The sequence below is a fragment of the Micromonospora sp. WMMD730 genome, assembly GCF_049178955.1.
Classification (GTDB): domain Bacteria; phylum Actinomycetota; class Actinomycetes; order Mycobacteriales; family Micromonosporaceae; genus Micromonospora; species Micromonospora wenchangensis.
The window spans coordinates 3,660,998-3,717,487 of the sequence record NZ_JBMHML010000002.1; the positions used below are offsets into that span (position 1 = coordinate 3,660,998).

Annotated in this window: 52 protein-coding genes (1 of these 52 running past the window's edge); 22 read left to right on the forward strand and 30 right to left on the reverse strand. The window is 74.0% G+C overall.

Features of this window, described 5'->3' with window-relative positions; translation table 11 throughout:
• Positions 1 to 842: the 5' portion of a hypothetical protein gene (locus tag ACN265_RS16100; RefSeq protein ID WP_420116261.1), read on the reverse strand. The gene continues 88 nt to the left of window position 1, outside the view; only the first 842 of its 930 coding nucleotides appear in the window; its start codon is at positions 840 to 842; the stop codon falls past the left edge of the window.
• A 366-nt stretch (positions 843 to 1,208) separates the two neighbouring features.
• Between ACN265_RS16100 and ACN265_RS16105 the strand changes: the two genes are divergently transcribed.
• Positions 1,209 to 2,843, forward strand: coding sequence for a cellulose-binding domain-containing protein (locus ACN265_RS16105; protein ID WP_421408414.1), 1,635 nt, complete (start codon positions 1,209 to 1,211; stop codon positions 2,841 to 2,843).
• A 331-nt stretch (positions 2,844 to 3,174) separates the two neighbouring features.
• Here the strand turns inward: ACN265_RS16105 and treZ are convergent, their stop codons facing one another.
• The 3 genes from treZ to glgX are packed head-to-tail and all read right to left on the reverse strand — an operon-like array spanning position 3,175 to position 9,369.
• Positions 3,175 to 4,908, reverse strand: coding sequence for a malto-oligosyltrehalose trehalohydrolase (gene treZ / locus ACN265_RS16110; RefSeq protein ID WP_421408415.1), 1,734 nt, complete (start codon positions 4,906 to 4,908; stop codon positions 3,175 to 3,177).
• Positions 4,905 to 7,247: a malto-oligosyltrehalose synthase gene (gene treY / locus ACN265_RS16115; RefSeq protein ID WP_421408416.1), complete on the reverse strand. Its 2,343-nt coding sequence runs from the start codon at positions 7,245 to 7,247 to the stop codon at positions 4,905 to 4,907. The genes treZ and treY overlap by 4 nt, the downstream gene beginning before the upstream one ends.
• Position 7,248: 1 nt before the next feature.
• A complete protein-coding gene (gene glgX / locus ACN265_RS16120) occupies positions 7,249 to 9,369 on the reverse strand; it encodes a glycogen debranching protein GlgX (RefSeq protein ID WP_421408417.1) in 2,121 nt (706 codons plus the stop codon).
• Positions 9,370 to 9,693: 324 nt separating this feature from the next.
• On the opposite strand from glgX, the gene ACN265_RS16125 reads away from it, so the two are divergent.
• Positions 9,694 to 11,100 (forward strand): glycosyltransferase family 4 protein, encoded by a 1,407-nt coding sequence (locus ACN265_RS16125; protein WP_204924560.1) that lies wholly within the window; start codon positions 9,694 to 9,696, stop codon positions 11,098 to 11,100.
• A gap of 68 nt (positions 11,101 to 11,168) precedes the next feature.
• Here ACN265_RS16125 and ACN265_RS16130 read toward each other — a convergent pair whose 3' ends face one another.
• From ACN265_RS16130 to ACN265_RS16145, 4 genes are all read right to left on the reverse strand, one after another.
• The gene (locus tag ACN265_RS16130; protein ID WP_204924561.1) at positions 11,169 to 12,452 is read right to left on the reverse strand and encodes a citrate synthase; all 1,284 of its coding nucleotides are present in this window, start codon (positions 12,450 to 12,452) and stop codon (positions 11,169 to 11,171) included.
• 215 nt (positions 12,453 to 12,667) lie between these two features.
• Entirely contained in the window at positions 12,668 to 14,731 is a 2,064-nt protein-coding gene (locus ACN265_RS16135) for a sulfatase-like hydrolase/transferase (protein WP_421408418.1), read from the reverse strand.
• Entirely contained in the window at positions 14,724 to 16,142 is a 1,419-nt protein-coding gene (locus ACN265_RS16140) for a class I SAM-dependent methyltransferase (protein ID WP_421408419.1), read from the reverse strand. Before ACN265_RS16140 ends, ACN265_RS16135 begins: the two co-directional genes overlap by 8 nt.
• A 14-nt stretch (positions 16,143 to 16,156) precedes the next feature.
• On the reverse strand, positions 16,157 to 16,450 hold the full coding sequence (locus ACN265_RS16145) for a hypothetical protein (RefSeq protein ID WP_421411737.1): 294 nt from the start codon (positions 16,448 to 16,450) through the stop codon (positions 16,157 to 16,159).
• 190 nt (positions 16,451 to 16,640) lie between these two features.
• Between ACN265_RS16145 and ACN265_RS16150 the strand changes: the two genes are divergently transcribed.
• Positions 16,641 to 17,081: a VOC family protein gene (locus tag ACN265_RS16150; RefSeq protein WP_421408420.1), complete on the forward strand. Its 441-nt coding sequence runs from the start codon at positions 16,641 to 16,643 to the stop codon at positions 17,079 to 17,081.
• 680 nt (positions 17,082 to 17,761) lie between these two features.
• Here ACN265_RS16150 and ACN265_RS16155 read toward each other — a convergent pair.
• Positions 17,762 to 18,451, reverse strand: a complete 690-nt coding sequence (locus ACN265_RS16155; protein ID WP_421408421.1) for a helix-turn-helix domain-containing protein — start codon at positions 18,449 to 18,451, stop codon at positions 17,762 to 17,764.
• 231 nt (positions 18,452 to 18,682) lie between these two features.
• Between ACN265_RS16155 and ACN265_RS16160 the strand changes: the two genes are divergently transcribed.
• From ACN265_RS16160 to ACN265_RS16205, 10 genes are read left to right on the forward strand one after another with little or no spacing between them, the layout of a single operon-like run.
• On the forward strand, positions 18,683 to 19,660 hold the full coding sequence (locus tag ACN265_RS16160; RefSeq protein WP_357926871.1) for an asparaginase: 978 nt from the start codon (positions 18,683 to 18,685) through the stop codon (positions 19,658 to 19,660).
• Positions 19,657 to 20,688 carry a quinone oxidoreductase family protein gene (locus ACN265_RS16165; RefSeq protein WP_421408422.1) on the forward strand — a complete coding sequence of 344 codons (1,032 nt, stop codon included), beginning with the start codon at positions 19,657 to 19,659 and terminating at the stop codon, positions 20,686 to 20,688. Before ACN265_RS16160 ends, ACN265_RS16165 begins: the two co-directional genes overlap by 4 nt.
• Complete coding sequence (locus ACN265_RS16170) at positions 20,685 to 22,121, forward strand: MmgE/PrpD family protein (RefSeq protein ID WP_421408423.1); 1,437 nt, start codon at positions 20,685 to 20,687, stop codon at positions 22,119 to 22,121. Before ACN265_RS16165 ends, ACN265_RS16170 begins: the two co-directional genes overlap by 4 nt.
• On the forward strand, positions 22,115 to 23,053 hold the full coding sequence (locus ACN265_RS16175) for a polysaccharide deacetylase family protein (RefSeq protein WP_204924569.1): 939 nt from the start codon (positions 22,115 to 22,117) through the stop codon (positions 23,051 to 23,053). The genes ACN265_RS16170 and ACN265_RS16175 overlap by 7 nt, the downstream gene beginning before the upstream one ends.
• A gap of 2 nt (positions 23,054 to 23,055) precedes the next feature.
• Positions 23,056 to 23,847 carry an ABC transporter ATP-binding protein gene (locus ACN265_RS16180; RefSeq protein WP_357926883.1) on the forward strand — a complete coding sequence of 264 codons (792 nt, stop codon included), beginning with the start codon at positions 23,056 to 23,058 and terminating at the stop codon, positions 23,845 to 23,847.
• The gene (locus ACN265_RS16185) at positions 23,844 to 24,704 is read left to right on the forward strand and encodes an ABC transporter permease (protein WP_204924571.1); all 861 of its coding nucleotides are present in this window, start codon (positions 23,844 to 23,846) and stop codon (positions 24,702 to 24,704) included. The genes ACN265_RS16180 and ACN265_RS16185 overlap by 4 nt, the downstream gene beginning before the upstream one ends.
• Positions 24,701 to 25,780, forward strand: a complete 1,080-nt coding sequence (locus ACN265_RS16190; protein WP_421408424.1) for an ABC transporter substrate-binding protein — start codon at positions 24,701 to 24,703, stop codon at positions 25,778 to 25,780. The genes ACN265_RS16185 and ACN265_RS16190 overlap by 4 nt, the downstream gene beginning before the upstream one ends.
• Positions 25,780 to 26,562 carry an HpcH/HpaI aldolase family protein gene (locus ACN265_RS16195; RefSeq protein WP_363654411.1) on the forward strand — a complete coding sequence of 261 codons (783 nt, stop codon included), beginning with the start codon at positions 25,780 to 25,782 and terminating at the stop codon, positions 26,560 to 26,562. The genes ACN265_RS16190 and ACN265_RS16195 overlap by 1 nt, the downstream gene beginning before the upstream one ends.
• Positions 26,559 to 27,221 carry an SDR family NAD(P)-dependent oxidoreductase gene (locus ACN265_RS16200; protein WP_421408425.1) on the forward strand — a complete coding sequence of 221 codons (663 nt, stop codon included), beginning with the start codon at positions 26,559 to 26,561 and terminating at the stop codon, positions 27,219 to 27,221. The genes ACN265_RS16195 and ACN265_RS16200 overlap by 4 nt, the downstream gene beginning before the upstream one ends.
• A gap of 39 nt (positions 27,222 to 27,260) precedes the next feature.
• A complete protein-coding gene (locus tag ACN265_RS16205; protein WP_420119040.1) occupies positions 27,261 to 28,364 on the forward strand; it encodes a LacI family DNA-binding transcriptional regulator in 1,104 nt (367 codons plus the stop codon).
• A 134-nt stretch (positions 28,365 to 28,498) separates the two neighbouring features.
• Here ACN265_RS16205 and ACN265_RS16210 read toward each other — a convergent pair whose 3' ends face one another.
• The 5 genes from ACN265_RS16210 to ACN265_RS16230 all read right to left on the reverse strand — a co-directional run bounded on the left by ACN265_RS16210 (position 28,499) and on the right by ACN265_RS16230 (position 34,909).
• Complete coding sequence (locus ACN265_RS16210; protein WP_421408426.1) at positions 28,499 to 29,725, reverse strand: glycosyltransferase; 1,227 nt, start codon at positions 29,723 to 29,725, stop codon at positions 28,499 to 28,501.
• Positions 29,722 to 32,145 (reverse strand): glycosyltransferase family 39 protein, encoded by a 2,424-nt coding sequence (locus ACN265_RS16215; RefSeq protein WP_421408427.1) that lies wholly within the window; start codon positions 32,143 to 32,145, stop codon positions 29,722 to 29,724. Before ACN265_RS16215 ends, ACN265_RS16210 begins: the two co-directional genes overlap by 4 nt.
• 44 nt (positions 32,146 to 32,189) lie before the next feature.
• Positions 32,190 to 33,722, reverse strand: coding sequence for a HAMP domain-containing sensor histidine kinase (locus ACN265_RS16220; RefSeq protein ID WP_420119037.1), 1,533 nt, complete (start codon positions 33,720 to 33,722; stop codon positions 32,190 to 32,192).
• Between the two features lie 52 nt (positions 33,723 to 33,774).
• Positions 33,775 to 34,521, reverse strand: a complete 747-nt coding sequence (locus ACN265_RS16225) for a response regulator transcription factor (RefSeq protein WP_204924579.1) — start codon at positions 34,519 to 34,521, stop codon at positions 33,775 to 33,777.
• A 154-nt stretch (positions 34,522 to 34,675) separates the two neighbouring features.
• A complete protein-coding gene (locus ACN265_RS16230; RefSeq protein ID WP_204924580.1) occupies positions 34,676 to 34,909 on the reverse strand; it encodes a hypothetical protein in 234 nt (77 codons plus the stop codon).
• A gap of 213 nt (positions 34,910 to 35,122) precedes the next feature.
• Here ACN265_RS16230 and ACN265_RS16235 point away from each other — a divergent pair, with 213 nt between their 5' ends.
• The 3 genes from ACN265_RS16235 (at position 35,123) to ACN265_RS16245 (ending at position 37,678) form a co-directional block, all read left to right on the forward strand.
• Positions 35,123 to 36,073, forward strand: a complete 951-nt coding sequence (locus ACN265_RS16235; RefSeq protein ID WP_204924581.1) for a serine/threonine-protein kinase — start codon at positions 35,123 to 35,125, stop codon at positions 36,071 to 36,073.
• A gap of 79 nt (positions 36,074 to 36,152) precedes the next feature.
• On the forward strand, positions 36,153 to 36,578 hold the full coding sequence (locus ACN265_RS16240) for an OsmC family protein (RefSeq protein WP_204924582.1): 426 nt from the start codon (positions 36,153 to 36,155) through the stop codon (positions 36,576 to 36,578).
• Between the two features lie 269 nt (positions 36,579 to 36,847).
• Positions 36,848 to 37,678, forward strand: coding sequence for a hypothetical protein (locus tag ACN265_RS16245; RefSeq protein ID WP_421408428.1), 831 nt, complete (start codon positions 36,848 to 36,850; stop codon positions 37,676 to 37,678).
• Positions 37,679 to 37,743: 65 nt separating this feature from the next.
• On the opposite strand, the gene ACN265_RS16250 is transcribed toward ACN265_RS16245, so the two are convergent.
• The 5 genes from ACN265_RS16250 to ACN265_RS16270 form a co-directional block, all read right to left on the reverse strand.
• A complete protein-coding gene (locus ACN265_RS16250; protein WP_421408429.1) occupies positions 37,744 to 38,253 on the reverse strand; it encodes an ATPase in 510 nt (169 codons plus the stop codon).
• Between the two features lie 169 nt (positions 38,254 to 38,422).
• The gene (locus tag ACN265_RS16255; protein WP_402898027.1) at positions 38,423 to 38,869 is read right to left on the reverse strand and encodes a response regulator; all 447 of its coding nucleotides are present in this window, start codon (positions 38,867 to 38,869) and stop codon (positions 38,423 to 38,425) included.
• A gap of 128 nt (positions 38,870 to 38,997) precedes the next feature.
• On the reverse strand, positions 38,998 to 39,345 hold the full coding sequence (locus ACN265_RS16260) for an STAS domain-containing protein (protein ID WP_204924661.1): 348 nt from the start codon (positions 39,343 to 39,345) through the stop codon (positions 38,998 to 39,000).
• Between the two features lie 85 nt (positions 39,346 to 39,430).
• Positions 39,431 to 40,477, reverse strand: coding sequence for a cobalamin B12-binding domain-containing protein (locus ACN265_RS16265; protein ID WP_357926908.1), 1,047 nt, complete (start codon positions 40,475 to 40,477; stop codon positions 39,431 to 39,433).
• Positions 40,474 to 42,261: a SpoIIE family protein phosphatase gene (locus tag ACN265_RS16270; protein ID WP_420115477.1), complete on the reverse strand. Its 1,788-nt coding sequence runs from the start codon at positions 42,259 to 42,261 to the stop codon at positions 40,474 to 40,476. Before ACN265_RS16270 ends, ACN265_RS16265 begins: the two co-directional genes overlap by 4 nt.
• Positions 42,262 to 42,512: 251 nt before the next feature.
• Here ACN265_RS16270 and ACN265_RS16275 point away from each other — a divergent pair, with 251 nt between their 5' ends.
• Both ACN265_RS16275 and ACN265_RS16280 read left to right on the forward strand, forming a co-directional pair.
• Positions 42,513 to 42,860, forward strand: coding sequence for an STAS domain-containing protein (locus ACN265_RS16275; RefSeq protein WP_421411509.1), 348 nt, complete (start codon positions 42,513 to 42,515; stop codon positions 42,858 to 42,860).
• A 78-nt stretch (positions 42,861 to 42,938) separates the two neighbouring features.
• On the forward strand, positions 42,939 to 43,295 hold the full coding sequence (locus tag ACN265_RS16280; protein ID WP_420115476.1) for an STAS domain-containing protein: 357 nt from the start codon (positions 42,939 to 42,941) through the stop codon (positions 43,293 to 43,295).
• Positions 43,296 to 43,373: 78 nt separating this feature from the next.
• Here the strand turns inward: ACN265_RS16280 and ACN265_RS16285 are convergent, their stop codons facing one another.
• A complete protein-coding gene (locus tag ACN265_RS16285) occupies positions 43,374 to 43,709 on the reverse strand; it encodes a hypothetical protein (RefSeq protein ID WP_421408430.1) in 336 nt (111 codons plus the stop codon).
• Positions 43,710 to 43,873: 164 nt separating this feature from the next.
• Positions 43,874 to 45,175 (reverse strand): NAD(P)/FAD-dependent oxidoreductase, encoded by a 1,302-nt coding sequence (locus ACN265_RS16290; protein WP_420118863.1) that lies wholly within the window; start codon positions 45,173 to 45,175, stop codon positions 43,874 to 43,876.
• A gap of 207 nt (positions 45,176 to 45,382) precedes the next feature.
• Between ACN265_RS16290 and ACN265_RS16295 the strand changes: the two genes are divergently transcribed.
• On the forward strand, positions 45,383 to 46,468 hold the full coding sequence (locus ACN265_RS16295) for a hypothetical protein (RefSeq protein WP_357926921.1): 1,086 nt from the start codon (positions 45,383 to 45,385) through the stop codon (positions 46,466 to 46,468).
• A 203-nt stretch (positions 46,469 to 46,671) separates the two neighbouring features.
• Positions 46,672 to 47,703: a LacI family DNA-binding transcriptional regulator gene (locus tag ACN265_RS16300; protein WP_421408431.1), complete on the forward strand. Its 1,032-nt coding sequence runs from the start codon at positions 46,672 to 46,674 to the stop codon at positions 47,701 to 47,703.
• On the opposite strand, the gene ACN265_RS16305 is transcribed toward ACN265_RS16300, so the two are convergent.
• From ACN265_RS16305 to ACN265_RS16325, 5 genes are all read right to left on the reverse strand, one after another.
• The gene (locus tag ACN265_RS16305; RefSeq protein ID WP_421408432.1) at positions 47,704 to 47,994 is read right to left on the reverse strand and encodes a DUF6510 family protein; all 291 of its coding nucleotides are present in this window, start codon (positions 47,992 to 47,994) and stop codon (positions 47,704 to 47,706) included.
• 16 nt (positions 47,995 to 48,010) lie between these two features.
• Complete coding sequence (locus ACN265_RS16310; protein ID WP_421408433.1) at positions 48,011 to 48,766, reverse strand: ferredoxin reductase; 756 nt, start codon at positions 48,764 to 48,766, stop codon at positions 48,011 to 48,013.
• Between the two features lies 1 nt (position 48,767).
• Complete coding sequence (locus ACN265_RS16315) at positions 48,768 to 49,367, reverse strand: sulfite oxidase-like oxidoreductase (protein WP_204924593.1); 600 nt, start codon at positions 49,365 to 49,367, stop codon at positions 48,768 to 48,770.
• A 102-nt stretch (positions 49,368 to 49,469) separates the two neighbouring features.
• Entirely contained in the window at positions 49,470 to 50,489 is a 1,020-nt protein-coding gene (locus ACN265_RS16320; protein ID WP_204924594.1) for a TerC/Alx family metal homeostasis membrane protein, read from the reverse strand.
• A gap of 252 nt (positions 50,490 to 50,741) precedes the next feature.
• Positions 50,742 to 51,155 carry a DUF2267 domain-containing protein gene (locus ACN265_RS16325; protein WP_204924595.1) on the reverse strand — a complete coding sequence of 138 codons (414 nt, stop codon included), beginning with the start codon at positions 51,153 to 51,155 and terminating at the stop codon, positions 50,742 to 50,744.
• Positions 51,156 to 51,314: 159 nt separating this feature from the next.
• Between ACN265_RS16325 and ACN265_RS16330 the strand changes: the two genes are divergently transcribed.
• A complete protein-coding gene (locus tag ACN265_RS16330) occupies positions 51,315 to 51,587 on the forward strand; it encodes a DUF2795 domain-containing protein (protein ID WP_204924596.1) in 273 nt (90 codons plus the stop codon).
• A 185-nt stretch (positions 51,588 to 51,772) separates the two neighbouring features.
• Here the strand turns inward: ACN265_RS16330 and ACN265_RS16335 are convergent, their stop codons facing one another.
• From ACN265_RS16335 to ACN265_RS16345, 3 genes are all read right to left on the reverse strand, one after another.
• A complete protein-coding gene (locus ACN265_RS16335) occupies positions 51,773 to 52,744 on the reverse strand; it encodes a pirin family protein (protein ID WP_421408434.1) in 972 nt (323 codons plus the stop codon).
• Between the two features lie 49 nt (positions 52,745 to 52,793).
• Positions 52,794 to 53,708 (reverse strand): hypothetical protein, encoded by a 915-nt coding sequence (locus ACN265_RS16340; protein ID WP_421408435.1) that lies wholly within the window; start codon positions 53,706 to 53,708, stop codon positions 52,794 to 52,796.
• A gap of 100 nt (positions 53,709 to 53,808) precedes the next feature.
• Positions 53,809 to 54,615: a DedA family protein gene (locus tag ACN265_RS16345; protein ID WP_421408436.1), complete on the reverse strand. Its 807-nt coding sequence runs from the start codon at positions 54,613 to 54,615 to the stop codon at positions 53,809 to 53,811.
• Positions 54,616 to 54,685: 70 nt separating this feature from the next.
• Between ACN265_RS16345 and ACN265_RS16350 the strand changes: the two genes are divergently transcribed.
• Entirely contained in the window at positions 54,686 to 55,504 is an 819-nt protein-coding gene (locus tag ACN265_RS16350) for an MOSC domain-containing protein (RefSeq protein WP_421408437.1), read from the forward strand.
• A gap of 43 nt (positions 55,505 to 55,547) precedes the next feature.
• On the opposite strand, the gene ACN265_RS16355 is transcribed toward ACN265_RS16350, so the two are convergent.
• A complete protein-coding gene (locus ACN265_RS16355; protein WP_421408438.1) occupies positions 55,548 to 56,402 on the reverse strand; it encodes an SAM-dependent methyltransferase in 855 nt (284 codons plus the stop codon).
• Between the last annotated feature and the right edge of the window lie 88 nt (positions 56,403 to 56,490).

Genomic DNA, 56,490 nt, shown 5'->3' on the forward strand with positions numbered 1-56,490 from the left:
GCGGCCAGCGTGGTCAGGTCCGGTCGCAGCAGCGGCTGCCCGCGCAGCGCCTGCCAGGTCAACAGCAGCGTGAGTACGCCGTACCCGGTGCCCGCGACGGCCAGCAGCCGGACCCGGTCCCGCTCGTCGAGCCAGCCGCCCAGGTAGCGGCGCAGCAGGAAGGCCAGGATCGGCAGCGCCTGCAGGGCGTGCAGCCCGACGAAGTGCCCGATCCGCAGGTCGCCCCCGGTGGTGCTCCAGCCGAGGATCGGCAGCCCCGGCCCGCCGTCGGGCACCCCGACGCTGTGCGCCCCGCTGATCCCGGCGTCGGCCGGTGCCTGGCCGGGCTGGGTCATCGGCACCGCCACCAGCATGCCCAACGCGGACACGCCGAGCCCGAATCCCATCGCCCACCGGGTGGCCCGGTCCCCGGCCCGCCGTACCAGCAGGGTGACGGCGACGACGACGTGCGCGACGAACAGCACCATGACGGCCGCGCCCATCACCTGCCAGAGCGCGGCGTTGAACGGGCTGGTCTCGTTGTAGTGGCTGGTCGTGCCGCGCAGCACCTGTCCGACGATCACCACCATCTCGATCAGGGCGGTGGCCACCACCACGCCGGCCGCCCACTCCGCGACCCGGCTGCGGCGGGGCAGCTGGGCCAGCATCCAGGCGAGGGTGGCCGCGTAGAGCACGAACGACACCGAGAACTTGAACGGCTTGAGCCAGATCGGCGCGCCGGTGAGCACCCGTGGATCGGCGAGCATGCCGACGGCGGTGACCACGGCGAGCACCGCCATCGCGGCGGTGAGCAGAACCAGGGGGCGGTGCCGTCGGGCCGCCCGGGACATCACGTCAGTCATGCCTGTAGACGTTCGTCGGCCGGCGGCCCGACCGCGTCCGACCGGGAGCCCCGGTCGCGGCCTCCGGTCGGAGGCCGCCTCCTCCCCAGGGTGGAGGCGGACCGCCGCCCGATTGACGGCATCGAGAACGGTCAGTACCGTGGCAAAGAAAGCGCTTACCTGCTCGTACTGACTGGTCAGCGTGTCGGGAACGGCCCCGGTCGTCCCGCCGGCAACACCTCGCGCCCGACGATCCGGGCTGATCCGGCGCGAGCGATCCCTCCCGTGACGGGCCTGTAGGGCGGGCCCGCCCGCCCCGCCCCCGCCGGGCACCGGTGTCGCCGATCCTGCGCGCGGGCTCCCTCACCACATCCACAGGAGAGAACCATGATCCTTCGCCAGCGCCGTACGGCGTGGTGGATCTCCGCGGTCGCCGCGACGGCGCTCACCACCGCCGGCGCGGTGGTCACCGCGAACGCGGCCCAGGCCGCCGCCGGCTGCCGGGTCGACTACACGGTGGCCAGCCAGTGGTCCGGCGGCTTCACCGCGAGCGTCACCCTCACCAACCTCGGTGACCCGATCAGCTCCTGGGCGGCCACCTGGTCGTTCACCGCCGGGCAGCGCGTCGACCAGGGCTGGAACGCCTCGTTCAGCCAGAGCGGCAGCACCGTCAGCGCGGCGAACGCCGACTACAACGGCGCCGTCGGCACCAACGGCACGGTCACGTTCGGCTTCAACGGCACCTGGACCGGCAGCAACCCGACCCCGACGGGTTTCGCGGTCAACGGGGTGGCCTGCGGCGGCACCACCCCTACCACCGCGCCCCCGACGACGACGCCACCCACCACGCCGCCCCCGACCACCGCACCCCCGACCACCCCGCCGCCCACCACGCCCCCGCCGACCACCCCGCCACCCACGACCCCGCCGCCGAGCGGCAGCACCCTGTACGTGGCGACCAACGGCAGCGCCGGCGCGGCCGGCACCCAGGCGAACCCGACCACCCTCGCCGCCGCCATCACCCGCATCCCCGCCGGCGGGACGATCTACGTGCGGGCCGGGACCTACCAGCTCGCGCAGACCGTCACCATCGAGCCGGGCAACAACGGCACCGCCAGCGCCCGCAAGAAGCTGTTCGCCTACCCGGGCGAGAGGCCGGTGCTGAACTTCTCGGCGATGAGCGAGGACCCGGCCAACCGGGGGCTGGCGCTGAACGGGTCGTACTGGCACGTCCAGGGCCTGATCGTGGAGCGGGCCGGCGACAACGGGATCTTCGTCGGCGGCAGCAACAACATCATCGAGCGGACGGTGACCCGGTTCAACCGGGACAGCGGCCTCCAGCTCTCCCGGATCGCCTCCAGCACCCCCCGCGACCAGTGGCCGTCGAACAACCTGGTGCTCAGCGCCGAGTCGCACGACAACGCCGACTCCGACGGTGAGGACGCCGACGGCTTCGCCGCGAAACTCACCGTCGGCACCGGCAACATCTTCCGGTACGCGGTGTCCCACAACAACATCGACGACGGCTGGGACCTCTACACCAAGACCGACACCGGCCCGATCGGCCCGGTGACCATCGAGGACTCCCTGGCCTACAACAACGGGACGCTCAGCAACGGCACCCAGAACGGCAACGGCGACCGCAACGGCTACAAGCTCGGCGGCGAGGACATCGGGGTCAACCACATCGTCCGGCGCAACATCGCCTTCCGCAACGGCAAGCACGGCTTCACCTACAACCGCAACCTCGGCTCGATGACCGTCTCGAACAACCTCGGCATCGACAACACCGAGCGCAACTTCTCGTTCGACGGCGGCAGCTCGGTGTTCCGGAACAACACCTCGTGCCGCAGCGGCAGCGGGTCGAACGACAAGATCGTCGGCAACAGCGACAGCTCCAACCAGTTCTGGACCGGCAGCAACGGCTCGCGCTGCGCGTCGTACACCGGGGCCATCGGGTGGTCCTTCGCCTCCGACGGGCGGCTCGTGGTGACCCTCGGCGGCCGGCAGGTCACCCTGTAACCGCCGGTTCCCGCAGGGTGGCCCGGCCGGTCCGGCCGGCCGGGCCACCCCCGCGGGCAGCCCTTGAGGTCGGGCCCGGCGAGGGCGTGTGCACGCTCGGGCTTATGACACACAGGCATAAATATGACGGACAGGCATACCTCTACCGCCTGCATCACGGTCCGCCGCGCCCGCGACCCGGCGTGACGACCCGTCGCGGGACAGGCACCGTCGCGATCCCGACGCCGCCGCATCGGGCCACTGCAGGGGCCGGCCCGGGCACCGGACACCGGTACCAGGCCGAACACCGCGCGCGCCCGACCCAGGGCCGGGCCGCGAAGCGCCGCCGTGGTCAGAGTGCCACGATCGCCGCCGTCTCCGCCGGCAACTCCACCCGGTCGCGCATCACGGTGACGCCCTCCCCGGTGGTGAGCAGCACCCGACGGGCCACCCCGGGCAGGGTGACCCGCTGCGGCCGGCCGGCGAGGTTCGCCACCACCAGGCACCCGCCCCGGCGTACCACCAGGAACTGGTCGCCGTGGCGTACCTCCATCCGGTGCAGGCGGGGGTCGGACAGGTCGGCCCGGCTCTTGCGCAGCGCGATCAGCCGCCGGTAGAACTCGTACATCTCGCGGTGTTCGGGTTTGTCCAGCTCGGCCCAGTCGAGCCGGGAGCGTAGGAAGGTCTGCGGGTCCTGCGGGTCGGGCACCTCGCCGGGCGGCCAGCCGTGCGCGGCGAACTCCCGCCGCCGGCCGGTGGCCACCGCCGCCGCCAGCTCCGGCTCCGGGTGACTGGTGAAGAACTGCCACGGGGTGCTGGCCGCCCACTCCTCTCCCATGAACAGCATCGGGGTGAACGGCGCGGTCAGCAGCAGCATCGCCCCGACCCGCAGCAGCGCGGGCGACAACCCGGCGGAGATCCGGTCGCCGGTGGCGCGGTTGCCGACCTGGTCGTGGTTCTGCAGGTACGCCACGAACCGGTGCCCGGGGACGGTGTGCCGGTCCACCGGGCGGCCGTGGGTGCGGTTACGGAAGCTGGACCAGGTGCCGGCGTGGAAGAACGCCCCGGTCAGCACGTCGGTCAGGCACTCCAGCGAGCCGAAGTCGCCGTAGTAGCCCTGCCGTTCCCCGGTGAGCAGGGTGTGCAGGGCGTGGTGGGCGTCGTCGTTCCACTGCGCGTGCAGGCCGTAACCGCCGGCCTCCCGGGCGGTGATCAGCCGGGGGTCGTTGAGGTCGGACTCGGCGATCAGCGACAGCGGCCGGCCCAGGTGGGTGGCGAGCGACTCCACCTCGACCGCCACCTGTTCCAGCACGTGGGTGGCCCGGGAGTCGGGCATCGCGTGCACGGCGTCGAGCCGCAGGCCGTCGACGTGGTAGTCGCGCAGCCACATCAGCACCGAGTCGATGATGTAGCGACGTACCCCGTCGGAGTGCGGGCCGTCCAGGTTGACCGTGCGACCCCACGGGTTGCTCTGCTCGCTCAGATAGGGCGCGAAGCTCGGCGCGTAGGCCCCGGAGGGCCCGAAATGGTTGTAGACGACGTCGAGGATCACCCCCAGCCCTTTGGCGTGGGCGGCGTCCACCAGCCGTTTCAGCCCGTCCGGCCCGCCGTAGGGTTCGTGCGGGGCGAACCAGCAGACCCCGTCGTAGCCCCAGTTGTGCTCGCCGTTGAACGCGTTGACCGGGAGCAGCTCGATCAGGTCGACGCCGAGGTCGACCAGGTGGTCGAGGCGGTCGATCGCCGCGTCGAAGGTGCCCTCCGGGGTGAACGTGCCGACGTGCAGCTCGTAGAGGATGCTGCCGGGCAGCTGCCGGCCCGTCCAGCCCTGGTCGGTCCAGGCGAAGGCGGCGTGGTCGTAGCGCCGGCTCGGCCCGTGCACCCCGGCGGGCTGCCACGCCGAGCGCGGGTCGGGCAGCGGGGTGTCCTCGTCGTCGAGCAGGAACGCGTAGTCGGTGCCGGGGCCGGCGTCGGGCACCTCGACCCGCCACCAGCCGTCCGGCCCGGTCCGCATGTCGTGGTCGGCGACGCCGGGCAGGCGCAGCCGGAGCCGGGCGACGTCGGGCGCCCAGACGGTGAACTCGGTCATGCGGCAGCCTCCACGGGGTCGGTGGGAGCCAGCAGGGCGGTGGGCGCGAGCAGAGCCACCGGATAGGTGTTCAGCAGATCATGAAGGAGCAGCTCAGACCCACTGTAGACCTGTCCGGTGAACACGTCGGTAACACTGTTGCCGGGCATCGACAGGTGGGTGTCGCGCCAGCCGCCGTCGCGGGCCAGCCCCACCGGCAGCCGGGTGGCCACCGCGATCACACCACCCCGGTCGAAGGCGACCACGTGCGCGGCGGCGGGCCCGTGCGCGGCCACCGGCCGGTAGCCGGCGAACAGCTCCGGGTGGTCGCGGCGCAGCCGCAGCGTGCGGGAGACCACCAGCAGCTTGGCCGCGCCGTCGGCGGCCACCGCCGGCTGCCAGCCGGCGTCGAGCCGGGCCAGCAGCTCCCGGCGTACGGCGAAGTCGACCGGGCGGCGGTTGTCCGGGTCGACCAGCGAGTTCTCCCACAGTTCGGTGCCCTGGTAGGTGTCGGGCACCCCGGGCATGGCGAGCTGCACCAGCTTCTGCCCGAGCGCGTTGGACCAGCCCGCGGGGGTGATCCGATCGGCGAACCCGGTGATCTCGGCGTGCAGTTGCGGGTCGTCGTACATCCGGTCGACCAGGGCGTGCAGGTCGCGTTCGAAGGTCGGGTCGGGGTCGGCCCAGCTCGTCGCGACCGAGGCCTCCCGGGCCGCCTTCTCCACGTACGCGTGCAGCCGCTCCCGGTCGATCGGCCAGGCGCCGACGGCGGTCTGCCACACCAGGTGGGCGAAGGCCGGGTCGGACAGCGGCGCACGGGCCGTCCAGTCGCCGACCTGCTCCGCCCACCGGGCCGGCAGCTCGGCGAGCACGGCGAGCCGGGCCCGGACGTCCTCACCGCGCTTGGTGTCGTGGGTCGACAGCGTGGTCATGCCGGCCGGCCAACGGACCTGCCGGGCGGCGGCGAACCGGTGGAACTCCGCCGGCGGCACCCCGAAGTGGGCGGGTGAGCCGCCGACCTCGTTCAGCGCGACGAACCGGCTCCACCGGTAGTAGGCGGTGTCCTCCACCCCCTTGGCCATCACCGCGCCGGTGAGCTGCGGGAACCGGGCGGCCAGCTCGTGTTCGGGACGCCGCAGCAGCGCGGTCACCGCGTCGAGGGTGGCGGTGAGGTCGGGCCGACGGCGGCCCGCCTCGGCGCGGGCGGCGGCCAGGTGCCGGGCCCCGTGCGGCGGGTAACCCCGGTAGACCGGGAAGCAGGCGGCCAGCTCCGCCAGGGCCGCCCGGGTGGCGTCCCGGTCGAGTCCGGGGGCGAGGGCGGCGAGCCGGCCCAGCTCGGCGGCGAGCAGCCGGGTGGCGGCCGCCAGCTTGGTGGCATGGGTGAGGTCCTGCCACGAGGTGTGCCGGCCGGTGAGCCGGGCGTCGAGGGCGGTGAAGTCGCCCTCGGCGCGCCCGTCGACGAACAGCCCGCAGACCGCGGCCAGGGCGTCGTAGCCGGTGGTGCCGTCGACCGGCCAGTCCGGCAGCTCCTCGCCGTACTCCAGGATCTTCTCCACCACCAGCCAGGCATCCGGGGCGGCGGCGCGCAACCGGGCCAGGTAGCCGGCCGGGTCGCGCAGGCCGTCGGGGTGGTCGACCCGGATGCCGTCGACCTCACCGGCGGCCACCCAGCGCAGCACCTCGGCGTGGGTGGCGTCGAAGACCGCCGGGTCCTCCACCCGCAGCCCGGCCAGGTCGGACACGGCGAAGAACCGGCGGTACGTCAGCTCGGTGTCGCCGCGCCGCCAGGAGACCAGCTCGTAGTGCTGCCGGTCGTGCACCTCGCGAGGGCTGCCGTCGGCGGTGCCGTCGGCGACCGGGAACCGGTGCTCGTGGTAGCGCAGCTCCCCGTCGACCAGCTTGAGGTCGTCGACGGCGTCGGGGCTGTCGGCGAGCACCGGCAGCAGCAGCCGGCCCCGCTCCCAGTCGATGTCGAACCAGTCGGCGTACGCCGACGCCCGGCCCCGACGCAGCACGTCCCACCAGGCCGGGTTCGCCGCCGGTTGGGCGACCCCGGCGTGGTTGGGCACGATGTCGACGACCAGGCCCAGCCCGGCCGCCCGCAACGCCCGGACCAGCCGCTGCCGGCCGGCCTCCCCGCCCAGTTCCGGGTTGGCCGCGCGGTGGTCGACCACGTCGTAGCCGTGCGCGGAGCCGGGGGCGGCGGTGAGCAGCGGCGCGGTGTAGAGGTGGGTGACGCCCAGGTCGGCGAGCCAGTCGGCCAGCCCGGCGGTGGTGTCGAGGTCGAACCCGGGTCGGACCTGGACGCGGTAGGTCGACCCGATCGTCGCCGTCGAGTCGGGTCGGGGCTGTGCGGGCATGTCAGACCGTCCTCTCCAGGACCACCAGGGAGCGGTCCGGCACGCAGACCGCGCCGCCCGCCTCGACCACCGTCGGCTTCTCCGGTTGCGGTTCCGCGGTGCTGATCACCAGCTCCCAACGTTGGCCGAACTCCTCGCCGGGCAGGGTGAAGTCCAGCGGCGCGTCGTGGGCGTTGAAGCAGAGCAGGAACGAGGAGTCGCGGTGCCGCTGACCGTACTGGCCGCGTTCGGGGATGCCGTCGCCGTTGACGAACAGGGCCACCGAGCGGCCGAAGTCGTTGCCCCAGTCCTCGCCGGTCATCTCCCGGCCGTCGGGGGTGTACCAGGCCAGGTCCGGCAGCCCCGCCTCGGCGGTGCGGCCGGCCACCGGCAGGCCGGTGAAGAACCGGCGGCGGCGGAACACCTGGTGCCGGTTGCGGAAGTCGGTGAGCCGCCGGACGAAGTCGAGCAGCTCGTCGTCGGCGTGCTCCCAGTCCACCCAGGCCAGCTCGCTGTCCTGGCAGTAGGCGTTGTTGTTGCCGCGTTGGGTGCGGCCCAGCTCGTCGCCGTGGCCGAGCATCGGCACGCCCTGGGAGAGCATCAGGGTGGCCAGGAAGTTGCGTCGTTGCCGGGCCCGCAGCGCGGTGACGCCGGGGGCGTCGGTCTCCCCCTCGACGCCGCAGTTCCACGACCGGTTGTGGCCCTCGCCGTCGCGGTTCTCCTCCCCGTTGGCCTCGTTGTGCTTGTCGTTGTACGCGACCAGGTCGTTGAGGGTGAACCCGTCGTGGCAGGTGACGAAGTTGATGCTGTGGAAGGGGCGGCGGCCGTCGTCCTGGTAGAGGTCGGCCGAGCCGGAGATGCGGGAGGCGAACTCGGCCAGGGTCGCCGGCTCGCCGCGCCAGAAGTCCCGCACCGTGTCGCGGTACTTGCCGTTCCACTCCGTCCACAGGGGCGGGAAGTTGCCGACCTGGTAGCCGCCGGGGCCGACGTCCCACGGCTCGGCGATCAGCTTGACCTGGCTGACCACCGGGTCCTGCTGCACCACCTCGAAGAAGGTGGACAGCCGGTCGACCTCGTAGAACTCGCGGGCCAGGGTGGCGGCGAGGTCGAACCGGAAGCCGTCGACGTGCATCTCGGTCACCCAGTAGCGCAGCGAATCCATGATCAGCTGAAGCGAGTGCGGGCTGCGCACGTTGAGGCTGTTGCCGGTGCCGGTGTAGTCGACGAAGTAGCGCCTGTCCTCTTCGGACAGCCGGTAGTAGCTGGGCGCGTCGACGCCCTTGAAGCTCAGCGTCGGGCCCAGGTGGTTGCCCTCGGCGGTGTGGTTGTAGACCACGTCGAGGATGACCTCGATCCCGGCGGCGTGCAGCGCCTTGACCATGCCCCGGAACTCCTGCACCTGCTGGCCCAGGCGACCCAGCGCCGAGTAGCCGTGGTGCGGGGCGAAGAAACCGATGCTGTTGTAACCCCAGTAGTTGCGCAGGCCCAGGTCGGCCAGCCGGTGGTCGTGCACGAACTCGTGCACCGGCATCAGCTCGATCGCGGTCACCCCGAGCTGCCGGAAGTAGTCGATCATCACCGGGGAGGCGATCGCCGCGTAGGTGCCGCGCAGCTCCTCCGGGATGCCGGGGTGGCGCATGGTCAGCCCGCGCACGTGCGCCTCGTAGATCACCGAGTGGTGGTACGGGGTGCGCGGCGGCCGGTCGTTGCCCCAGTCGAAGTACGGGTTCACCACCACCGACTTGGGCATGAACGGGGCCGAGTCGGTCTGCGACATCCGGTCCGGGTCGCCGCCCAGCTCGTAGTCGTAGACCGCCGGGTTCCAGCTGACCTCCCCGTCGACCGCCTTGGCGTACGGGTCGAGCAACAGCTTGTGCGGGTTGCAGCGCAGACCCTCGGCCGGGTTCCACGGCCCGTGCACCCGGAAGCCGTAGCGCTGACCGGGCTCGACGCCGGGGATGTAGGCGTGCCAGACGTAGGCGTCGACCTCGCGCAGCTCCACCCGCCGCTCGGTGCCGATGTCCCACTCGTCGAAGAGGCACAACTCGATCTTCTCGGCGACCTCCGAGAAGATCGCGAAGTTGGTGCCCATCCCGTCATAGGTGGCGCCCAGGGGGTAACGCTCACCCGGCCAGACCTGCATGTCGCTCCTTAGGCCCATGATCATGAGCACACCGGCCGGGTCGGGAGACCGCCGGTGCGCACGCCGCTAATGCCCCGCGGCCGGTCCGGCCAACCCACCCGTTCGGACGACGTCCGACATCCGCCCGTCCGAGGGGTCACGCACCGTCGGGTGTCGTCCGTCACGATAGGCTCTTTCGAGATGCGCCGGGCCGCCCGATGCCCTTTGCTAGACGCGACGCGCCCACGCGGGCACGTCACCACTCGGCCCTCGGCCACCCCACCACCGCCCCCTCCCGCCGTCACCGCTGCCGGCGTGATCGCGTGCGCATGGACGGAGATTGATGTGACCACCCTGCGGGTCAGCGACCAGCTCGCGACCGCTGTGGACCGGACCTGCCGGCCCACCCCCACCTTCCGGCCCACGGTCCCCCAGCAGGGCGGCGGCTCCGGCGTGCCCCCGCGCACCCGGCGCATCCTGATGCTGTCCTGGGAGTATCCGCCGGTGCTGGTGGGCGGGCTCGGCCGGCACGTGCACGCCCTGTCGGTGGCGCTGGCCGCCGCCGGGCACGAGGTCACCGTGGTCACCCGGCACACCGACGGCGCACCGCTGGAGGAGTACGCCGACGGCGTGCGGATCGTCCGGGCGGCCGAGGACCCGGTGACCTTCCCGCTGGCCACCGACTCGCTGCTGGCCTGGACGATGGCGTTCAACCACACCCTGACCCGGGCCGCCCTGCGGGCCACCGAGTCCGGCGCGTACGACGTGATCCACGCCCACGACTGGCTCGTCGCGCACACCGCCATGACGCTGCGCGCCCACCTGGACGTGCCGCTGGTCAGCACCATCCACGCCACCGAGGCCGGCCGGCACCAGGGCTGGCTGCCGGGCGAGATGAACCGCACCATCCACGGGGTGGAGCAGTGGCTGGCCGCCGAGTCCGGCCGGGTGATCGTCTGCTCCGGGTACATGCGCGACGAGGTCAACGCGCTGTTCGACGTGCCGATCGGCCGGGTCGACGTGGTGCCCAACGGGGTCGAGCCGCACCGGTGGAAGGTACCGGCCTCGGCGGTTACCTCGGCCCGCGCCCGGTTCGCCGGGGACGGCCCGCTGGTCACCTTCGCCGGCCGGCTGGTCTACGAGAAGGGCGTCCAGCACCTGCTCGCCGGCCTGCCCCGGCTGCGCGAGCGGCACCCCGGCCTGCGCGCCGTGATCGTCGGCGACGGGCCGTACAAAGCCCAACTGGAGGCCGAGGTGCACCGGCTCGGGCTGGGCGACACGGTCGCCATGCCCGGCTTCCTCGGCGGCACCGACCTGCCGGCCGTGATGGCCGCCTCGGACTGCTTCGCGGTGCCCAGCATCTACGAGCCGTTCGGGATGGTCGCCCTGGAGGGGGCGGCGGCCGGCGCGCCGCTCGCGGTCGCCGAGACCGGCGGGCTGGCCGAGATCGTCGAGCCGGGGGTGACCGGGGTGACCTTCGCCCCGGAGGACCCGGCCGACCTCACCGAGGCCGTGCACGCGGTGCTGTCCGACCGGGAGCGTGCCCGGGTGCTCGCCCGTCGGGCCCGCGCCATGGTCCACGAGCAGTACGGCTGGTCGGCGATCGCCGCGCGCACCGCGACGGCGTACGCCACGGCGATCGCCGGGGACGCCGCGTTCACCGCGCAGCGCGCCGAGCAGCGGATGGCGACCGGCCGGGTCACCGCCCCGATCCCGGCGGGCAACCTGCTCGTCGCCGCCGGCCTGCGCTGACCGGCCCGGCGCGACACGCGAAGGCCGCCGACCCCCAGCGGGGTCGGCGGCCTTCGTCGTGACCGGGGTCAGCGCTGCGCGATCGCGGTGAACTCCCGCTCGGGCGCACCGGTGTAGATCTGCCGGGGGCGGCCGATCTTCGTCTCCGGGTCGCTGATCATCTCGCGCCACTGGGCGATCCAGCCGGGCAGCCGGCCGAGCGCGAACAGCACCGTGAACATCTTCGTGGGGAAGCCCATGGCCTTGTAGATCAGGCCGGTGTAGAAGTCCACGTTCGGGTAGAGCCGGCGGGACACGAAGAAGTCGTCGGCGAGCGCGATCTCCTCCAGCTGCATGGCCAGGTCCAGCAGCGGGTCCGGCTTGGCCATCCGGTTGAGCACGTCCTGGGCGGCCTTCTTGACGATGGCGGCCCGCGGGTCGTAGTTCTTGTAGACCCGGTGGCCGAAGCCCATCAGCTTCACGCCGTCCTGCTTGTCCTTGACCTTGCGGACGAAGGACGCGACGTCGCCGCCGTCGGCGTCGATCTTCTCCAGCATCTCCAGCACGGCCTGGTTCGCCCCGCCGTGCAGCGGGCCGAACAGGGCGTTCACCCCGGCCGAGACCGAGGCGAAGAGGTTGGCGTTGCTGGATCCGACCAGCCGGACGGTGGAGGTCGAGCAGTTCTGCTCGTGGTCGGCGTGCAGGACGAACAGCATGTCCAGCACCCGGGCCACCACCGGGTCGACCTCGTACGGCTCGGCGGGCACGCCGAAGGTCATCCGCAGGAAGTTGTCCACGTAGCCCAGCGAGTTGTCCGGGTACAGCAGCGGCTGACCGATGGACTTCTTGTAGGCGTACGAGGCGATGGTGGGGACCTTCGCCATCAGCCGGACCGTCGACATCTCCACGTGCTCGGAGTCGAACGGGTCCAGGCTGTCCTGGTAGAAGGTGGAGATGGCGCTGACCGCCGAGGACAGCACGGCCATCGGGTGGGCGTCCCGGGGGAAGCCGTCGAAGAACCGGCGCATCTCCTCGTGCAGCAGGGAGTGCCGCCGGATCCGCTCGCTGAACTCGCCCAGCTGCTGCTGGGTCGGCAGCTCACCGTAGATGAGCAGATACGAGACCTCCAGGAAGGAGGACTTCTCGGCCAGCTGGTCGATCGGGTAACCGCGGTACCTCAGGATGCCCGCGTCACCGTCGATGTAGGTGATCGCGGAAGAGCAGGAGGCGGTGTTCACGAAACCGGGGTCGTATGTTGTCATTCCGGTTTCCTTGAGCAACTTGCTGACCCCGATGCCCGCAGGGCCCTCGACCGCGCCCTGCACCGGCATCGAAAGCTGCCCACCGGGGTGGTCGAGCTTGACTTCCGTCATGTGGTTCCTCGCTTCGCCGGCGAATCTTCGTTGAATTGCCTTCGCTTTTACCGTAATCGCGGTCGCGGGGATACCGCCCGCCGTGGTTCTGCGGTGAGGTATGCGTCACCCGTTTCCCGGCCCGGCGGCGCGGAAACCCGTGCCGGCGCGGGCGGGTCACCCGCGACCGGACGCCGGGAACGGCGTGGCAGAAAGCGGCGAAGTGCGACGAAAGCTCAGGAAAGGGTCAAGCGGCGCAGCGTGTCGCCGGGACCCACCCGGTAGATGTCCAACCGGTTCGCGCCGGCCCGGAACAGATGGTCGTCGGAAAGGAACGCGGCGAACCGGCGACCCCCCGGGTCCGGGGTAACCACCGGGACGACCGCGCCGATCCGACCGTTGACGGCGACGGCGAGCAGCGTGCCGTCCGGCACCTGCGGGGGCACGGAACCCCACACCAGGGCCGGCAGCTCCCCCGCCGCCGGATCGACGTGGTCGAACGCGCCCAGGTGCGCCACCGAGGCGGCGCCACCCGACGGCTTCTCCCCCACCGTCGTACCCACCAGCGGATGCGGGGCGGGCGGCGCGGGCCGGGCGGGCACCCCGCCGGGAAGGACCACCCGCTCACCGGGCCGGTCGTAGAAGTACTTCTCGGTCCGCTCCCGGGGCGGCTGCTGCGCCGAGCGCCCGTCGAGCCGCCACGGGACCCGCACGTGCACCTCGTCGGCGATGGTGGGCAGCAGGTCCACGTGCTCCCAGTTGCGGTCGTCGACCCGGCCGGCGCGCTGGCCGGGCTGCTTGACGAACAGCGGCACCCAGGCCACCTCGCCGGGCGCGTGCGTGATCGCGTCCATCCCCCGGCCCTGCCAGTCCCGGGTGAAACTCACCCCGTGGTCGGCGGTGAGCACGACCAGCGACCTGTCGTACAGGCCGGTGGCGCGCAGCGTGCGCAGCGTCTCGCCGAGCAGCCGGTCGGTGTACCGCAACTGGGCCAGGTGCCGGGTCCGGGCCAGCTCCACCCAGCCGGCACCGTCGTTGGGCAGGTCGTCCGGCGCGTCGTAGCGCGCCCCGGACGGCAGGTACGCCCACGGCGGGTGCGGCATCAGCAGGTGCAGGAAGTGCAGGGTCGGCCGGTCGGACGGGCGCAGCCCGGCCAGGAAGCTGGTGAACCGGGCCGGCTGGTTGTCGTTCAGGCTGTCCCAGCGGAACTTCGGATCGGCGGGGACCGGCTCGGCGGCGTCCAGGCCCACCTCGGCGGCGGTCTGCTCCCGGTAGGACTCCTGCGGGTCGATGCGGCTGTCCACCGGGGCGGCGATCCGGCGCAGCAGCGCACCGCTCTCCCGTACCAGCACGCCGAGCCCCTGCTCCGGGGCGACCGGCTGGTCGCACCGGCTGGGCGGGCAGAGCCGGGTGATGCTCTCCTGGGCGCGGATGTCGTACAGGCCGCCGAGGGCGGTGAAGAGGTTGTCCGGGTACTGCGAGTAGTGCGGGGCCGACGGGGTCGACGGGTACCGACCGGTCAGCATCGCCGGCAGCGCGTACGGCGTCCACCCGCTGACCCCGGTGGCGTTGCGGTACCAGGTCGACCCGCCGGCCAGCTCGGCGAAGTTCGGGTAGCGGGTCGCGTCGATCCGCCCGTCCGGGCCGAGCAGCGAGACCAGCGGCAACTCGTCCAGCACGATCATGACGACCGGCGGGTGGGAACCCGGCCCGGCCACCCCGGCGGCGCCCTCGTGCGCGCGGGGCAGCACCACCGCCGAGGCCGGCGAGGCGAACAGGAACAACCCGACGAAGACCAGCGGCCCGAGGGCCGCCACCCGCAACACCCGGCCGAGCACCGACCAGCGCCGGTACGCCACCGCCCCACCCGCCCCGACCAGCGCCGCCACCACCAGCAGCGGTACGCCCCGCAGCGGCGTAACCTGCCGGCCCGCCTGCACCGCCAACGCGGCCAGCAGCAGCCCGAGGAGCACCGTGTGGGCACCCGCCCGGACCCGGACGCCGGCCAGCCGGGTCGCCGCCCCGAGCAGCACCACCGCCGCACCGGGCACCAGCGCCACCACCGCCACCAGCGCCAGGACGTCCCTGCTGGTGGCCCGGTGGAACAGGAAGAAGTCGGGGCTGCGCCCGAGCACGTCGAGCAGGGGCTGGGTGACCACCAGACCGACCAGGGCCATCACCTCGTACGCCCGGCGCAGCTCCACCCGCCAGCCGGCCGGGGCGGGCGTGCGGTCCGGCACCGGCGGCGCGGTGGGCGTCGGCCGCCGGAGCGCGGTGCCGGTCGGGGAAGGCTCAGCCATCCACCACCGCCTGGTAGAGCGTCCGGGTGCCGCAGGGCAGTTCCTGCTGGCGTTCGACGCGGCAGCGGGCGGCGAGCAGCCGGGCGAACTCGTCGCGGTGGTAGTCGGGGAAGAGCCCGGCCGGTTTGTTCGCCAACAGCCGCCGCGCCATCGGGTCCTGCGGGTGGACGAACTCCACCACCAGCCGTCCACCGGGCCGGACGTAGCCGGCCAGTTGCCCGATCACCTCGACCAGCGGCACGTTGCGGCCGATCGCCAGATGGTGCACCACGGCGAGGGCGAGCACCACGTCGGCGTGGGCGCGGTCGGCGAACCCGGCCCGTTCCACGCCCCGCCAGCCGCCGCCGGGCGACGGGTCGGCGAGGTCCATCACCAGCGGCAGGATGCGCTGGTCGCCCTCGGCGCGTAGCGCCCGGTAGAGGGCGTCCACCACGGCCGGGTCCTGCTCGACGGCGACCACCCGGGCGGCGTGCCGGGAGGCGATCCGCGCGTACCGGCCGTCGTTGGCGCCGAGGTCGAGCACCAGCCCGGCGTCGACACCCGCCACCGCCGCCTCGACGAAACCCTCCTTGGCCGCCCGGTCCGCCGTGGTGTAGCCGCAGGTGCGCTGGTAGTCGACCCAGTGGCCGCCGTCGACCCGACGGTCCAGCCGGCGGACCAACCGCGCCAACCGGCGTACGGTGGCCAGCGCCAGGTCCCGCGAGTAGCCGGCGTCGCGTAGCTGGGCGGCGACGGCGCTGCTGCTGGCCCCGGCGTGCCGGGCCTGCATCGCGCCGTGCAGGTGCACGTGCGTCGGCACCCCGGGCAGCAGCCGGCGGACGCCCCGGAACAGCGGGCGGAGCTGGTCGGCCTCGATGCCGTCGACCCGGGCCCGCAGCCAGGGCTGGAAGTTCACGCCGAGGTGGGCCTGGAGCAGCAGCGGATAGAGCAGGGTCTGGCAGAACTGCCGGTAGCCGGCCCACGGTTCGCCCTCGGTCAGCGGCGCGAACGAGCCGACGTCGATGAAGACCGGGGTGGCGCCGCGCCACTGGAGGTTGTAGGCCGACCCGTCCTTGGTGGTGAACCCCGCCTCGAGGGCCCGGCGCAGGATCTCCAGGTGCAGCAGGGCGGCGTCGCGCAGCATGCCGAACGACCACTCGTAGGGGTGCGAGACGAACGGGATGCGCTCGTGCCGCAGCACCGTCGTCCACCCGGTGTCCGGTAGCGTCGCCGGGTCGACCGGGGCGGTGCCGCAGACCTTGCCCTCGGCGAGCAGCGCGGCGAAGAACCCGCTGCCGGAGAGCGCCTGCCAGTCGGCGGCACCCTGCGGGCCGAGGCCGCGCAGCACCTGGTCGCCCAGGTGGAAGACCCGGTTGGCGGGGTCGCGGAAGGAGCCGGGTTCCGGCCGGATGCGCAGGTCGGCGGCGGTCATCGGTACGCTCCCGGTCAGTTGCCGGCCGGCTGGCGCGGCTGCCGGTCGGCCCGGGCCGCCTCGGCCGGTGCCGTGGCGGGCCGGTCGGTCACGGTGGCGCCGGGCCGGCCGGACGCGGGGGCTGCGGCCTGGCCGCCGGGCTGGCCGGACGCGGGGGCCTCGGTGGGCTCGGCGGACCCGCGCCGGAACCGGGCCGCCACCCGCCGCCAGTAGAGCTTCGCGGCGACCGCCGCGCCCGCTGTTCCGCCGACCACCGCCTGCACGATCAGGCTGCCGGACCCCGCGTCCAGGTAGGCCAGGTGCATCATCGGCCCGCTCCCTTCCTTCGCCGTCAATGGACCGCCGCCAGGTACGCCACATGAGGCATATACACCTTAAAGACGGTTTGCTCCCCTGACACCGTACGTCGTCCGGTCCTGCCGCGAGGGGGACATGGTTTCCTCGGCCCGGTCCGTTCCGTTCAAGACCCCGCGGCGGCGTCCGCCCTACCCTGGCCACATGACGCCCCGCTTCGACCTCATCGGCACCGCGGTCAACGACATGGCCTGCACCCTGGACTTCTACCGCCGGCTCGGGCTGGACATCCCCGCCGACGCCGACCACGAGGACCACGTCGAGGTCACCCTGCCCGGTGGGCTGCGGCTGGCCTGGGACACCGTGACGATGCTGCGCGGCTTCCACCCCGACTGGACGCCGCCCAGCGGCAGCCCGCGCGCCAGCCTCGCCTTCCTGTGCGCCGACCCGGCCGAGGTGGACCGGTACTGGACCGCGCTCACCGAGGCGGGTTTCCACGGCGAGGTCGCCCCGTGGGACGCGTTCTGGGGCCAGCGGTACGCGATCCTGCACGACCCGGACGGCAACGGCGTGGACCTCTTCGCGCCCCTCGACGCCACGCCCCCCGCCGGCACGCCCGACACCGCATCCCCCGGACCGAGCTGACCCACGGGCCACCCCTTCCCGAAACGGACCCGGCCGACCCTTCCCGGTACGGACCCGGCCGACCCTTCCCGGTACGGACCCTTTCGAGCTGATGACACCAACGATTCACGGCGACGTCGACGCGGGCCGGTCGGGGCTCCCGCGCCAAGGGGCACCACGGAGCGCAGGACCGCCGTCCCCGGGCCGGCCGCGCGGCGACCGGCGTAAAGGCGGCCAGGGTCGGGGCGACCGGCGTGAAGGCAGCCAGGGTCGGGGGGACCTCGCCAGAGCCGCATCGATCCGGGTAAGCGCACCCACCCTGCACCGAGGACCGGCGGGCTCCCGGCCGGCCGCGCACGGGCTCGATTCGTTGAGGCCATCAGCTCGAAAGGGCCCGTACTGCACAACCGACCCCCTCGCCGCGCCCATCGGGACGGGCAAGGGGTGGGGTGGACCGAGGTGGCCGGGGTCGGCCCGACGGTCACGTCACCACGCTGTCGGCGGCGAACCTCGGGACCACCGCCGTGACCCGGGACGACCCCGAGAGCACCACGGCGGCCCCGGGCAACCACCGCAGCCCGCAGCCCTCAGCCCCGTAGCCACCTCCGGACGCAGGCACCATCGAAACGCCGGCCCTCGCGCCCGTCGGACCCGGTCACGGGGGACTCGGGAACCCGGCCGCTCCGGGGTGACGCGGGTGGTCAGCGGGCGAGCAGGGTGGTCGGTGCGACGCCGGCCAGGTCCCGGACGTCGCGGGTGAAGTGGGCCTGGTCGGCGTAACCGGCACGGGCGGCCACCTCGGCCAGGCCGACGCCGCGACGGGCCAGCGCCAAGGCGCGGTGCAACCGCAGGATCCGGGCGAGGGTCTTGGGGCCGTACCCGAAGAGGGTACGGCTGCGCCGGTGCAGGGTGCGCGGGCCGAGGCCGACCTCGGCGGCGGTCGCGGTGACCGTGGCGCCGGCGGCGAGCAGCGCGGCCACCCGGGGGCCGAGCGGGTCGACGCCGCCTCCCCGGGCGAGCCGGTCGACGGCGATCGCGGCCAGCGCGGCGGCGGTGGGCGACGCGCCGAGCTGCTCGGTGAGCCGGACGGCGTCCCGCCCCCAGAGGGCGTCGAGGGGCACCCGGCGGTCCCGCAGTTCGTCGGCGGGGACGCCGAAGACGGCCGGGCCCACCCCGGGCGGCAGCCGGACCCCGCGCCACCGTTCTCCGGGTGCCGACACGCTGAGCTGCGCCGTGCGGTCCGGGCCGGCGACCAGCAGCCCCGAGCGGCTGGACCAGAGCAGGTCGAGACAACCGTCGGGCAGCACCCGGGTCGGCGGGGCGTCCGGGCGGCTCTCGCTGGCCCAGAGCACCGCTGCGTCGATCACCCCGGCGGGTCGTTCCCGGTACACGGTCCCAGCCTGCCACGCCGCCGGCCACCCGCCGCGCCGCGACACCGGGGCGACCCGGGAACCGGACGACGACGGACACCGCAACAGGCCCGACATCCGTACGTCATCGACGCGGCCACCAATCCATAACATCCTCGGGTTCACGTTCTCGCAGCTCTTGTGCAGGGCGAACGTTTGTGCAACTGTCATCACCTCGATTGAGCAATCGTTTGCGCAAAGGGGGTGTGGCCGGTGCGGATCGCGGTTCTGGCAACCGGTGGGACGATCGCGTCGCGGTGGGACCCCGACGAGGGCCTGGCCGTGACCGACTCCGTCACGGACCTGCTGAAGAACGTCCTGGGCACGACCGACGCGGAGATCCACGGCTTCGACCTGTCCTGCCGGCCGAGCTTCACGCTCTCCCTGGACGACATGCTGACCACCGTCCGGGCGGTACGGGCCAAGCTCGACGACGGGTTCACCGGCGTGGTCGTCACCCACGGCACCGACACGCTGGAGGAGGCCGCCTACCTGACCGGGCAGTTCACCGGCCCCGACGCCCGGGTCGTGCTGACCGGGGCCCAGCGCGGCGCCGACGAGCCCGACTCCGACGCCGGACGCAACCTCGCCGACGCGATCCGGGTGGTCACCGCGCCCCGGCCGCTCGGCGCGGCGACGGTCATGGGCGGCGTCGCGTACGCCGCGGTGGAGAGCCGCAAGGTGCACACCTCGGCGGTGTCGGCGTTCTCCGGCGGTACCGCCGGCGTGCTGGCCCTGGTCGACCCGGACGGCGTGCTGCGGGTCTCCACCGCCGCCCGGGGCGGGCACTACGCCCACCTGCCGATCCCCACCCGACTGCCCCGGGTGGACCTGGTCAAGCTCGTCGCGGGCGCGGACGGCACCCACCTGCGCGCGTCGCTGCACGCCGGTGCCGCCGGCATCGTGGTCGAGGCGTTCGGCGCGGGCAACGCCCCACCCGCGGTCGCCGAGGCCATCGCGGAGGCCGGCCGACGCGGCGTACCCGTGGTCATCACCAGCCGGACCGGGGCGGGCCGGGTCCGCCCGGTCTACGCCGGCGGCGGGGCGACCCTCGCCCGCGCCGGCGCGCTCTTCGCCGGTGACCTCACCGGCACCCAGGCCCGGGTCGCGTTGGCCCTCGCCCTGGCCGTCGAAGAACCCGGCGCCGTGCCGGAAGCCCTGCGCACCATGGTGGAAGGACGTCGCGCGTGAAGACCGAAGCAGTGACCATGAACGGGTACGGCGGCCCCGAGACGCTCACCCTCACCGAGGTCGACCTGCCCGAACTCGGCCCCGACGAGGTCCTGCTGCGGGTGCTCGCGGTCGCCGTCAACCACCTCGACGCCGACCTGCGCAGCGGGGTGTCCCGGATGCCGCTGCGGCTGCCGCACGTGCTCGGCCGCGAGGTCGTCGGCGTGGTGGAACGGCTCGGCTCCCGGGTCACCGGCCGGGCCCCGGGCGACCGCGTGCTGGTGCTGCCCAACACGCCCTGCGGGAGCTGCCCCCGCTGCCTGACCGGGCGGGCCAACCTCTGCCCGAACGCCGACATGCCCGGCATCACCAGGTGGGGCGGGTACGCCCGGCACGCGGTGGCCCCGGCGCGCGGCCTGCTGGACATCGGCGACCTCGACCCGGTGGTCGCCGCCGCCACCCCGATCTCCTTCGGCACCGCCTGGCGCACCCTGTACTCCATCGGTCGGCTCGCCCCCGGCGAGTGGGTCCTCGCCCCGGGCGCCGCCGGTGGGCTCGGGCACGCGGTGGTGCAGCTCGCCAAGCTCGGCGGCGCCCGGGTGGTCGGCCTCATCGGCGACCCGGCGAAGGCCGACTTCGTCTCCTCGCTCGGCGCGGACGCGGTGCTGAGCACCCGGAATCCCGACTGGGCCGCCGAGGCCCGGGAGATCACCGGGGGCGCGGGCTTCGACGTGATCGTCGAACACATCGGCGGCGACGTCTTCGAGGCCGCGCTGGGCACCCTCGCCCCCACCGGCCGGCTGATCGTCGGCGGCGGCCACGCCGGGGAGCACCCGCACCTCGACCTCATCGAGACCTTCCGCAACGAGTACGAGCTGCGCGGCTCGCGCAGCCAGCGTCCCGACGAGATCGCCCGGGTGCTGGGGCTGGTCGCGGCGGGACAGCTCGCCCCCCGGGTCGACGCGGTCCTGTCGTTGGCCGACGCCGGCCGGGCCCACCAGGCGCTCGCCGACCGGCGGGTGCTCGGCAAGCAGGTGATCGCGCCGTGACCGGGCACCGGCGGTCCGACGCCCACGACGACGTGCTGGCCACGCTCGTCGCCGGTGCCGTCGAGGCCGCCGACACACTGCTGGCCACCGGCACCGGGCAGGTGCTGGTGCGGCAGGTGGCGGCCCGGCTGACCGCCAACGCCGTCGCGGCCCACGGGCACCTGCCCGCCGGGCTGGACACCGCCGGCGACCCGGACGGCCCGTGCAGCCTGCTGGCCGCGCCGGGCGGGACGGACGAGCCGGCGCGGGCCGCCGCGGTGACGGCGGCGGCGATCACCGTCAGCCAGTGCGACGAGGGGCTGCGCGAATCCCGGGGGCACCCGGGGCTGCACGCGTACGCCGCCGCCCTGGCCGCCGCTGAGGTCGACGACCGCAGCCTGCGGGTGTTCCTGCGGGCGCTGGCGGTCGGCTGGGAGGTGGGTGCCCGACTCGGGCTGCTGCTCGGCGCGCCCCGCCCCGGGGTGCACCCGCACGGTGGGTGGGGCGTCGGCGCGGCGGCGGCCGCCGCCGGGACCGTCGCCGGGCAGGACGCCGCCGGACTGGCCGCGACGGTGAACCTGGCGCTGACCGTGGCGCTGGCCGGGCCGGAGGCCGACACCCGGCGGGGGCATGCCGCCCACTACCTGCTGCCCGCCCTGGGCACCGCCAACGGGCTGACCGTCGCCCGGCTCGCCGACGCCGGGTTCCCGGCCACCGGCCCGGTGCTGCCCCACCTCGGCCGGACCGTCCACCAGGGCGGCACCGACCGGCTGGTGGACGCCGCGCTGCTGTCCCGGCCGCTGCTGCCCGACGTGTATTTCAAGCCGGTCGGGGTGTGCGCGCACACCCTGACCGCCTGGACGGTGGCCCGCGCCATGGCCCGGGACCTGCCCGCCGACGAGGTGGCGGCGGTGACCGTGCACACCTACGCGGGGGCGGCTCTGCTCGCCGAGCGGCGGCCGGCCGGCCGGCTGGCCCGCCAGTTCAGCATCCCGTGGGTGGTGGCCTGCGGACTGCTCGGCACCGACCCGGGCGCCCCGGACGGGGCGGCGGACGACCGACGGACCCGCGCCGCCCGGCTCGCCGAGCGGGTGACCGTACGCCACGACCCCGGGCTGGACCAGGGATATCCGGCGGGTCGGCCGGCGGTGGTGGAGGTGACGACCCACGGCGGTGCCCGGCTGGGCGGGCGGGCCCGGTTCCACCACGGCGACCGGGAGGACCCGATGACGGCCGACGACCTGGCCGCCGTCGACGCCGCGCTGCTGCGCACCCCGGGGGTGCCGGCGGGGGCGGCCGAGCTGCTGCACGGGCTGGCCCGGGCGCCCGGGGCGACCCGACTGCGAGACCTCACCGCGCTGGTGCGCGGCGGGGCACCGAATCCGAACGGCGGTCCGCCGCCGGTTCCCGCTGGGGCCGGCCGATCCGGCAGAAAGGACACGACGACATGGTGATCAGAGTCGAACCCGGCACCGAGCGGGACTTCATCGGCTACGGCGGGGACCTGCCCCGCGTCGAGTGGCCCGGTGGCGCCCGGGTGGCGGTGAGCCTGTGCCTCAACTACGAGGAGGGCGCCGAACACAGCCTCCTCGACGGTGACAGCGTCAACGAGTGGGTCGGTGAGATCTCGTACACGCCGACCAGCGCCGAGCACCGGGACCTGTCCCAGGAGTCGGTCTACGAGTACGGCAGCCGGGCCGGCGCATGGCGGCTGCTGCGGCTGTTCGACCGGACGCAGACCCCGGTGACCGTGTACGGCTGCGCCGAGGCGCTGGCCCGTAACCGGCCGCTGACCAGGGCGTTCGTCGACGCCGGGCACGAGATCTGCTCGCACGGCCTGCGCTGGCGGGAGCCGTCGGGGATGACCGAGGACGAGGAACGCGCCGAGATCCGGCAGGCGGTGGCGACGATCACCGAGCTGTGCGGGGAACGCCCGGTCGGCTGGTACTCCCGGTACGCCCCGTCGGACCGCACGCGCCGGCTGCTGGTCGAGGAGGGCGGCTTCCGGTACGACTCCAACGCCTACAACGACGACCTGCCGTACTGGGTGCAGGTGGCCGACCAGCGGCATCTGGTGGTGCCGTACACGCACACGTACAACGACGGCCGGTTCGCCTTCAGCCCCGGCTACGGCAACCCGACCGACTTCTTCGAGAACTGCCGGCGGGGCATCGAGTACCTGTGGGAGGAGGGCGAGACCTCCCCCAAGATGATCTCGATCGGGCTACACGCCCGGCTGATCGGCCAGGCCGGGCGGGCCTCCGCGCTGCGGGATCTCATCGCCTGGGCCCAGGACCTGCCCGGCGTCTGGTTCGCCAGGCGACGCGACATCGCCGACTGGTGGCACCACAACTACTCCGACCTGCCGGCCCACGGAGGGCAGTGACCATGCGCATCGAGATCGACAACGTGGCCAAGGGGTATCCCCGGGCCGACGGGAGCCGACTGTCGGTGGTCGGCAGCCTCAGCACCACGATCGAGGCGCAGGAGTTCGTCTGCGTGATCGGGCCGAGCGGATGCGGCAAGTCGACGCTGCTCGGCCTGCTCGGCGGGCTGCGCCGACCGGACGACGGCGAGATCCGCTTCGTCGGCGAGCGCACCGCCGCCGGCCCGCTCACCTCGATCGTCTGGCAGGACTACGCGCTGATCCCGTGGCGCTCCATCGCCGACAACGTCGCGTTCGGCCTTGAACTGCGCGGGGTGCCCGCCGCCCGGCGGCGGGAGGTCGCCCGGGAGCACCTGACGATGATGGGCATCGAGGCGTTCGCCGACAACAAGCCGCACGAGTTGTCAGGCGGCATGCGCCAGCGGGCCGGGATCGCCCGGGCCCTGGCCAGCGACCCCGAGGTCCTGCTGATGGACGAGCCGTTCGCGGCGGTGGACGCCCAGACCCGCACGCTGCTGCAGGACGAGCTGCTCCAGGTCTGGTCGAAGCACCGCAAGACGGTCCTGTTCATCACGCACAGCATCGAGGAGGCGCTGCTGCTGGCGGACCGGATCATCGTGCTCGGGCCCCGGCCGACCCGGGTGGTCGAGGAGATCCGGGTGCCGTTCCCCCGGCCGCGTACTCGCGACGTCGAGTTGGACCCGCGGTTCACCGAGTTGAAACGCCACCTGTGGGCGCAGTTGCGGGACGCCACCCTGGCGGCCGAGTGGGCGGAAGCGAAGGGGGACCGATGAGCGAGCAGAGCGTGCCGACCCGGGAGCGGGCGACCGACGAACCCGTGGTCCGCTACGCGGTGGACCCCCGCGCGGAACGCCCACCGGGTCGCGGCTTCAAGCTGCTCAGCAGCGGGCTGGGCAGCATGGTGCCGGTGGTCGTGGTGCTGGCGCTGTGGCAGGGCGGCAGCATGGCCGGGCTGATCGACAAGACCTTCTTCCCGGCCCCGTCGGAGTGCGTGCAGGCGCTGGTCGACCTGTTCTCCTCCGGGGAGCTGCTGCCGAACATCGGGATCACCGCCCAGCGCATCCTGCTCGGTTTCCTGCTCGGCGTGATCCCGGCGACGCTGCTGGGCATCGCGATGGGACGGTCGCGGTGGGTGCGGGTGCTGATCGATCCGCTGATCGCCATCACGTACCCGATCCCGGTGGTGGCGATCCTGCCGCTGCTGCTGGTCATCTTCGGCACCGGCGGACGGCCGATCGTGGTGCTCGCCGGCATCATCTCGTTCTTCCCGGCCGTGGTGAACGCGATGTCCGGGGTGCTCCAGGTCGACGAGCGACTGATCCTGATGGCCCGCAACCTGGGTGCCGGCCGGCAGCAGATCCTCTGGAAGATCGTGCTGCCGGGCGCCCTGCCGTCCATCTTCGCCGGTATCCGGCTGGCCGCGGGGCTCGCCCTGCTGGGCACGATCGCCGGTGAGTTCCTCGCCGCCAGCGACGGCGTCGGGTCGATGACCTGGCGTTACTGGCAGATCTATCAGATCGACAACATGTACGCCACGCTCGCGGTGATCGCGGCGATGGGCTTTTTCCTCACCACGGTGACGCTGCGCGTGCAGCGGCGCTTCTTCAGCTGGACGGAGGGCCAATCATGACAATCAAGAACAAGGGTGTCATCGCCGCGCTGTTGGGGGCGAGCCTGCTGCTCGGCACCGCGGCCTGCGGGAACGACGCGGAGTCGACGGGGGCCGGCGGCACCGACAAGGTGACGGTCAACTCGCTGGAGATCCTCTCGCTGGCCCCGATGATGGTGGCCGACGCGAAGGGCTTCTTCGGCAAGCACAAGGTCGAGGTGGAGTTCACCAACGCCGACATCTACTCCCGGCTCGCGGTGCAGGGTCAGGGCAAGCTGGACGTGAACATCCCGGGCACCGGTGGCGCGCTGTTCAACGCGGTCAACCAGGGGCTGCGGGTGCGGGCGGTGGCCGACCGGCAGCAGTACCGGTGCGCCTCGGACAACCTCCTGCTGGCCCGTACCCAGGCCTTCGACGGCGGTCTGAAGAGCGTGGCCGACCTCAAGGGCAAGAAGGTCGCCATCCTGGCCAAGGGTTCGACCACCGAGTACTGGCTGGACCGGGCGCTGGGTGAGGTCGGGCTCAAGCAGTCCGACCTGGGGCAGATCGTCACCCTGAGCTACCCGGACACGGCCAACGCGCTCAAGAGCGGTGCGGTGGACGCCGGCTTCGTGGTGCAGCCGCTGGCGTACCAGCTCATCACCGACGGGCAGGCCAAGCGGGTGCTGGCGATGAACGAGGTGGCCCCGAACCAGGAGCAGGGCCTGATCACCATGTCGCAGGACTTCATCAGCAAGCGGCCCGAGGTCGCGGCCCGGTGGATGGCCGGCTGGCTGGAGGGTGTGCGCTACTACCAGGACCCGGCCAACAAGGACGACGTCATCAAGATCGTGGCCGAGCGGACCAAGGTGCCGGCGGAGACGATCAGCAAGCTGTACGGCACCGACCAGTGGCCGTACATGGACCCGAACGGTCGGGTGGACACCGCCACGGTGACCGCCGAGGACGGCAAGTGGCTGCTCGACAACAAGATCATCGAGAAGCTGCCGGAGGTCGGTGAGTGGCACGACGGTTCCGTCGTCGACGCCGCCCTGAAGATCGTCGGCGAGGTGCCGGCCAACCGCGACTGCGGCGGCGTGCAGAAGCTGGAGTCCTGATGTTTCCCCGTCCGAGCCGGCTGGCCGAGGTGCTGCGCGACGGTGGCGTCGCCCTCGGCAGCCTGACCCTGCTGCAGGAACCGGCGATCGGCGAGATCCTCGGCGCCCTCGGCTACGACTTCCTGGTCGTCGACACCGAGCACGCCGCCGCCGACGAGCAGAGCGTGCTGGCGATGGTCCGGGCGGCCGGCTCGGCGGGGACCACCCCGCTGGTCCGGCTGCGCCGGATCGAGGAGAAGGACCTGCTCTGGTCCCTGGACAGCGGCGCCGGCGGGGTGGTGCTGCCGCTGGTGGAGACCGGCGCGCAGGCCGTCGAGGCGGCCCGGCTGACCCACTACCCGCCGGTCGGTGACCGGACGCTGTGCTCGGCGGCGCGGGCCGCCGGGCACGGCACCGCCCGGGGCGACTTCGACCGCTACCTGACCTGGGCCGGGCAGAACACCACGGTCGTCGCCCTGGTCGAGACCCCGGCCGGGCTGGCCAACCTGGACGACATCCTCGCCGCCGACCTCGACGTGCTCATGCTCGGCCGGGCCGACCTGTCGGTCAAGCTGGGCCTGGGCTACCAGCCCACCCATCCGGAGGTCGAGAAGCACGCGGTCGACTTCGTCGAGCGGGTGGTCGCCGCCGGCCGGGTCGCCGGCATGCTCGCCTACTCCGCCGAGGAGGCCCGCCGCTGGATCGACCGGGGCGTCCGCTTCGTCGTCTACTCCCAGCCGGAGATGCTGCTCTCCGATGCCTACCGGCGGGCCCGCGACGAGATCCTCGGCGGCACGTCGTGAGCCTGCTGGTGACCGGCGGGGCCAGCGGCATCGGTGCGGCGGTGGTCGCCGCCGCCCGCGCCCGGGGCGAGACGGTGCACGTGCTGGACGTCGCCACCGGCGTGGACGCCGCCGACCCGGTCGCGGTCGGCGGGTTCGTCGACGCGATCGGCACCCCGCGCCGGGTGGCCCACCTGGCCGGGGTGGTCAGCGCCGGTGGCATCGAACAGACCAGCCTCGCCGAGTGGGAACGCACCCTGCGCAACAACCTCACCGCCGCGTTCGTCGTCGCCCAGGCCGTGGTGCCCCGGATGGCGGCGGCCGGCGGGGGGTCGCTGGTGCTGATGAGCAGCCTCAACGCCCGCGACGGCGGCACCCGGCTGTCGGGCACGGCGTACGCGGCGGCGAAGGCGGGGGTGCTGGGCCTGATGCGGCACCTGGCCGTCGACTTCGGACCGCAGGGGGTACGGGTCAACGCCGTCGCGCCCGGCCCGGTGGCCACCCCGATGCACGATCGGCTCACCGCCGAACAGAAGGCGGGGCTGCGGGCCCGGATGCCATTGGGCCGGATCTCCTCGGCGCAGGAGATCGCCGACATCGTGCTGTTCCTGCTCTCCGATTCCTGCGCCACGGTCACCGGCATGACCTTCGATGTGAACGGGGGCAGTCATCTCAGCTAGGTTGCCGGGTACGGGTACCGGTCCGGCACGGGAGGCACAGTGAACAAGCGGGTGACCCTGCGCGACGTCGCCGGCCACACCGGGGTGCACGTTTCCACGGTCTCCCGGGTGCTGCGCGGCGACGACGTCCGGGTCGCCCCGGCGACCGCGGCCCGGATCGTGGCCGCCGCCCGGGAGCTGGGCTTCCACCGGGACCGTTGGGCGGCCAGCCTGCGCAGCGGCAAGACCGGGGTGATCGGCGTGCTGGTCCCCCGGATCACCGACATCGTGCTGGCCACCGTCTTCGAGGGCATCGACGCCGCCGCTGCCGCCGCCGGCTACCAGGCGGTGGTGAGCAGCAGTTGGGACGACGACGAGGCGCGGGCGGTGCGCATCCAGCGGTTGATCGGGGAACGGGTGGACGGGCTGATCATCGGTGACGCCCGCCGCAACGATCCGATGCTGGCCCGGCTGGCCGCCGACGGGGTGCCGTTCGTGCTGGTCAGTCGGGCCTCCCGGGGTTTCCCGTCGGTGACCGGCCGGGACCGACTCGGTGGTCGGCTCGCCGCCGAGCACCTGATCGACGTGGGCTGCCGGCGGCTGGCGGTGATCGCCGGTCCCGGGCACGCCAGCACCGCCGCCGACCGGGTCGCGGGCTTCCTCGCCGCGGCGAAGGCCCGGGGTGTGCCGGTCGACCCCCGGTGGGTCGCACCGTCCACCTTCGACGTCGCCGGTGGGGCCTCGGCGATGGCCGGACTGCTGGACACCGGTCGCCCCGACGGGGTCTTCGCGGTCAACGACTTCGCCGCGATCGGCGCGATGGGCACCCTGCGCGACCACGGCCTGCGGGTCGGTCGGGAGGTGGCGGTGGTCGGGTACAACGACATCGACGTGGACGCCCAGCTCCTGGTGCCGCTCACCTCGATCCGTACCCCGCTGCGGGACATGGGCTCGCAGGCCCTGCATGCCCTGCTCACCCTGCTCGGTTCGGGCAGCACCACGTCGGTACGGCTGGACCCGGAACTGATCGTCCGGGCGACCACCGCCGACTTCTCCCCCGGGGTCACGGAGGCGGTGGCGCGTACCGTCGCGCTGCCCGAGGTGCCCCACGGGGGACATCCGCGAGAACATTCCGCAGGCGTGGTGGTCACACCGGTGAACTGAGGCCCGCCCGGACCGGGTCGTCCCCGCCCCGCGCCGCCCGGACCGGTCCTGCGAGCCCCGCACCGCACGCCCGTGCCGGCTGCCCGGCGGTGCGGGCGGGGCACGGAGATCGCGACGCGCCACCGCCCGGCCGGTCAGGCCCGGCGGTGGTGCATCGCCAGGCGCAGCAGCAGGAACCGCAGCGCCGTCGCGGCGAGGTTCGCGACCACCAGCACGGCCAGTTCGACCGGCCGGGACGGGGTGCCGACCGCGTGCAGGGCGGCGAGCGCGCCGCTGGTCAACGCCAGGCCGAGGGCGAAGGCGAGCAACCCCTGCAGGTGGTGGCGGCCGGCGGACCGCCGGCCGGTGATGCCGAAGGTGAGCCGCCGGTTCGCCGCCGTGTTGCCCACCGCCGTCACCAGCAACGCCAGCAGGTTCGCCGGTTGCGCGCCGAGCATCCCCCGGGTCGCCACGAACAGCACCAGGTACGCCACCGTGCTGACCACGCCGACCAGGGCGAACCGGGCCAACTGGCCGGGCAGCCCGGCCGGCACCCGCGCCGGTGCGGCGGCCAGCGGTGCCCGGCCCCACTGGGCGCGCAGCGCGGCCAGCGGCAACGCCCCGGTGACCAGGGCCCGCCCCAGCCGGCCGATGCCGCGCAGGTCGGCCAGGGCGGTGGCCACGATGTCGACCCGGCTGTCCGGGTCGTCGACCCAGTCCACCGGCACCTCGTGGATGCGCAGTCCGGCGCGCTGGGCGAGCACCAGCAGCTCGGTGTCGAAGAACCACCCGGTGTCCTGCACCAGCGGCAGCAGCTCCCGGGCCACGTCGGCGCGGATGGCCTTGAAGCCGCACTGCGCGTCGGAGAACCGGGCGGCGAGAGCGCCCCGCAGCAGCAGGTTGTAGGCCCGGGAGATCACCTCCCGTTTGGCGCCCCGCACCACCCGGGAGGTCCGGGCCAGCCGGGTGCCGATGGCGAGGTCCGAGTGGCCGGAGATGAGCGGGGCGACCAGCGGCAGCAACGCTGCCAGGTCGGTCGACAGGTCCACGTCCATGTACGCCAGCACCGGGGCGTCCGACGCCGACCAGGCGACCCGCAGCGCCCGGCCGCGTCCCTTGGCGCTCAGGTGCCGTACCTCGACGTGCGGGAGTTCGGCGGCCAGCGCCTCGGCCACGGCGAGGGTGCCGTCGACGCTGGCGTTGTCCGCCACGGTGATCCGGAACGGGTACGGGAAGTGCGCGCTGAGGTGCTCGTGCAGCCGGCGTACGCAGGGACCGAGGTCGGCCTCCTCGTTGTAGACCGGCACCACCACGTCGAGCACGGCGGTCGGGGTGCCGGTCCGGGTCTGCACGGCGGGCCGGGGGCTGCCGATCGTGGTCATCCCTGTGCCTCCTGTCCGGCGTCGGTCAGGTCGTAGACGGTGACCCCGTCGACGGTCTGCGCGGTGAAGTTCTCGGTGACCCAGGTGGCGATCTCCTGGGAGGCGGAGCTGCCCCCGTTGGCCCGGAAGCCGCCCCCGCCGACGAAGTAGTGGATCTTCCCGGCGGCCACGTACTCCTGGAACCGGGCCAGGGTGGGTGACGGGTCGCTGCCGTTGAAGCCGCCGACCGCCATCACCGGCCGGCCGGTGGCGAGCTGGTAGCCGGAGGCGTTGTTGGAGCCGACGGTCGCCGCCATCCAGGTGTAGTCGTCGGCGTCGGCCGTCAGCAGCGCCTTCAGCGCGGCGCTCGGCTCCCGGGAGTCGAGCAGGCCGCCCATCCCGCCGGCCATGCGCCCCTGGCCACCCCTCGTACGCCCACCGTCCTGACCGGTGCCGCTGTTCGGACCGGCACCGCCGTTCGGACCGGAACCGCCGTCCTGGCCGGGGCCGCCGTCCTGGCCGGGGAAGCCGGGGAACTGGCCGGTGCCGCCGTCCCGGTTGCCGCCCGGGAGGCCGCCACCACCGGGGAAGCCGCCACCACCGGGGAACTCCATGCCGTTGCCCATCCGACCGCCGGGCCCGCCACGACCCGGGCCGAAGCCGCCCTGCACAGCCGGGCCGGCGCTCGGGATGGACCCGGTGTGCGGGGTGCCGGCGGTCTGCGCCGCGTACGCCGCCGGGCCGGCCAGTGCGGCCGACGCGCCGAGCGCCAGCACCACCGGCACCAGACGCCGGGGCAGCCGGCGGGCGAGCACGATCAGCACCGCCACGGTGAGCCCGGCGACCAGCACGGCCGACCGTAGCCAGGGCTGGAAGTCGACGCTGCGACCGAGCAGCCGCCACGACCACCAGGCGGTCACCGCGAGGGCACCGGCCAGGGTGACGGTGGCGAGCCACCCCCGCCACCGGGCGGGCCGCCGACCAGCGGCCTCCGACGCGGCACCGGCGGCAGTCGTCACGGCACCGGCGGTGGGCTGTGCCGTTCCGGCGGCAGGCTGCGCTGGCCCGAGGTCGGCCCCCGGCGTCGGTCCCGGGTGGACAGCCGAAGCGGCGACCGGCCCGGCGGGCGTCGCCGTACCGGTGACCGGGGGGACGGGTCCGGCGGCGGCCCGGCGTTCCCGCCAGAGCAGGACGGTGCCGATGCCGACCAGCGCGCCGACCGCCGGGGCCAGGGCGACGGTGTAGTACGCGTGGAAGATGCCGGACATGAAGCTGAAGATCAGCCCGGTGACCAGCAGCCAGCCGCCCCACAGCAGCAGCCCGGCGCGACGGCGGTCGGTGCGGGCCGCCCGGCCGGCCAGCACCAGGCCGGCGACGAGCAGGATCAGGGCGGCCGGCAGCAGCCAGGAGATCTGGCCGCCGACCTCGGTGGCGAACATCCGCAACCAGCCGGTCTGCCCGGAGAACGGTCCACCGCCACCGCCCATCCGGCCACCGCCGACGCTGCCCTCCTCGTCTCCGGTGATCCGGCCGAGGCCGTTGTAGCCGAGGGTCAGCTCCAGGATGCTGTTGGTCTGCGACCCGCCGACGTACGGCCGGGCGCTGGCCGGGACCAGTTCCACGGTGGCCACCCACCAGCCGGCGGCGACGACCAGCCCCAGGCCGGCCAGCAGCAACTGCCGGATCCGCCGCCAGAAGCCGGTCGGCGCGGCCAGCAGGTAGACCCCGGCGAAGACCGGGACCACCAGGAACGCCTGGAGCATCTTGGTGAGGAAGCCGAAGCCGACCAGCACCCCGACCAGCACGATCCACCGGGTGCCGGCCGTCTCCACCGCCCGGACCGTGGCGTACGCGCCGAGCACGAGCAACAGGACCAGCAGCGCGTCCGGGTTGTTGAAGCGGAACATCAGGGTGGCGACCGGGGTGAGCGCCAGGACCGTTCCGGCGATCAGCCCGGCGGCCGGGCCGTACCAGCGGCGGACGGTGGCGTACAGGACGCCGACCGAGGCGACGCCGAGCAGCGCCTGCGGCACCAGGATCGCCCAGCTGTTCAATCCGAAGATCCGTACCGACAGGGCCATCAGCCACAGCGCGGCCGGCGTCTTGTCGACGGTGATCGAGTTGGCCGCGTCGGAGGAGCCGTAGAAGAACGCCTTCCAGCTCTCGGAGCCGGCCTGCACCGCCGCCGAGTAGAACGAGTTCGCCCAGCCGGACTCCCCCAGGCCCCACAGGTAGAGCAGGCCGGTGCCGAGCAGCAGCACCGCCAGCGCGGGCCTGACCCAGCGCGGGCCGCGGCGGGTCGCGTCGCCGCTGTCCGGGTGCGACGACGCCGAGCGGGCCGGCGGTGCGGTCGCGGTGGCGCGCGGACCGGACGGGGGTGCGGTCGCGGTGTCGTCCGGCGGATCGGCCGGCGTCGTCAGCAGGCTCTCGGTTCTGTCCATGCGGCCAGCCTCGACCAGCGGGTTGGGGCCGCCCCGTGACCGAGCTATGCGTGGGCTGTGGAATCCGGCGGCGCGGGCGCGACCGGTTGCGGCGGCACGGGCGTGGCACGGTCCGGGGGCGTCGGGGTGGCCGGCAGCCGGACGGTGAAGACCGTCCGGCCCGGTCGGCTCTCCAGCTCGACGGTGCCGTGGTGGGCCTCCACCACGGCGGCCACGATGGCCAGGCCGAGGCCGGTGCTGCCGTGCTGCCGGGACCGTGAGCTGTCGCCCCGGGCGAACCGTTCGAAGACCTCGTCGCGCAGCTCCGGGGGCACCCCGGGGCCGTCGTCGGTGACGCTGAGTTCCACCGCGTCGGATACCGGGGCGATGCGGGTGGTGACGGTGGTGCCGGGCGGGGTGTGCACCCGCGCGTTGGCGAGCAGGTTCGCCACCACCTGGTGCAGCCGGACGGCGTCGCCGGGCACCTCCACCGCCTCGTCGGGCAGGTCGAGCTGCCAGCGGTGTCCGTCGCCGGCCACGTGCGCGTCGCTGACCGCGTCGACCACCAGCGCGGTCAGGTCGACCGGCCCGGTGGCCAGCGGCCGTCCGGAGTCCAGCCGGGCCAGCAGCAGCAGGTCGTCGACGAGGCTGGTCATCCGGGTGCTGGCGGATTCGACCCGGCGCAGCGCGTGGGCCACGTCCGGCGGTACCCGGTCCCGGCCCCGCCGGGCCACCTCGGCGTAGCCCCGGATCGCGGCCAGCGGGGTCCGCAGCTCGTGCGAGGCGTCGGCGACGAACTGGCGTACCCGGGTCTCGCTGGCCTGCCGGGCGGCGAGCGCGGCGGCGACGTGGCCCAGCATCCGGTTCAGCGCCGCGCCGACCTGCCCCACCTCGGTACGCGGGTCGGTGTCGGCGGCGGGCACCCGTACCGACAGCGCCACCTCACCCCGGTCCAGCGGCAGTTCGGCGACCCGCCCGGCGGTGGCCGCCACCCGGTGCAGCGGGCGCAGCGTGGCCCGGACGATCAGCGCGCCCAGGCTGCCGGCGATGAGCAGGCCGGCGGTGGCGACGCCGGCCTGGGCGACGACCATCCACCAGACGGTCTCCTGCACGGGGCGCAGCGGGATGGCGAAGACCAGGGTGTCGCCGCCGGGAACCTGGCGGGCCACCGCCCGGTAGTCGCCGCGCTCGCCGAGGTCGACGGTGTGCGGCCTGCTGTCGGCGGGCAGCCCGGTCAGCGGGGCGACGTCGGCGGCGGCGAGCGCCTCGGTCGCGCCGGAGGCGCTGCGGATGCGGGCCGACGGCTGCTCCTGCGGGACGATCCGCATCCCGATCGAGCCGACCGGGTACGTCGGTGGCGGGTCGGGTTGTCCCTGCCGGCCGGTGGCCTGGTCGAGGGGGCGGGGCTGGCCCGGGGTCCGGTCCCAGGGCAGCCGGCTGTCGAAGCGGCGGTTGTCCCCGGCGAGCTGGGTGTCGACCTGGTTGATCAGGAAGTGCCGTAGCGCGACAGTGGTCAGCCCGCCGATGCCGATGCTGACCAGCGCCAGCAGCGCGACCACGGTGAGCACCAGCCGGCGGCGCAGGGACCAGCCCGCCAACCGGTGACGCCGCTGGCCGCCGGCCAGCCGGCGGCGGAGGCGACCGACCGGGTCACGGCGCGGGTTTGAGGACATAGCCGGCGCCGCGCAGGGTGTGGATCATCGGCGCGCGCCCCACGTCGATCTTCTTGCGCAGGTACGAGATGTACAGTTCGACCACGTTGGCCTGCCCGCCGAAGTCGTAGTTCCACACCCGGTCGAGGATCTGCGCCTTGCTGAGCACCCGACGCGGGTTGCGCATCAGGTAGCGCAGCAGTTCGAACTCGGTGGCGGTCAGGGTGATCAGGTCGTCGCCCCGGCGTACCTCGTGGCTGTCCTCGTCGAGGGTGAGGTCGCCGACGGTGAGCACGGCCTCCTCCCGGGCGGTCACCGCGAAGCCGGTACGCCGCAGCAGGGCGCGCAGCCGGGCGATGACCTCCTCCAGGCTGAACGGCTTGGTTACGTAGTCGTCGCCGCCGACGGTGAGGCCGGCGATCCGTTCCTCGACGGCGTCGCGGGCGGTCAGGAAGAGCACCGGCACGGTCGGGGTCTGCTCGCGCAGCCGGCGCAGCACCTGGAAGCCGTCCAGGTCGGGGAGCATCACGTCGAGCACCACCGCGTCGGGCTGGAACTGCCGGGCCGCGCTCAACGCCGCCATCCCGTTGCCCGCGCTGCGCACCTGCCACCCCTCGTAGCGCAGCGCCATCGACAGCAGGTCGGTCAGGGTGGGTTCGTCGTCGACCACCAGCACCCGGACGGGTTCGCCGTCGGGGCGGCGCAACTCGATCCGGTGCGGTGCGGTCTGCCCCTCGGTCACCATGCCCCCATCGTGGGACCGGTTACTGGCGCTGCCCTGTGCGCATCCTGTGCGCCCGCTGTGCGCGCGGCCCCGCTCGACCGTACCGGGCCCGGCGGCGTCGGGGGGCGGTTCCCCGGATCGCGCCCGGCCACCCACGGGCCGGCGCGGCGTGCGGCTACTGGCTCATGCCGGTCGGGTAGGTGTGCACGAAGGACATCGTCCACTGGTCGTCGCCGGCCGGCTGGTCCCGCTGGTAGAGGTGGTCGGGACCGCCCCCGCCGGGGGCCGGCGGGGCGTCCGGGTGGCGCAGCACCCAGCGGGCGGGCGGCACCCCCGCCGGGTCGGCCGGCAGGACCCGGACCAGGTCGTGGGCCGGTCCACCGACGAAGCGTACGGTCACCTCGCCCATCGGGGCCTCCCTCCGGCGGCCGGCGGTCGCGGGCCACTGACGGCAAGCTACCGCACCCGGGGTCGGGCCGGGGTGGCCCGACCGGGTCCACCGGCGTGGGATCGGGTCCACGGGGCGGGGCGGACACGGTTTGCCCAGCACAGCGGCCGGGTACCGGCTCGACAGCGCCATCGCCACCCCGGCGACGCGTTCGGCATGGACGGGAGCGGGTCGATGAGGACGCTGGCCGGGCGTTACCAGCTCGAACAGCGCATCGGCATGGGTGGGATGTCGGAGGTCTGGCGGGCCCACGACGTCGTCCTGGACCGGCCGGTCGCGGTGAAGCTGATGTCCCCCGCCCACCGGGGCGAGCAGACCTCGGTCGAGCGGATCAGGGCCGAGGCCAGGTCCGCCGCCCGGCTGGTGCACCCCAACGTCGCCAGTGTCCACGACTTCGGCACCTCGACGGCCCTGCCCGGCCGGGAGATGCCGTACATCGTGATGGAGCTGGTGGAGGGCGAGACCCTCGCCGCGCACCTGCGGGCCGGCCCGTTGGACTGGCGGATCGCGGTCCGGGTCTGCGCCGAGGTGGCCGCCGCGCTCGCGGCGGCGCACGCCCACGGGATCGTGCACCGCGACGTCAAACCGGCCAACGTGATGCTCACCCCGTCGGGGGCGAAGGTGCTCGACTTCGGTATCGCGACCCCGGCCGGCGCACCCGACCACAGCCCGGACGGCATGCTGATGGGGACTCCGGCGTACCTGGCCCCGGAACAGTTCGACAGGCAGCCGGCCACCCCCGCCGCCGACATGTACGCCGTCGGTGTCCTGCTCTACTACTGCCTCACCGCACGGCTGCCGTACGCGGCGGGGACCACCGCCACCCAGCTGGTCGGGTCCCGGCGGAAGATCACGCCGGAGCCGTTGCCGCCGGTCGCCGGACTCCCGGCCGAGGTGGCCGACCTGTGCCGGCGCTGTCTCGCCGACGACCCGTGCGAGCGGCCCAGCAGTCTGGTGGCGGCGCTGGAGCTGGCGGAGGTGGTCGACGCCCGGGTCTACGTGCCGATGCTGGCCTCGGTGCCCCGGCCGCGCACCGCGCCGGTGTCGCCGTGGACCGAACGGGCGGCCGCCGAGGAGACCGAGGCGGTGGCGCTGCACGACTGGTCCCGGACCGGACCGGTCTGATCGAAGCCGTCGGCGCGCCGGGCGGGCGTTTCACCCGTTCGTGGCCGGGAACCCGGCCGACGGATGAGGGGGGAACGCGATGCCGGATCCGAGTTCCTGGCTGCACGAGGCCAGCGCGACCGCCACGGGCGGGCACGTACGCACCGACGACGGTGGGCTCTCCACCGCGCTGGCGTCACCGCTCGCGCCGCACTGCACCGGGTTGACCCCGGAGCAACTGCTCGCCGCCGCCTTCGCCTCCTGCCTGCACCACGCGGCGGTCGAGGCGGCCGGGGAGATCACCGACGAGGCGCACACGGTGCAGGTGACCGCCGAGGCGAAGCTCGGGCGCGACGACGACGGCCGGTACCGGGCCGACGTGCACGCCAGCATCTCGTCGGCCGGGTTGAGCCGGGAGCAGTTGGCCGAACTGGTCGCGTACGCCGACCGGCTGTGGCCGTTCTCCAGCGACGACAGCAGCCGGCACCGGCTGACGGTGAGCGCGGCCGAGAACGGCCGGCACTGAACCGCCGACGCCCCACCTCCGGCGGAGGCGACCCCGCCGTCCGGCGGGGTCGCCTCCGCCGTTCGGTCGGGTCGCGGCCGCCGTCCCGGGACCGCCGACGGCCATCCGATTCATGACCGCAGGAGCGGTATAGCCGACAAAGGCGCTGTGTACGGTTCACGGCTTTTAAAGACCGGTACACGGAATATCAGGGCGGATTCGGGCCGATTGTGGCGTAGGCCACCCATACCACCGCCGGTTCCCGGCCGAAACCTCTCTAACCTCGTCGGGTGCACCCCGACGAGACCGCCGCGCAGCAGCCGGCCCGGAACCGCCCGGCCACCCGTTCGGCCCCGGTAGCCTCGGACGAACGGAGGATCGGCCGGCACCGCGCGCCGGAACCACCCCGACGGGGCATCGGTGCCGCGCTCGCCTCCACCCCCGCCCGGATCGCCCTCGCCGGTGGCGTCACCTGCTGCCTGGGGCTCGTCGCGCTGGCCGGGACGCACCGGGTCGACAGGCAACCCCGGCCGGTGCAGGAGGTGCTGGCCGACCGGACCACCGACGAACAGCGCGCCTCCCGGTCCCGGGAGCGGACCGTCCTGCCGGCCAGCCCCCTGCCGGCCAGCCCCCGACCGTCGGCCACCCACAGCGCCACGCCGAAGCCGACGAAGAAGCCGGCCCGGCCCCGCCCGGTCGCCGGGCTCAGCCGGGTGCAGATGGACAACGCCCAGGTGATCGTCGAGGTCGGCGTCGACCTGGGGGTGCCGCGCCGGGGCCTGGTGGTCGCCGTCGCCACCGCCATGCAGGAGAGCGACCTGCACAACCTCGCCAGCGACGTGCTGCCCGAGTCGTACGACCACCCGCACCAGGGCAGCGGCTCGGACCACGACTCGGTGGGCCTGTTCCAGCAGCGCCCGAGCAGCGGTTGGGGCACGGTGGCCCAGCTGATGCGCCCCGCCTACGCGGCGCGGGCGTTCTACTCCGCGCTGGCCGAGGTCCCCGGCTGGCGGCAGCTCAGCATCACCGCCGCCGCGCAGGCCGTGCAGATCTCCGCCTACCCCGGCGCGTACGCGCGGCACGAGGACCGGGCCTCCGCCGTGGTCGACGCGCTGCTCTGAACCCGCCCTGCCGGCACCGCGGGCGGGCGGCGGCGGGACCGGGTCGCGCCCGGCAGGGTGCCCGGTCAGGCGACCCGGGTGCCCGGCTCGGGCTGGTCCACAGTCACCTCGTCAATGCCGGTGGCGACCCGGGTGGCCGGGACACCCCCGGCGGCGGCGGTCGGGGTGTCCACCGGCACGGTCTCGACGGTCAGCCCGGTCAGGAGCTGGTCGACCCGGGCCGCCCGGTGCCGCCGTTCGTGCAGTGACGCCTCGAACTCGCGGCGGGCCTGCACCGCCTCGGCGTACACCCGCTCGCGCAACTGCCGGGCCTCCTCCCGGGCGGCATCCAGCTCGGCGCGGGCCCGGGCCAGCAGCTCGCCTGCCGTCCGCAGGGCCGCCGGCGCGTCGGCCCGCCGCCGGTCGACCACCGCCAGGAGCAGGGTGGTCTCCTGGCGGATCTGGTCCCAGTCCCGCCCCGCGCCGGCGATCACCTCCGCCCGCGCGGCGAGCCGGGTCAACCGGACTCCGAGCTCGTCCAGGCAGGAATCGACCTGACGCCGGTCGTAGCCGGACTCAACGACGGAGAACCTCATACGTGTCGCCCCCCAGGAAGCTGGTACGTCTGTCCCAGCTCGATCCTCGCGGTAGCCGACGACCCCCGGGGCGGTTCGAGAAAAATGTTCAGCAATTGCGGGGCGGGTCCCGGGGCCGACGACCGGGGCGGACCCGACGCGTCGGTACGCGCCGGGACGCCCCGGGCGGTCAGGAACGCTTGGGCAGCACCACGACCCGACCGAAGAACTCGTCGATCCGGCGCACCACGTCGTTGAAGTCGTCCAGGTCGATCGGCTTGGTGACGTAGGCGTTGGCCTGGAGGCTGTAGCTGCCCACGATGTCGGTGTCCGCGTTGGAGGTGGTCAGCACCACGATCGGGATGGTGCGCAGGTCGTCGTCCTGCTTCACCTCGCCGAGCACCTGCCGGCCGTCCATCCGCGGCATGTTCAGGTCGAGCAGGATCACGTCGGGGCGCCGGGCGTCGACGTGCCGACCCTCCCGCCGCAGGAACTCCATCGCCTCCTGACCGTCACCGACCACGTCGATGACCTTGGCGATGCCGGAGTCCGCCAGGGCTTCCTCGATCATCAGCACGTCACCCGGGTCGTCGTCGACCACCAGGATGCGGACGGGGTTCGTGGCGCCTCGGTCCATGGGTCCAACCTGTCTGTGTCGGCGAGCGGGGGACGACGGTCTCGGTACCCCGTTGGCGGCCTGACCGAACGCGGTCACCCGCGAAGCGGGAACGGCGCGGTCATCCGCTGGCGGGGAAATTTAGCCCATCACCGGGCGGACGGCGACCGCGGGTCGGCGGTATCGGGCTGATAGCGCAGCACGTCGGCCAGGCCGGTGATCTGCAGGACCCGGTCCACCCGGCCGGTCGCCCCGTACAGCCGCAGCCAGCCACCCCGCGCGGCGGCGAGGTTGTCCCCCCGGACGAAGGCCGCGATGCCTGTGGAATCGCAGAAGGTCAACCCGGTGAGGTCGAGCAGCAGGTGCCGCTCACCGTTCGCGGCGAGCCGGTCGATCTCGGTGTTGAGTGCCCCGGCCGAGCTGAGGTCCAGCTCGCCGACGAGCCGCAGACACACGCCGCCATCGTCCCGCTCGGCGTGCGTCACGGTGAAGGTCAACGTCGTCCCTCTCGCTCCCACCACAGGTAGACCCTTGCAGTGCAGCAAGTATACGCAGCGCTCCCCCGGGGGCCCGCGCGGCGCGTCAGTGCCGCACCCCGCCGGACGCGACGGTCGCCGCCGCGCCGAGCGCCAGGAACCGCGCCGCCCGGGGGAAGTCACGCAGGACGCGCCCGTAGTGACCCAGGGTGGCGGCGACCGACCCGGCCGGCACCCCCCGGCTGGTCAGGATCGCCACCAGCCACGTCACGAAGTCGGTGAACAGCTCCGCGTCGTCGACGTAGACGGCGGCGGCCAGGAAGTCCACCGTGTATCCCAGGTCGCTCGTGGTGGCGTCCCACTGCGCCGGGGTGTAATCCGCCACCGACGGCATCCGGGTCCGCAGGTCCGCCACCGCCGAGTCGATCAGCTCGCCGCGCCGCTTCAGCAGGCTGGCGTACTCGTCGTCGGCGAGGTGGGACAGGTCCGCCGGGGGCACCCGGCGCAGCGCCCGCTCGTCGGCGACCAGGTCGGCCGCGCCCGGGGCGTCCGGGGCCCAGGCGACCCCGAGCCGCCGGGCCCACCGGCCGTCCACGCCGAACCCACGGCCACCGACCACCACGGGTACGTCCGAACGCCGGCACGCCTCGATCATCCGGTGCGCCTGCGGCAACCGCATCGGCAGGGCGCAGGCCAACGCGACCGCGTGCGCGTCGTGCCGGTGCAGGTACGACACCAGGTGGGCGGCCGGCACGCTGGCCCCCAGGAACGTCACCTGCCAGCCGCGCAGCCGCAGCACCTCGGCGACCAGCCGGGGTGGCAGGGCGTGCCACTCACCGTCCATGCAGGCCACCACGATCCGCCCCCGGGTCGGCCGTGGGTCGGCGTACCCGGCGATCGCCGCCACCGCCCGTTCGCTGATGTGCGTCGCAGCGTGCTCCTGCGCCACGCTCCACTCGTTGCGGGCCCACCGCTCGCCCACCTCGGTCTGCGCCGGGGCGACCAGGTCGAGCAGCACCCGTTCCGCCGGGACGCCGGCGTCGAGTAGCCCGGTGACCACGTCGATCGCGCCGTACTCGTCGGCCTCCTCCAGGCAGGCGAGGAAGTCGCCGAAGGCCCGGTACGGGTCGGCCGGGACGGTCGGGGCGGTCACGGTCGGGACGTCCTCTCCTCGGCCTGGCCCGGCACGGCCGGCACGGAGTGCAGGTGCCGCCGGGGGCGGCCACCCGGTCCGGTGGCCCGCAGGGCGAGCACCGCGATGTCGTCGTGGTCGCCGTGTGCCAGCCAGTCGCAGGTGACCTGCTCGACCCGCTCGGCGAGCGCCGGGGCGGGCATCCGGTGGCAGCCGGTGACGGCGTGGACCAGCCGGTCCTGACCGAACTGCTCGTCGCCGCGCCGGCCGCCCCGGGCCTCGGTCACCCCGTCACTGAAGAGCAGGCAGGTCTCCCCGACCGCCAACCGGACGGTGACCTCGCCGATGCGCGGGTCGGGCACCACGCCGATCAGCATCCCGCTCAGCGGCACCGTCTCCACCTCGCCACCGTCGCGCAGCACCAAGGGCGGCAGGTGCCCGCCACCGGCCAGGGTCAGCGACAGGCCACCGTCGCGGTGCGGGCGCACCACCCCGAGCACCATGGTGGCGAACCGGCCCTGCCCGTGCGCCTGGGTGGTCTCCAGCAGGGCGTCGTTGAGCAGCTTCAGCAGCCGGCCGGGCCGCGACTCGACCCGGTAGAGCGCCTGCAGGCACTGGCGGAGCTGGCCGGTGAAGACCGCCGCCTCCACCCCCTTGCCGGAGACGTCACCGAGGAAGAACACCGCACCGCCGTCGGCCAGCCGGTGCGCGCCGTAGAAGTCGCCGCCGATACGCAGGCTCGCCTGGGAGGGCCGGTACGCCGTGCCCCACTGCACCCCGGCCACCTCAACCGGTTCCACCGGCACCAGGCTGGCCTGCAGGGTGTCGGCCACCTCGGCCTGGTTGCGGTAGAGGACCGCGGTGGTGAGCGCCGCGCCGGCCCGGGCGGCGAAGGCCCGGACCAGCTCCACGTCGGCGTCGTCGTACCAGCGGGTCCGCCGGGCCACCAGCAGCACACCCGCCGGGGCGTCCCGGCCGGGCAGCGGGACCACCCGGGCGGTCACCTCGCGGGCGCTGAGCCCCGGCAGCCAGCCGGCCTCGACCGCCTGGTCGACCAGCCAGTCCACCGTGTGCGGCTCCACCCCGGACAGGCCCTCGACGATGGCCGGGGGCAGCGCGGCGGCGGGCAGCACCCCGCTGTCCACCGTGGGTGACTCGTCGTCGGCCCGGGTCGCCCGCCACCACCGGGCCCGCCCGGAGCGGGGGGCGAGCACCAGCACCGCCACCTCGGCCAGGGTGGGCACGGTGAGCCGGACCACGGCGGCGGCGGCCCGGTCCGGGTGCAGCGGGTTGCCCAGCTTCTCGCCGACCACGGCGAGGAAGGCCGACCGGGCCCGCTCGGCGAGCAGCGCGTCGGCCCGGGAGACGCTGTCGGTGACGTCCTCGACGTACAGACAGCTCCGGGAACCGGACAGCGGCACCCGGCGGATGCGCAGTCGCCGGCCGTGGTGACCGAACCCGTCGGGCTCGACAGCGGCCCCGGTCAGTACGGCGAGACCGGCGGCTGCCAGCGGGCGGCCGGGCGACACCTCGGGCAGCAGCCGCTCGGCCACCGGGCTGACGTGCCGGACCACCCCGTCGGCGTCACAGACGACCAGGCCCTCCCGGAAGTGTTCGAGGACCTCGGACCAGGCCGGGTCGACCCGGTCCGGGTCGGGGCGGGCGGGATCGGGGCCGGCCCGGTCGGGGGCCAACGGCGGCAGGCCGGGGGGCGCGCCGACGGACCGCGCCGCAGCCCGACCGGCACTCGGCGTGGAGATCCGTCCGTCGCCCGGGTCGAAGCCCCTGACGTCGGCAGCACTCACCAGCTGAGCCCCACTCCCCTTGTCGCCATCCGGCACATCCCGGATGTAGGCCGTATGTTCCAATCTGTTCCGCTCAGCCTACGCCCGAACGCGGGCACCGCCACCGCACGGCGGCCCGAGCGCGGTTCCGCACCCCTGCGGGCCCACCGTCGGGTTGTTACGATCCGGCGTAGTCCGGCCCGACCGTCGGCCCTGCGGAAAGGCGTGCTGTGGTGCCCCCTGGAAGGAAAACCGAGACCGCCCCGTTGACCATGTCGGTGGACCGCTCCGACCCCGGAGCGCCGGTCCTGTCGGTCGGCGGTGAGCTGGCCTACGCCACCTCCCGCCCGGTGCGGGTGGAGGTCGACCGGGTGCTGGTGGAGCGCCCTACGGTGGTCGTCTTCGACTTCTCCGGGCTGACCTTCATCGACAGCACCGGCCTGTCGGTCATCGTGCACGCCTGGCGGGAGGGGCAACGGGTCGGGACGCTGGTCCGGCTGCGGGCCGTCCCCCGTTTCCTGACCACCATCCTCGACATGACCGGGATCACCGGCCTGCTGGCCCGTCAGTTGCCGCAGCGGTCCGCCCCGGCACCGCAACGCCCGGCCGCGTCCGCCTGAACCGTCCGCCCGGACCCGGTCACCGGGTCGGCCGAACCCCGACGTTTCCCGATCATCCGTTGCTGGGAACATGGGGACATGCGCCCGCAGCTGTTGACCATCGAGGTGACCCGGCTCGACGCCGGCACCGCCCGGCTGCGGCTCACCGGCGACCTCGACTTCGACACCGCCCCGGAGCTGATCGAGGCGGCGGCCGGGGTCCGCGCGGAGGGCCACCGCGCCCTGATCGTCGACCTGGGCGGGGTCGGTCTGTGCGACTCGTCGGGGCTGAGCGCGTTCGTGGTGCTCAGTCAGGGCGGCGCCGGTCCGGTCCGGTTGACCGGGGTCAGCGCCCGGCTCCAGCAGTTGCTCGACCGCACCGGCCTGGCCGAGCTGCTGGCGGTGGAGCAACAGCCGGCGGCCGGGGCCGCCGACGACGTCCGCGAGGTGGGCTGAGGCGTCCGGCCGGGGTGGCCCCCGCCCCTGGGACCAGGGGTCGGGGGCCGGGAGGAAGGCCCGGGCGGGGGCTCGCCGTCAGGCGCTGACGACGATCTCCTGCGCCTCGACGGCGGGTTGCCGGCGCGGCCCGGTCGACCGGGGCGCGACGGACGACGGGGGTTCGGCGTCCTCCGGAGGACCGGAATCGGGCAGTTGGAACAGGTACCGGACGAACCCCCCGCCCGACTCGTTGTCCTCCGCTCCGGGCCACTGCCCGGCGCAGTCCATGCCCACCACCTCACGGCCCGATCCGTCGGCCTCCTCCACCAGGGCCCAGAGGCTCACCGGGTAGCACCGGGTCACCTCGGGGCCGACCTGCCAGCGGGAGTACCAGCCGGGACGGGCCGGGACGATCTCCACGATCCTCTTCATGACGACCTACCCTTCCGCGTGCCTCGGAAGACCTCCGGTCGTCCCGATGGTCCGTCCCGCGCGGGTGAGCACCCCTCACCCCACGGGAGTGAAGCCGGGGCAGGTCTGAATGAAGCAGGGACGCAGGGCGTCACCGACGCCCGCCCGCGTCCCGTGCCCCCGGTTCAGCGGGTGTGCACCGGCACCTCGGGCGAGGAACTCTCCAACGGCACGGCGTGGGCCGGAACCAGACCGAGCTGCGTCGCCGGGCGGGGCAGCGCGGCGTCGAGCACCCAGTCGGCGCTCACCCGCGCCCGGTTGCCGGGCATCGCCAGCAGGTGGTAGCCCCGGGTGACCGCCTTGGCGGCCAGCCCCGACAGCGACAGCTTCAGCGGGTTCGCCGCCGCGTCCTTTCCTCCCAGGTCGACCACCCAGCCCAGGTCGTGGTGCTGGTACGGGCGACGCCTGCCGCGCCCGTAGGAGGCGGCGATGTTGTGCGCCGCGAGCTTGCCCTGCCGTTGCGCGTGCTGGGCGGTCATCGTGCAGAGCTGCCCGGGCCGGGTCAGGTCCGGCACGGCGGCGGCGTCGCCGCAGGCGTACACCTCGGGGAAGCCGGGGACGTTGAGGTACTCGTCGACCACCAGCCGGCCCTTCTCGGTACGCAGGCCCAACTCGGCCACGAACGGGTCGGGGCGTACCCCGACGCACCAGGCCAGCGTGCAGGTCGGGACGTACTCGCCGTCGGTGAGGTGCACCCCGTCGGCGGTGGCCTCGGCGACCGAGGTGCCCATCCGCACGTCGACCCCCCGACGGCGCAGCACCCGGTCGGCGGTCCGCGACATCCGCTCGTCCAGCTCCGGCAGCACCCGGGCGGCGACGTCCAGCAGCATCCACCGGGGCCGGACGGTCAGCCGGGGGCGTTGGGCGTGCAGCGCGTCGGTGAACAGTTGCCCGTGCGCGGCGACCTCGGTGCCGGTGTAGCCCGCGCCCACCACGACGAAGGTGGCCCGGGCCTGCTGCTCGGCCGGGTCCTGCGCCTGTTCGGCCAGCTCGATCTGGCGGACCACGTGGTCGTGCAGGTAGACCGCCTCGGGCAGGCCCCGGAAACCGTGGGCGTACTCGGTCACCCCGGGGATGGGCAGCAGCTTGTTGACGCTGCCGACGCAGAGCACCAGCCGGTCGTAGGCGAGCTGGCCCCGCTCCCCCTCCGGGTTGGTGAAACCGACCCAGCGGTGGCGCAGGTCGACCCGGTCGGCCTCGCCGACGACCACCCGGACCCCGGGCAGGGTGCCGGTCAGCGGGACCGAGATGCGGGTGGGTTCGACCACCCCGGCGGCCACCTCGGGCAACAGCGGCAGGTAGAGGAAGTAGTCGGTCGAGTTCAGCAGCACGATCTCGGCCCGTCCGCCGGCCAGCCGACGCAACGTCTTCGCCGCGTGGTAACCGGCGAAACCGGCGCCCACGATCACCACACGAGGTTTCGTCATGTCCGCTCCCTTCCCGGCGGTCAGCGCGACAAACGTGTCGGGTCGCCCCGGCACCGCCGGGGCGGCCGACGAGGGCGTCGCGGGCCATTTGATACATCAGTGACGGGCTCCCGACTGTAGTCACACCGCGTAGCCGACACCGTTGCTTTCGGCGTGCCTTCCGCCCACGCTGAGTTCCTGTTCGACCACCACCAATCGGAGGGACAGATGAGACTTCGCCGTGTCGTCGCCGTCGCACTGGCCGCCCTGCTGGCGGCCGTGGGGCTCGCGCCGACCGCACCCGCCGCGGCGGCCACCGCGGACCGCTGGGGTTTCGCCTACGTCGACAACCCCACCGTCACCAGCTGGACCGTGCTGGACACCACCCGGCAGTGGGGCACCTGGAAGGCCGCGTTCCCGGCCGCCTGGGCCACCGGCATCAAGCTCGCCCCGGGCCGGTTCCAGGTGCGCTTCCCGCAGATCGGCGCCGGTGCGCGCGGGGTGCCGCACGTGACCCCGGTCGACCGCGCCGGGCACTACTGCACCGTGGTGCGCTGGTTCCAGTCGGGCACCGACGAGATCGTCGACGTGCAGTGCTTCGCCCCCGGAGGCACCCGCGACGACAGCCGGTTCACCGTGCTGTGGACCGCCAGCTCCGGGGTGCTGCCGGCCGGCACCGCACACGCCTACGTCCAGGGCGGGGTCAGCGGCCTGGTCCAGTCGTACGTGTCCACCGGGGCCCCCGCCGCGCTGGCCCCGCTGGGTGTCGGGCAGTGGTCGGTGAAGCTGCCCGGGGTCGGGCTGGCCGGGGTGCTGGCCGGCAACGTGCAGGCCACCGCGATCCAGCCGAACGCCGGTCCGCGCCGGTGCACCGTCGCCCGCTGGGGCGCCTCCGGCACCGACGTGCTGGTCTACGTGTTCTGCTTCGACCAGGCCGGCGCGCCGGTGAACACCGACTTCACCCTCTCCTACCACCGGGGACGCTCGGTGGTCGGGTCGCTGGCCCCGCCGACGTTCTTCGGTCACCTGGCCAGCGCGGCGGGCGGCCCCACCAACGACAACTCCCAGCTCGGGGTGGGCGTCAACACCATCGCGCCGCTCGCGCCGGTCGGCCGCTACCTGGTCACCTTCAAGCAGCTCGGGCAGAAGGAGACGCACGCCCAGGTCACCGCGCAGGGCACCGGGCCGAACTACTGCAACCTGACCCAGCCGTGGTCGTACGCGGTGGACGCCCCGGTGGACGTGATCTGCTTCGACAACACGGGCACTCCCGCGCCGAACCAGGTGCTGGTCGCCTTCACCTCCCGGATCTGAGCCGGGCGGCACCGCCCGCCGGTCGGCCCGGCGGGCGGTGCCGCGTGGACGGTCCGGACCGCCGTCCGGCGACCCGTCGGCACCGCCGGGCGACCATCCCGTACGCGGGACCCTCCGTGATCTCCACCGGTGGGTGCGGTCGGCTAGCGTTGTCGGACCGTCGCGCCCGACGGCCGAGACACGAGCGACACGAAGGTGAACCGATGGGTCCGAAGGCGAGCATCCGGGACGTCGCCGCCGCCGCGGGTGTCTCGGTGACCACCGTGTCCCACGTGTTGAACAACAAGTCCGGCACCCGGGTCAGCGCCCAGACCCGGGAGCGGGTCGAGACGGTCGCCCGTCAGCTCGGTTACGCGGCGAACGGGCTGGCCCGGGGGCTGCGGCTGCAACGGTCGTACGCCCTGGGGTTGCTCGGTGACGTCGTCGCGGCCACCGGCCAGGCCGGGCGGCTCGTCCTGGGCGCGCAGGAGACCGCGTCGGCGCGCGGATGGGTGCTGCTGCTCACCACCGGCCGTGACCCCGAGGTGGAACGGCGGGAGATCCGGGCCCTGGCCCGGCACCGGGTCGACGGCGTGCTCTACGCGACCATGGACCACCGGGTGGTGCGGGTCCCCGACGAGCTGCGCCCGATGCCGGTGGTGCTGCTCAACGCCCGCAGCGCCGACGCCACGCTCCCCTCGGTGGTGCCGGACGAGCGTGGCGGCGCCGCCACGGCGGTACGGGAGCTGCTCGCCCACGGGCACCGGCGGATCGGTTTCGTCACCACCGTCGACGACGTCCCCGCCGCCCGGGGTCGGCTGCTCGGCTACCGGGAGGCGCTGTGGGCGGCCGGGGTGCCGTACCGGCCGGAACTGGTGCACGCCGACGTCGGTGACCCCGCCGGTGGGCACCGTGCGGCCCGCGCCCTGCTCGGTTCGGCCGACCGGCCGACGGCGCTGTTCTGTTTCACCGACGCGATGGCGATGGGTGTCTACCGGGCGGCGGCCGAACTCGGCCTGCGGGTCCCGCAGGAGCTCTCGGTGGTCGGCTGCGCCAACCAGGAGGTCATCGCCGACGGGCTGTTCCCCGCCCTGACCAGTGTGGCGTTGCCGCACCACGGGATGGGCACCTGGGCGGTCGAGACCATGGTGGAGCTGCTCGACCGGCCGAAGGGCGCCCGCCGTCGGGTGGCCCGGCACGTCGCCCTGCCGTGTCCGCTGGTGCGTCGGGCGTCGGTCGCCGCCGCACCGCACTGATCAGCGCAGGGACGGCGGCCTGGTCGGCGGCATCGGCACCTGGAGGTAGGTGGCGCCGCGCAGGTCCAGCCACGCCCGGTCGGGGGCCCGGACCAGCCGCAGCATCACCTCGGCGCAGGCCGGGCAGCGACCCACCAGCCCGGGGGCGTGGGCGTAGACGCGCAGGCCGGCCATCGGGCCGACCATGCCGCAGGACGCGCACCGCCCGGTCGCCCCGCTCAGGTCCACGGCGAACAGCTCGCGCAGTGGCCCGTCGAGCATGTTGCCGTCCAGGTAGGACATCTCGGTCATTGGAACTCCTCGCCGGTCAGCCGGTGGGCCCGAACCGTTCGGTGCGGACCCGCCGGGTCGGGTGGCCCAGCCCCACCAGCAGGTCCGCGACGGTCTCCACGAAGCCGGTCGGGCCGCAGACGTAGCAGAGCGGCTCCAGGTCCGCCGGCCAGCCGTGGGTGTTCACGTCGGCCAGCCCGATCCGGTGCGGCTCGCCCCGCCAGCCGTCGGGGGCCTCGCGGGTGTAGACGTAGCTGACGTCGAGGCCGAGGTCGTCGCGGGCGCGGGTGCGCAGCTCGTCGGCGTAGATCACGTCCGCCGGGGTGCGGACCGAGTAGATCAGCCGGAACGGCGCACGGTTGCCGGCCGCCCGGCGGGCCCGCACCATCGCCATCAGCGGCACCACCCCGGAGCCGCCGGCGACCAGCAGCACCGGCGCGGTCTGCTCGGGGCGCCAGACGAACCAGCCGCCGACCGGGCCGCGCACCTCCACCGGGTCCCCCTCGGCCCAGGTGTCGGTCAGGTACGGCGACACCTCGCCGTCGGGCACCCGCTGCACGGTCAGCGCGATCCGGTCGCCGTCGGCCGGCCCGGCAAGCGAGTACGAGCGGGCCGCCTGGTAGCCGTCGGGGGCGGTGAGCCGGACGTCGACGTGCTGCCCCGGCAGGTGTCCCGGCCAGTCGGGCACGGACAGCACGAGGGTCTGCGCGGTGGGTGTCTCGACCCGGCGCTGCGCCAGCCGGGCCACCCGCCAGCCCAGCGGCGTCGCCGGCCGGCCACCCGCCCCGGTCACCTCAGTCGCCCTGGTAGCGCTGCTCGCGCCACGGGTCGCCGTAGTCGTGGTAGCCGGCGGTCTCCCAGAAACCGGGTTCGTCCTCGACGGTCAGCCGCAGGCCGCGTACCCACTTGGCGGACTTCCAGAAGTAGAGGTGCGGCACCAGCAGCCGGGCCGGGCCGCCGTGTTCGGCGGGCAGCGGTTCGCCGTCGTAGCCGTGTACCACCCAGGCCTGCCCGTCGCGCAGGTCGTCCAGCGGCAGGTTGGTGGTGTAGCCGCCGTACGAGTGGGCCTGGGCGTAGTCGGCGGCGGTGTCCACGCCGTCGAGCAGCACGTCCAGCGAGACGCCCTGCCAGCTGGTGCCGAACTTCGACCACCGGGTGACGCAGTGGATGTCCACCGTGGGGGTCTCCTGGGGCAGTTCCATCAGCTCCGCCCAGGACCAGCGGACCTCGTCGCCGGTCTCGGTGCTGAGGACGAACTCCCACCGGTCCAGCGGGACCCGGGGGGTCGGCCCGGCGGACAGCACCGGGAAGTCCTCGGTCAGGTACTGCCCCGGCGGCAGGGCCGGGTCGCTCGTCCGACGGCGGCCCTGGAAGCCCGGTGACACGATTCCCACCCGTCAGTCCTACCACCGCAGGGGGCGTGGGCGGGAGGGTTCCGGCGGACCGGGCCGCGACCGGCGGCGGCCCCGTCGCCCGACGCCGCCGGTCGCGTACGGTCAGTGCTTGTCGACGACCACCTCGGCGTCACCGGGCTCCCGGTCGCGGGTGGCCCGCAGGCTGGTGAGGGTGACCACGACCAGGACGCCGATGATGACCCCGAGCGAGGCGAGCGTGGGGATCTCCGGCACGCCCGGCCAGATGCCGTGCGCCCAGTGCAGGCCGAGCTTGACGCCGATGAAGGCCAGGATGATCGCCAGACCGTAGCTGAGGTGCACCAGGCGGCTGAGCGCGGCGTGCAGCACGAAGTAGAGCGCCCGCAGCCCGAGCAGGGCGAAGGCGTTGGTGGCGAAGACGAGGTAGGGGTCCTCGGTGATGCCGTAGACGGCGGGCACCGAGTCGACCGCGAAGACGATGTCGGTGGCGAGCACCGCGACCACCACCAGGGCGAACGGGGTGAGCGCCCGCCGGCCGTGCTGCCGGATCGTCATCCGGGTGCCGTGGTACTCCTCGACCACCGGCATGAACCGGCGCAGCAGCCGCACCGACCGCATCTTGTTGATGTCCACCTCCTGCTCGTGCCCGGAGAGGGCGTCGCGCAGCAGCTTGACGGCGGTGGCGATGAGGATGATGGCGAAGATCAGGAACGCGAAGTCGAGGGTCTGCAACGCCGCCGCGCCGAGGGCGATGAAGACCGCGCGGAGCACCAGCGCGCCGGCGATGCCGTAGAGCAGCACCCGCTGGGCGAGCACGGCCGGTACCGCGAAGGCGGCCAGCAGCAGCATGAACACGAAGAGGTTGTCGACCGACAGCGACTTCTCGACCAGGTAGCCGGTCAGGTACTCGACGCCCTGCTGGGAGCCGAAGCGGTACCAGACCCAGCCGCCGAAGGCCAACGGCAGCGCGATGTAGAACGCCGACCAGCCCAGCGCCTCCCGGATCGACACCTCGTGCGGGCGTCGGGTGACCAGGAAGTCGAGGACCAGCAGGGCGAGCACGCCGACGATGGTCACCGCCCACAGGGTGGGGGTGCCGACCGACGACAACCCACCGGCAGCAAAGTACGACAGATCGGTCATGGAGCCTCCTCGAACACCGTGCCATGTTCGAGGTCTCCTTCACCCACGTTCGCCGTGGGCAACCACCCGAGGCGCACCCGGGGCGCGCCGTACTGACCGGAATGGTTCGTGGGAAGTACTCCCCTCGTGCGGACCAGGTTAGGCCAGGTCCGGACGACTCGCCAAGTCAGGGCGGACTCCCGTTCCGGGCGTGGTTGCCCTGGTCAACGGCTGGGTGCCCCGACCCGCCGCCCCGGTGCCCGGCCGGTTGGGTCAGGCCCGGCGCCCGGTGGCCATGCCGGGGGCGAGCGCGGGCTCCACCAGGTCGCGGTAGTCGCGGGGCAGCCGGGTCACCAGACCGTCGAACTCGCCGCCGCTGACCGCCTCGTGGACGGTGCCGAAGACCACCCGCACCACGTTCCGGGCGGCCGGCTCGTCCAGCTCGGCCCGCCGCGCCACCCGGGCGACGAACTCGGCCGCGCCGAACTGCTCGGCCGCCTCCGAGCCGGGGCCGGGACGCAGCGCCAGCCGCAACGGCGCGGGCAACTGCGTCGCCAGGTCGAGCACCTCACCCCCGGTCAACCGTTCGGCGAGGGTCGACAGCGTCGCGTGGACCAGCACCACCGCCCGCTCCGGGTCGGTACGGACCCGCCGGGCCACCTGGTCGACGAAGGTGTCGTAGTTCATGCGGGGCTCCCTTCGACATGAGGCGGCCCGGTTACCCGCCGGGACGCCCCGGAAACGACGCCGCCCGCCCCGCTTTCCGCGCCGGCTGCGCGTGACCGGCCGCCGGACGGGTAACCGCCGCCGATCGTGACCGGATCGAGGCGGCGAGGAGGCCCACCGATGGCCAGTCGGACCGAAGTCCTGCGGTACCTGTCCAGCCTGGACTACCCGGCGGCGAAGGACGCCGTGGTGCGTCAGGCCGAACGGGAGGGCGCACCGCCGGACGTGCTGCGGGCGTTGCGGGCGCTGCCGCCGGTGGACTACGCCAACGACGCGGAGGTGGCCCGCTCGGCCCGGATCGACCCCGCCCCCGAGGTCGACCCCACCCGGCGGGCGCAGCAGGCGAGGGAGAAACAGCACCAGCGGGTCGCACAGCACCTGCGGAGCATCTGACCCCGGACAGGCGGGCGCCCCGGGTCGCGAACCGCGACCTGGGGCGCACGCGTGCCTGTTCACCGGCGAACCGCCGGGCGGCCACCCGAACCGGGTGGGCATCGCTGCCACGATCATCGTAGGCCACGCCATCACCCGTACGGCTGATTTTGGGAATACTGTGGGCGAGCACACCACCGGGCGGGTCAACCGTGCAGGTCACCCCGCCGGTCCCGGGCCTTCAACCGGACGGTCGGCAGTTGCGGGGCGGGCAGCGGCGGGGCCGCGTCGTCGGTGACCCGCCCGAACCGCCGGCCGGCCATCCAGTCCGCCCGGGCGGTGGCCACCTCCTCGTGCGAGCGGCCGACGAAGTTCCACCACATGACCAGGGGCTCGTCGAACGGCTCGCCGCCGAGCAGCATCAGCCGGCTACCCGGCTCGGCGGTCAACTCCACCCCGTCCCGCCCGGTGCCGAGGTAGAGCAGCGCGCCGGGCTCCAACGACACACCGTCCACCCGGGCCCGACCGGACATCGCCAGCAGCGCGTACTCGAAGCGGGGTCGCAGTCGCGGCGTCGCCGGGGCCGGGCCGTGCGCCGCCAGTTGCACGCCGAGCAGCGGGGTGTGCACCACCGCCGGGGACGCCTCGCCCGCCAGCTCGCCGACGAGCAGGGTGTGTTCCCAGTCGCCGGACCGCCAGCGGGGCAGGTCGGCGTGGTGGGCGAAGCCGGCGGCACCGGCGCGCGCCGGGTCGGGCAGCGCCACCCACAGCTGCAACCCGTGCATCAGCGGCGGACGGGTGGCCGGGGACCGCTCGGAGTGGGCGATGCCGTGCCCGGAGGTCATCACGTTGAGCTGGCCGGGGCGGATCGGCTGGACGTTGCCGAGGCTGTCCCGGTGCACGATCTCGCCGTCGAGCAGCCAGGTCACCGTCTGCAGGCCGGTGTGCGGGTGCGGGGGCACCTCCATGCCGGGACGCTGCGCCACGTCGTCCGGGCCGAAGTGGTCGACGAAGCACCACGCCCCGACCATCCGGCGGGCCCGCTGCGGCAGCAGCCGGCGCACGGTGGTGTACCGGCCCAGCGGCACGTCGTGGCCGGGCAGCAGCACACTGCCCGGGTCCTCGGCGGCGACGCCGGGTGGTCGGGTCTGCGCCGGCAACGATTCGGTACGGTCCACCACCCGACTCTATGCCGGCCGGCCCGCCACCGGTCCGGCCCCGGACGGTTCAGTCCTCGACGACGGTGACCGTGTTCGCCCCGGCGACCAGGTCGAGGTAGAGCCGGTCGGGTGACCGGTCCCAGTTCGGCGAGCCCACCGTCGCGCCCCGGGCCAACCCGTCGCGCCGGTCGCCGTACCAGACGACGCTGCCCGCGCCGGAGACGGCGCGGACCCGGACCGGGGGGCCGTCGGGCGCGTGGACGACGAACTGGTTGACCCCACCGGTCATCCGGACGGTGCGGGTGCCGGTGGTCGGCGGCAGCCGCAGGTCGATCCGGGCCGCGCCGCCGATCAGCTCCACCCCGGACAGCCGCGCGCCGGTGAGGTCGAGAACGTGGTCGCTGACCCCGCCGACCAGCCGCAGCCGCCAGGTCAGCCGCTCGTTGAGCGTCACGTCGACGACGCCCCGGCCGGGCCGGTCCCGGCGGGTCACCCGCAACTGCACCCGGTCGCCTGCGACCTCGGGCCGGGGGGTGAGTCCGGCGTCGGCCGGGCTGCTGATCCGGTACAGGTCGGCGCCGAGGTCGGCGGTGCGCAGCCGGAACGAGGTCACCCCGTCCAGCAGCTCGAAGGTGGCCCGGCGCAGCCCGTCGACCGGCGCGGTCAGGGTCCGCTCGGCGGCCTCGGCGGCACCCGCGCCGCCGGGATCGGCGGTCGCCGGCGCCGGGGGCGCGGCGCGGTCACCGGAGGAGACGATCCCCAGCCGCTCGGGGTTCGCCATGGTCACCACCACCGCGATCGCACCGAGCGCGACCACCAGCACCGCGGCGGCCGCCAGCAGCCGCGCGCCGCGGGGCCAGGGGGAGCGGTACTCCGGTTCCCCCGTCGCCTCGACCGGTTCCCCGGTCACCTCGATCACCGGCTCGAAGACCGGTCGCCGTTCCTCCGTCGTCGGACGGTGCTCCTGCCCCGGCTCCACCATCGCGCCTCCCCTGTCCCGGTCCCCGCACAGCAGTACGGCCCGGCCGCCGCAACGGATCATTCCGGCCGGACCGGGACCGCGCGCCGGGCCCGGGGCGCCGTCAGTCGGTGTCGCGTCCCCAGAGTCCGCCCCGGTAGACGGTCCCCCGGTAGGGCGCGCCGTCGGCGACGTCCGGCTGCCCCGCGACGTCACCCCCGGGTGCGGCGTCGGCGGACCAGGCGTCGGTGGTCGGGGCGGCGGCGCGGGCGGCACGCGCCCGGCGGACCCGGCTCACCACGAACCAGCCGGCGACCGCGACGCAGACCACGATGACGACCTTCTGGAACGACCCGACGTACTCCTCGACGACGTGCCAGTTGTCGCCGAGCAGGAACCCCGCCATCACGAAGGTGGTGTTCCAGATCAGGCTGCCCAGCGTGGTGTAGAGCAGGAACGTCATGATCGGCATCCGCTCCACCCCCGCCGGGATGGAGATCAGGCTGCGGAAGATGGGGATCATCCGGCCGAAGAACACCGCCTTGACGCCGTGCTTGAGGAACCACGCCTCGGTGCGGTCCACGTCGCTCAGCTTCACCAGCGGCAGGCGGGCCGCGATGGCCCGCATCCGGTCGCGTCCCAGCGCCGCGCCGATGCCGTAGAGCACCCACGCGCCGACCACGGACCCGAGGGTCGTCCAGAGGATCGCCGAGACCAGGCTGATCCGCCCCTGGGCGGCGGCGAAGCCGGCCAGCGGCAGAATCACCTCGCTGGGGATCGGCGGGAAGAGGTTCTCCAGCGCCACCGCCAGCCCCGCGCCGGGCCCGCCGAGCCGCTCCACCAGACCGGTGACGAACCCCACCGGCCCGTCCGAGGAGGGCTCGGCGGAGACGACCGTGCGGGGGCTGAGCGCCAGGGAGCGTGGGATCATCCGACAAAGTTACGAGCCGGACGACGAATCGACCACGCGCGGCGGCGACATCCGCCGGTACGCTGGGCCGGTGCCCGGACGACTGACCGAACTGTGGCGGTATCCGGTCAAGTCGATGCTGGGGGAAGCGCTGTCCGACGCCACGGTGGACGGTCGGGGCGTGGCCGGGGACCGCCGGCTCGCCGTGCTCGACCACGACACCGGCCGGGTGGGCAGCGCGAAGCGGCCCCGACGGTGGGCGGCCCTGCTCGGCGTCCGCGCCACCGGCGACGCCCCCGACCGGGTACGCCTCGCCCTCCCCGACGGCACCGTCCTCGACCATCCCGACGCCGGCCTGGACGCCGCACTGTCCCGGCTGCTCGGCCGGGACGTCACGCTGACCGACACGGTGCCCGCCGACGCCCTGCTGGACCGGGCCGACCCGGACGCGGTGCTGGCCGAGGGGGCCGACGCGGACGTGCCGGTGACCGGCAACCCGCTCGGTGGCGTCGCCCCGCCGGGCAGCCTGGTCGACTTCGCGCCGGTGCACCTGCTCACCACGGCCAGCCTGGACGCGCTCGACCTGACCCGGGACGCGGTCCCGCGCTACCGGCCCAACCTGGTGGTCGCGACCGACGCCCGGGGTTTCGTGGAGAACGACTGGGTGGGTCGGGAACTGCGGATCGGCGCGGAGGTGGTGCTGCGGGTGCTCGCGCCGACCCCCCGTTGCGCGGTGCCCACCCTGGCCCACGGCCCGCTCCCCCGTGCCCCGCAGGCGCTGCGCCGGCCGGCGGAACGCAACCGGGTGGTCCCGCTGCCGGGCCTGGGGCCGCAGCCCTGTGTCGGGGCGTACGCGGTGGTGGTGCGGGGCGGCCGGGTGGCTGTCGGGGACCGGGTCGAGCCGGCCTGACCGCACGGGGTGCCCGGCCGCGCACGGACGACCGGGCTCCGCCTCAGGGCAGGCGGCCGACCGCGCCGTACACGCTGACCTCGTCAACCGTGGGCCGGGGCTGCGGTTCGGCCTCGGCCCGCCACTGCGCCACCGAGGCGATGCCGGGGGCGACGAGGTCGAGGCCGTCGAAGAAGCGGGCGAACTCGTCCCGACTGCGCAGGTTGATCATGCCGGGTGGGGTGCCGTTACGGTTGCCCGCCCGTGCCTCCTCGGCCACGGCGGGTGGCAGGTAGTCGTAGGTGGCGTGTGACGCGGCCAGGTAGCTGCCCGGCGGCAGCGCCGCGAGCAACCGGCCGACCACCCCGTACGGGTCCTCGGTCTCCGTCACGAAGTGCAGGATGGCCACCAGCATCAGGGCGACCGGCTGCTCCAGGTCGAGGGTGCGGCGTAGTTCGGGGTGGTGCAGGATCTTCTCGGGTTCCCGCAGGTCGGCGTCGATGTAGGCGGTGGCGCCTTCGGCCGAGCTGGTCAGCAGCGCCCGGGCGTGGGCCAGCACGATCGGGTCGTTGTCGACGTAGACCACCCGGGCCTGCGGGGTGATCGCCTGGGCCACGTCGTGGGTGTTGTCGGCCGTGGGGATGCCGGTGCCGATGTCCAGGAACTGCCGTACGCCGGCCTCGCCGGCCAGGTAGGCGACCGCGCGTCGCAGGAATCGGCGGTTCTCCAGGGCGGCGGTACGCACGGTCGGGAAGGCCGCCGCCATCGCGTCGCCGGAGTCCCGGTCGGCCTGGAAGTTGTCCTTGCCACCCAGCCAGTAGTTGTAGCGGCGGGCCGGGTGGGCGACCGAGGTGTCGATCCGGTCACTGGGGTGCGGGGCGGCGCCCGTCGGGGCATCGGCGGTCACAGGGTCCTCCATGACTCCGCGCCATCCGGTCGTCGATGGCGTCCGTCCACTGTCTCCGGTCGATCATCGTAGTGGCCGCCCTGGTGGGGCCGGCGACCCG

Coding starts and splice junctions, on each gene's coding strand:
- ACN265_RS16290 (WP_420118863.1), bottom strand. CDS start 45,175: ATGACGAAACCTCGTGTGGTGATCGTGGGCGCCGGTTTCGCCGGTTAC.
- ACN265_RS16190 (WP_421408424.1), top strand. CDS start 24,701: ATGACAATCAAGAACAAGGGTGTCATCGCCGCGCTGTTGGGGGCGAGC.
- treY (WP_421408416.1), bottom strand. CDS start 7,247: ATGCCCGCACAGCCCCGACCCGACTCGACGGCGACGATCGGGTCGACC.
- ACN265_RS16240 (WP_204924582.1), top strand. CDS start 36,153: ATGCCGGATCCGAGTTCCTGGCTGCACGAGGCCAGCGCGACCGCCACG.
- treZ (WP_421408415.1), bottom strand. CDS start 4,908: ATGACCGAGTTCACCGTCTGGGCGCCCGACGTCGCCCGGCTCCGGCTG.
- ACN265_RS16280 (WP_420115476.1), top strand. CDS start 42,939: ATGCGCCCGCAGCTGTTGACCATCGAGGTGACCCGGCTCGACGCCGGC.
- ACN265_RS16210 (WP_421408426.1), bottom strand. CDS start 29,725: ATGACCACGATCGGCAGCCCCCGGCCCGCCGTGCAGACCCGGACCGGC.
- ACN265_RS16330 (WP_204924596.1), top strand. CDS start 51,315: ATGGCCAGTCGGACCGAAGTCCTGCGGTACCTGTCCAGCCTGGACTAC.
- glgX (WP_421408417.1), bottom strand. CDS start 9,369: ATGCAGGTCTGGCCGGGTGAGCGTTACCCCCTGGGCGCCACCTATGAC.
- ACN265_RS16130 (WP_204924561.1), bottom strand. CDS start 12,452: ATGACGGAAGTCAAGCTCGACCACCCCGGTGGGCAGCTTTCGATGCCG.
- ACN265_RS16320 (WP_204924594.1), bottom strand. CDS start 50,489: ATGACCGATCTGTCGTACTTTGCTGCCGGTGGGTTGTCGTCGGTCGGC.
- ACN265_RS16180 (WP_357926883.1), top strand. CDS start 23,056: ATGCGCATCGAGATCGACAACGTGGCCAAGGGGTATCCCCGGGCCGAC.
- ACN265_RS16305 (WP_421408432.1), bottom strand. CDS start 47,994: ATGACCGAGATGTCCTACCTGGACGGCAACATGCTCGACGGGCCACTG.
- ACN265_RS16140 (WP_421408419.1), bottom strand. CDS start 16,142: ATGACCGCCGCCGACCTGCGCATCCGGCCGGAACCCGGCTCCTTCCGC.
- ACN265_RS16325 (WP_204924595.1), bottom strand. CDS start 51,155: ATGAACTACGACACCTTCGTCGACCAGGTGGCCCGGCGGGTCCGTACC.
- ACN265_RS16355 (WP_421408438.1), bottom strand. CDS start 56,402: ATGGAGGACCCTGTGACCGCCGATGCCCCGACGGGCGCCGCCCCGCAC.
- ACN265_RS16185 (WP_204924571.1), top strand. CDS start 23,844: ATGAGCGAGCAGAGCGTGCCGACCCGGGAGCGGGCGACCGACGAACCC.
- ACN265_RS16145 (WP_421411737.1), bottom strand. CDS start 16,450: ATGATGCACCTGGCCTACCTGGACGCGGGGTCCGGCAGCCTGATCGTG.
- ACN265_RS16275 (WP_421411509.1), top strand. CDS start 42,513: ATGTCGGTGGACCGCTCCGACCCCGGAGCGCCGGTCCTGTCGGTCGGC.
- ACN265_RS16345 (WP_421408436.1), bottom strand. CDS start 54,615: ATGATCCCACGCTCCCTGGCGCTCAGCCCCCGCACGGTCGTCTCCGCC.
- ACN265_RS16295 (WP_357926921.1), top strand. CDS start 45,383: ATGAGACTTCGCCGTGTCGTCGCCGTCGCACTGGCCGCCCTGCTGGCG.
- ACN265_RS16135 (WP_421408418.1), bottom strand. CDS start 14,731: ATGGCTGAGCCTTCCCCGACCGGCACCGCGCTCCGGCGGCCGACGCCC.
- ACN265_RS16215 (WP_421408427.1), bottom strand. CDS start 32,145: ATGGACAGAACCGAGAGCCTGCTGACGACGCCGGCCGATCCGCCGGAC.
- ACN265_RS16235 (WP_204924581.1), top strand. CDS start 35,123: ATGAGGACGCTGGCCGGGCGTTACCAGCTCGAACAGCGCATCGGCATG.
- ACN265_RS16230 (WP_204924580.1), bottom strand. CDS start 34,909: ATGGGCGAGGTGACCGTACGCTTCGTCGGTGGACCGGCCCACGACCTG.
- ACN265_RS16105 (WP_421408414.1), top strand. CDS start 1,209: ATGATCCTTCGCCAGCGCCGTACGGCGTGGTGGATCTCCGCGGTCGCC.
- ACN265_RS16150 (WP_421408420.1), top strand. CDS start 16,641: ATGACGCCCCGCTTCGACCTCATCGGCACCGCGGTCAACGACATGGCC.
- ACN265_RS16225 (WP_204924579.1), bottom strand. CDS start 34,521: ATGGTGACCGAGGGGCAGACCGCACCGCACCGGATCGAGTTGCGCCGC.
- ACN265_RS16300 (WP_421408431.1), top strand. CDS start 46,672: ATGGGTCCGAAGGCGAGCATCCGGGACGTCGCCGCCGCCGCGGGTGTC.
- ACN265_RS16340 (WP_421408435.1), bottom strand. CDS start 53,708: ATGGTGGAGCCGGGGCAGGAGCACCGTCCGACGACGGAGGAACGGCGA.
- ACN265_RS16175 (WP_204924569.1), top strand. CDS start 22,115: ATGGTGATCAGAGTCGAACCCGGCACCGAGCGGGACTTCATCGGCTAC.
- ACN265_RS16285 (WP_421408430.1), bottom strand. CDS start 43,709: ATGAAGAGGATCGTGGAGATCGTCCCGGCCCGTCCCGGCTGGTACTCC.
- ACN265_RS16255 (WP_402898027.1), bottom strand. CDS start 38,869: ATGGACCGAGGCGCCACGAACCCCGTCCGCATCCTGGTGGTCGACGAC.
- ACN265_RS16250 (WP_421408429.1), bottom strand. CDS start 38,253: ATGAGGTTCTCCGTCGTTGAGTCCGGCTACGACCGGCGTCAGGTCGAT.
- ACN265_RS16195 (WP_363654411.1), top strand. CDS start 25,780: ATGTTTCCCCGTCCGAGCCGGCTGGCCGAGGTGCTGCGCGACGGTGGC.